The sequence below is a fragment of the Mycobacteriales bacterium genome (genome assembly GCA_035504215.1).
Taxonomy (GTDB): Bacteria; Actinomycetota; Actinomycetes; order JAFAQI01; family JAFAQI01; genus DATAUK01.
The window spans coordinates 1-51,512 of record DATJSI010000149.1; the positions used below are offsets into that span (position 1 = coordinate 1).

Below are 51,512 nucleotides of genomic sequence, written 5' to 3' on the forward strand. Positions count from 1 at the left end.
CGACGCGGGCAAGAAGCTGCTCGCCGGCGACTCGCTCCCGATTCCGCCGAGCGGTACGCCGGTGTCGGAGACCCAGAAGGACGAGGACTTCTTCATCGCCGCCGGCTACGACTACAGCGACGCGCAGCAGCTCGCGACCATGTGGCACGAGACCGACATCACGCAGGTGAAGGCGGAAGCGGGCAAGAAGCTGCTCGACGGCGAGACGCTGCCGATCTCCCCGTGACCCGGCGGCGTCTGCGGGCGGGCCGCACCGCGTAGGGTCGCGGCTCGTGGGCGCCACGCTGCGGCAGCGGATCGGGTTCGAGGTCGAGCTGCTGGCCCCGCGCGGCGCGTCCCGCCGTACGCTCGCCGACGCGCTGGCAGGTCAGGTCGACGGCACGGTCCGCGCGGTCTGGCACGAGGACAGCGAACCCTCGCTGGTCCGCAGCCTCGACGGCCGGTTCCTGCACCTCACCCAGGGGTTCGAGGTGATCCGGCCATCGGGGCTGCCGCTGTGCACGCTCGTCGACGACGTGACGATCGCCGCCGACCTCGACTCCGCAGCCGCCGCACCGCCCGGCTGGCACCGCATCCTGACCGACGACCCACGGTTGCTCCGGCTGCTGGCTCGCTGCAGCGACCCCGCCGGTCCGCTCGACACCGCGCTCGACGAAGTGGCGGCGTTGTGGGGCGTGCTGCCGGAGCAGATCGGCAGCATCTGGCGGGTGGAGTCCGTGGGGACGGTCGCGCTCGCGTTGCCCGCCGGCGGCGAGCGCGAGCGACCGTGCGAGGTGATCACGCCACCACTGTCGAGTGGCCACGAGGCTGCTCTCGCGGAGCTGCTGACCCCGGCCGCCGCGCTCGGCTTCACGGTTCCCGACGAGGCAGCAGTGCACCTGCACGTCGACGCCGCCCCGTTCCGGGCACCGGCTGCGCTTGCGAACGTGATCCGGCTGTTCGCGTGGTGGCGCGAGCCGCTGCACGTCCTGCTCGGCACGAACCCGCGCTGCCGGCGCCTGGCTGCCCTCCCCCACCCCCTCGTCGACGCCGTCGCCGGCAAGCCCACCATCGACGAGCTTCGTACGGCGGCCAAGACCGGCGGCCTGCGCAAGTTCTGCGACGTCAACCTCACTCAACTGCTCCTCGACCACCCCTTCCGCGACACCGTTGAGGTGCGCGTCCTGCCGGGCTCGATCGATGCCACTGACATCGTGGCGCGCGCCGCCATGGTCGAGCGGCTGCTCGACCGCTGCCTCGACCCCACGCCGTACCCCGCACCGCCCGACGACCCCGACGCCGCCCTCGCGCTCCTTCGGGCCGCGGCCGGCGCGTAGCGTCGGGCGGCTCGGCGGGCTACCAGACCGGTTCGACCCAGCGGCGGTGCCCCGCGTCCGGAACCCGGCGCGAAAGATGGCCGTCCCACCACCACGTCTCGCCGGCCGCGTCACGGACCAGCAGGTCGCCGTTGCCGGCAGCGGATACCGCGTCCACTCTGCGAGGCAAGCCGCGCGCGATCACCTTGCCCGCGTCGGCGCCGCGAAGGCTCACCAGGTCGCCGTTGCGCGCGGCGACCAGCTGGCGCTTCCACCAGAACACGAACCCGCGCCGGGTGATCCGCGGCGCCGAGGCGTACGACGAGCCGTAGCCGGCGGTGTCGACCAACCGGGTGCCGTCGATCCGAGCGTGCCGCTTGGAAGCCACGAGGTCGACCGCGAGATGGCGGCTGTCCGGCGCCCACTCGAGGTCGCCCACGCCGAGCCATTTCGACCCGTTGCCGGTGAACACCCGCTCCGAGCGCGTGACGAGATCGATGACGATCAGGCGCTCCGGCCCTTCGCAGCGCCGGCCGGCGGCCGAGTCGCGGGCCAGCGGAGGCCCGTCGACGAGGACGGCCAGCCGCAGGCCGTTCGGGCTGAGTACGGGGGCCGCGGCAACGTCATCGATCCAATGACCGGGAACCGTCGCGATCCTCGCGACCTTGCGCAGGAAGCCGGTCCGGTTCGGCCGCAGGGTGAGTGCGCCGATCCCGGTCGAGCAGGCCCGAGCATCCCGCTCGACATACGCAACCTGCTCGCCGGCATTCGTGGCCAGTCCGTAGGGTCCGTTGTGGCCGAGTCCGGCGCGGCCGGTCACGTGGCCCGTGGTGGCATCGACGAGGCCGAGCCGTGACGGCATCAGCTCGGTGAGGAACGGCTGCGGCGGTCGCGAGGTGTCGATCCGGACGTGCGCCGGGGGCGGATGGCCGGCCGAGGAACTTCCGTGCCAGGTACACCCGGCACAAAGCGCAGCCAAGACCAGCAATCCGGACACCCGCCGCACACCACTCAGACGTCCCGCCCGGCCGCATGGTTGGGCCGAGGTTCGGTCCGCTCAGGTGAGGTTCTTCGCCAGCCAGTCGTTCAACGGCACGGACGCGCGAAGGAAGCCGACGACGCGGTCCTTCGCCTTCGCCGTACCCAACCAGGCGGCGGCCGGCCAGGACTGCCAGCTGACCAGGCCCTTGGCCCGCAACAGCTCCGCGCGCGGATGATCCTTCGGGTAGCCGCGCGGCACCGTCTTCAGCTCGCCGTGCGAAGAGACGTCGATCTTGGCCGCCCGCAACTGGTCGACGATCGCCTGCAGCGGCGCGCCGCTCGCGTCGTCGGCGACCGCGTCCCGGTAGCGGGCCAGCTCCTCGGGCTCGAGGTGCCAGCGGCCGCAGCCCGAGCCGAGACCCTCCGCGGACAGCTGCACGTACCCCCCGCCCGCGAGCACCGCACCGATCGCAGTCTTGTACGGCGTCTTGTCCGCACTGAACCGCACGTCTCGATACGGCCGGAAGATCTTGCCCTCGCCGAACTCCGGTTCGAGCTCGGCGATCAGCTCCTGCATCGGGCGCAGCACGCACTCGTCATACGTCGCCTTGTGCGCTACCCAGTAGGTCTTCGTGTTGTCGGCCTGCAGACCCTCGTAGAACTCGATCGCCTCGACCGGCCAGCCCTTGAACGCCATGAGCGCAGGCTACGACTCGGCGCGGTGACGGACCGCCTCGACGTTGCCATCGGGGGTCACGCTCGAACCCGCCGTAGTACCCGGCTCGTGACCGTGCTCGGGACGAAGGTCCCTGGCCATCCGCGCAGCCGGCCCGGACCCTGGGAGGCGAAGGAGCGTGAGATGACGATCCGCAGGAGCCCCGAGCGGCTTCCGCCCGCCGTGCCGCTCGCGCGGCACGGCTGGGTCCAGGCGGACGCGGTTGTGACGTGCAGCGCCTACCACGCCCGCACCCGGCTCTGGCGGCTACTGAGCGACGCCGCGTCAGGAGACCCGGCCGACGGCCTCGACGTCGAGCTCGTGGTGGGTCCCCGCCGCAGCCGCTCGCTGCACAAGCGGGTTTTGGCGCGGTTGAGCAACCCGCGACCGCGCGGGCCGAGCTACCTCTACGACCTGAAGTGGCACCCGATCGGCTCGCTGGCGAGCGGCTATCCGGCACTGGACGCGCGGCTGGCCATCACCGCCGTCGACGGCACCACGTGCCTGCTGTCGCTCGCCGGTGCCTACCAACCGCCGCTCGGGGTGGTCGGCCACGCGGTCGACGAGTTGGCTCTGCACCGACTGGCGAGCTCGACCGCGAAGGCGATGATCACCCGTCTCGCCGCGCTCGCGACCGCACAGGCCGCGCTCGGCCAGACCCTCGGCTGATCCGGCCGGCCGGTCACGCGGTCCCCGGCCGGCCGGATCCGCGGCGAACTAGGGCCGCACCTCGTAGACCAGGTTGAACGGCGTCTCGGTCGCGCGCCGGAACCTGGTGAACCCGGCATCGGTCATCACGCGACGGATCGCCGCCTCGCCCGCTTGCGCACCGAGCGCGTACCCGCCGTTCTGCGAGAGCGCATTCGGCACGCAGAGCTGGGTCGAGAAGTTGTAGTAGACCCGACCCACCGGGTTGAGGTTGCCGCTGATCGTGTCGGTCGCGAACGGCTCGACCACCAGCCAGGTGCCGTCCGGGGCAATCGCCTCGCGCACGTGCTTAGCGGCCGCGAGCGGGTCGCCCATGTCGTGCAGGCAGTCGAAGGTTGCCACCAGGTCGTAGCCGGATCCACCGAAGGTCGACGCCGTCGCGACCTCGAACTGAACGCGGTCGGCGACGCCCGCGTCCGCGGCGCGCTTGCGAGCCAGCTCGATCGAGCGCTCGTGGTAGTCCGAGCCGGTGAGGCTCGACGCCGGATAGGCCTCCGCGAGCAGGACCGTGGATGCCCCGAGCCCGCAGCCGAGATCCGCCACCCGCGCGCCAGCGGACAGCTTCTCGTGAACGCCGTCGAGCGCGGGAATCCACGACGGCACGAGGTTGGCGATGTAGCCGGGTCGGAAGAACTGCTCGCAGCCGACGAACACGTCCTCGTCGTGCTCGTGCCAGCCGACGCCGTCACCGGTCTTGAAGGCGGCCGCGATCCGCTCGTTCGCCTTCAATGTCCCGAGCGCGAGAACGAACGCGCCGGGTGCATAGACCGCGCCGTCGGGGTTCGCGAGCGCGAACGCCTGCTCCTCGGTCATCGAGTACACGTCCCCCTCGGCGTCGTACTCCACGTAGCCGCCGGCGGCCTGGCCGCGCAGCCACTCACCGATGTAGCGCGGGTTGCAGCCGGTACGCCGAGCCAGCTCGTCCGCGGTTGCCGGCCCGGCGGCCAGCTCCTGGTAGAGCCCGAGCCGATGCCCGATGACGACGTTGCCGGCCGCCGCCGTGGCGCCCAGATCGGTCACGAACCGCCCGAGGAACTCGTGCAGCTTTGCCTCGTCGATCGCCATGTCCTGCCTCCTTGAATCGATGGCCTCGTTGGCGGCACCGATCGTCGAGGGCGGCATTGCACTTCGGTTGCAATGCCGCTGCAATGAGGTCGGCAAGGGTGATCCGAGACGCCGGCAGCGGCGCCGGGGAGGTGAGCGCGATGCGAGCGAGATACCCGGACATCGAGGACTTCATCGAGCGGGACGGGATCAAGGTCGGCTACGAGGTCTTCGGCGCCGGGCTCCCGGCAATCGTGTTCACGCCGATCGACGGCATCGTCGAGTCACGGGCATGGAAAGCGCAGGTGCCGTACCTGGCCCGCAACCATCTCGTCGTCACCATCGATCCACGGGGCAACGGCAGATCCGACCGGCCCACCGAGGCGTCCAGCTTCAACAACCACGAGTTCGTGGCGGACACGATCGCCGTCATGGACGCGATAGGGATCGAGAAGGCAGTGCTGGTGGGGCTGTGTAGCTCGGGCTGGCGGTCGATCCTCACCGCAGTTCAGCATCCCGACCGGGTGGCCGGAATCGTGAGCATCGCCACCTGGGCCCCGTTCCTCACCCAGCCTTTCGACTACCGGGCTGAGACCGACTTCGACGCCGAGCTCGAGGTGTACGAAGGATGGCAGAAGTCCAACCGCCACTACTGGCTGCGCGACTGGCCCGGTTACGCCGAGTTCTTCTTCGGCGAGCTGCTGAGCGAACCGCACTCGACGAAGCAGCTGGAGGACTGCATCGAGTGGGCGATGGGCATCGGCCCCGAAACGATGATCCTGCACGACAGCGCGTGGCCCGGATCGGACTCGGCCGAGCAGACCGAAGCGATCATCCGGCAGGTCGACTGCCCGGTGCTGGCGATCCACGGGCTCGCCGACAGGTGCCAGCCGCTGGCGCGCAGCGAGCGTCTCGCCGAGCTCACCGGAGGCCGGCTGGTGACGCTCGAGGGAGTCGGGCACCTCCCTCAGGTTCGAGAACCGGTCATCGTCAACCACTTGATTCGCGACTTCGTGCGGAGCATCGCGCCACCACCGACCAGCCCACGACTGTGGACCAGGCCGATGACCCGCGAACGACGGGTGCTCATGCTGTCCTCGCCGATCGGCCTCGGCCACTCCCGCCGCGACGTCGCCATCGCCGACGAGCTGCGCCGGCTGCACCCTGACGTCGAGGTGCACTGGCTCGCCCAGCATCCGCTGACCGAGCTGCTCGAACGCCGAGGTGAGCACGTTCACCCGGCGTCGGCGTACCTTGCCAGCGAGTCCGGCCACTTCGAGTCGGAGTCCGCGGAGCATGACCTGCATGCGTTCCAAGCCCTGCGGCGCATGGACGAGATCATGGTCAACAACTTCATGGTCTTCTCGGACCTCGTCGAAGACGAGCAGTACGACGCGTGGATCGGCGACGAGGCGTGGGAGCTCGACTACTTCCTGCACGAGAACCCTGACCTGAAGCGTGCGCCCTATGTCTGGCTCACCGACTTCGTCGGTTGGCTCCCGATGCCGGACGGCGGCGAACGCGAGGCGTTTCTCACCGCCGACTACAACGCCGAGATGGTCGAGCAGATCCAACGCTTCCCACGGTTGCGGGACCGGGCGCTGTTCGTCGGCAACGCGGACGACATCGTGCCCGACGCGTTGGGACCGGCGCTGCCCGGCATCCGCGAATGGACCGAGCAGCACTTCGACTTCGTGGGTTACGTCACCGGGTACGACCCTGCCGACGTGGCCGACACAGCGGCGGTGCGCGCTTCACTCGGATACCGACCTGACGAGCTCGTTTGCATCGTGACGGTCGGCGGCTCGGGCGTCGGCAGCCACCTGCTCCGCCGAGCGATCGCCGCCTTCCCCGACGCCAAGCGCGCCGTACCTGCGTTGCGCATGGTGGTCGTGGCAGGACCCAGGATCGATCCGTCGTCGCTACCGAGCAGTCCTGGCCTGGAGGTGCACTCCTACGTCCACGACCTGTACCGACACCTCGCGGTGTGCGACCTCGCAATCGTGCAAGGCGGGCTCACCACGGCGATGGAGCTGACCACCCACCGGCGGCCGTTCGTGTACGTGCCGCTGCGCAACCACTTCGAGCAGAACTTCCACGTCCGGCAACGCCTGGACCGCTACGGAGCCGGCACCTGCATCGAGTACGACGACGCGACACCGGACCGGCTCGCGGCCGCGATCGCTGACGAGATCGGCAGCGCGCCGTCGTACCGTCCGGTCGAGACGGACGGCGCGGCTCGAGCCGCCGCGAAGATCGCCGAGCTGTTGTAGGAGCGTCCGGTCTCAGCCGGCGACGGCTCCGAGCTCGGTGGTGGCCCGATCCACCACGCGCGGCAAGCCGTGCCGCTCACCCAGGTCGCGGGCCCGCTGCAACAACTGGCCGGCCTCCTTCACCCGCCCGAGTCGCGCAGCCGCACGACCCGCAACGAGCGACGCCTCCGCAACCGTCGCAACCCACGGCACGCGCTCGGCCGCGGCGAGCAGCGGGGTGAGCACGTCGCGGGCACGCTGCGGCTCTTCGTGATCGAGCCAGGCGCGAGCCACCGCGAGGTAGCAGGCGTCCCCGGCGAGGAACGCACTGCCGGGCGGGGCGGTCACCCGGCGGATCAGGGTGTCGGCTTGCTCGAGCACGAGTCGTGAGCCCGTCGCCTCGGCGAGCGGAGCCGATGCGCGCAACAGGTACGCCGCCGCGCCGTCCTGCTGGGCCGCCGCCTGCGCGACCTCGAGGACCTCGATGGCCGACTCGACGGCACCCGCCTCCAGCAAGGTCGCGCCGAGCAGCGCTCCCGAGGACGCCAGCACCCACACGTGCGGGGCATCGCGCGCACGCTCCATCGCGGTACGCCCGAGCTCGAGCGCCGACTGCTCGTCACCGATGAGCCGGCTCAGCCAGCCGAGGTGGGCGAGGTGCCAGGCGGCGTACGCCGGCAGGCCACCACGCTCGGTGATCTCCAGTGCCGCCTCGATCCGCGCCCGCGCGGTGTCCCAGTCCGCGGCCGCGACCGCCGGAAAGGCGGACTCGAACACGGTCCAGCTCAGCCGCAACACGTCGCCACGCCGGCGCAGGATCGGCTCGAGCTCGGCCAGCACATCGCTCAGCTCCTCGACCTCGCCGATGTAGGCCAGCGATGTCTTGCGGCCGTCGAGCGCGGCGGCGAGCGCCTCGTCATCGCCCGACGCGCGGCCCGCGGCTACGGCGAGCATCCCGTGCTCGACCGAGTCCGCGAACCGGAGATCGTTCGCGGCGAGCACCGCCATCCAGGCGCGGAGGTCCGCCTCCATGACGCGGTCGGAGAGCCCGGCCGCGAGCCGCAGCCCGCGCTCCAGGTGGCCGAGGCATTCCGGCACCGGCCGGCCCAGTGCGGTCGGCACCTCGCCGCCCAGTGCGCGCAGCGCTACCGCCTCTAGCCGTTGGTCTCCGACCTCTCGCGCGATCCGCACCGCTTCCTCGATATCCGTGATCGCCGCGGCGAAGTCGGCCTCGGCCGCCAGCGCCTTGGCGCGGCTCAGCCTGGCCCGCGCGGTCACATCGAGCTCGCCCGCCGCTCCGGCGGCGTCCAGGCACCGGTCGAGGAGGGCAATCGCGTCGGCTGCGGCACCCCGTCGAAGTGCCTCCTCGGCGGTCACGAGCCACGCCCGCGCCGCCCGCGACCAGTCCGCAACCGCACTCGCGTGTGACGCGACTGCCTCGGGGCGTGCGGTGAGCAGATCCGCGGCCCGCCGGTGATACGCATCACGAACCGGTTCGGGGGTCGTTGCGTAGAGCACGTCGCGGATCAGGTCGTTGGCGAACTCCCAGTCGCGGCCGGCGACGGTGAGCAGCCTGGCGTCGAGGGCGGCCTCGCAGTCACTGAGCACTGCGCTGAGCGGCCGGTCGAGCAGGCCTGCCACGGTGGGCGTGTCGAAGGACACGCCCAGTACGGCAGCGGCGCGTAACAACTCCTCGATATCGCGACCGCCGCGGCGCACTCTGTCCACCACTGCCGCTTCGAGGGAGTCGGGAATGCCACTGTCACCCGCGGCCAGCGCCCGCAGGATCTCCACGACGTAGAACGCATGCCCGTTGGTACGCCGGTGGATCTCCGCGGCCTGACCGGCGAGGCCGGCTTCACTCGCGAGGCTCGCCACCGCATCAGGTGTGAGCGGTTCGACGTCGATGCGTTCCGCGACCGCGCCGAGCGGCGGCAGAACCGCGTCTGCCTCTTCCACCCGCACCGTGGCGACGACGAGGACGCGGCTGCGCGGCGTGTGGCGTGCAAGGTAGTGGAGCAGCTCGATCGTGGAGCGCCCCGCGTTCTGCAGATCGTCCAAGCTGACCAGCAGCGGTCCGCGGTCGGCCAGCCCGCGCACCATCGCGGCCACGGCTTCGAATGCGCGGCGGCGTTCAACATCGGCGTTGTCCTGATGCGCCGGCGGCGGCCCCAGCACGACCGCCGCATCGGGGATCAGCCGTGACAGCGCCGGCGCGTGGTTGGCGCTGAGCTCGAGCAACCGCGCGGGCGGCATGGCGCGGATGGCCGCGCCGAGCGCCTCGACGAACGGCTGGAGGAACAACGAGCTCTCGGTTGCGTAGCAGCGAGCAGCAAGGACGGTGCCGCCGGTACTTGCCGCGATTCGCGCGAGCTCGTCGACCAGGCTGGTCTTGCCGATACCGGCCTCGCCGACGACCAGGACCAGCTTCGGAGTTCCGGCGGCGGCGACGTTCCAGTCCGCACGGAGCCGGCGCAGCGGCGCCGCCCGGCCGACCAGACCCAGGGTCTCACTCGGCGACCACTCGGGCAGCCGCGATGCACTCGGCGGCGCTGCAGCACTCGAGACCGCCTGCCCCTCGTCGGCGGCCTGCAGTGCGGCCAAGTGCAGCTCACGCGTCTCGCCGGACGGATCGGAGCCGAGCTCGGTGGCGAGCAGCTCGCGCAGCTCGGCGTACGTCGCCAGCGCCCGGCCGCCCTCTCCGGTCGACAGGTAGCCCCGCATCAGGGATCGCCGTGCGCGCTCGTCGTAAGGGTCGGCTTCGACCGCCTCGCGGGCGACCATGATCGCCAGGTCATGCTCGCCGGTCGCGAGCGCGGCGTCGGCCAGCGTCTGCCGGGCGCGGCCGGCGAGTGCGTGCAGCTGGACGCGCGCGGGCTCCGCCCACTCCGCATCGGCTTCGTCCGCAAGCGCCTGTCCCGCCTGCAAGAGGTCCCGCGCGCGGGTCGCTGCAGCCGCCGCAAGCCCCGGCTCGTCGCTCGCCAGCCGCCGGGCCGACTCCTCCACCCAGTGCGCCGCATCATCCAGATCCACGCGCACCGCGGGCGCACCGCCGAGCCGGTAGCCGTCCCGCCCGCCCTCGATCACGTCGGCGCCCAGGGTCCGGCGCAACCGGCTCACCAGCGTGGCGACACTGGCCTGCGGCTGGGCCGGCGGCCGGCCGGCCCACACAACCTCCACGATCCGGTCGACGGTCACCACGCGGTCTCGGTCGACGGCTAGCAGCTTGAGCAGCGCTCGGGCCTTGCGGCTGCCGAGGTCGATCTGGCCGAGCGGCTCGCCGTCGCGCGTGATCGCGAAGCTGCCAACCAGCCGTACGCCGAGCATGAGCACAAGTGTCCGTCGTGCGGGGGCGACGGGAAAGCCCGCAGAGCTGCTGCGGGTCGGGCCGGCGTGCGGTCTAGTACGGGATCTGCAGGTCGGCGACGATCGGGTTGTGGTCCGAGGGGATCACACCTTTGAACTCGCCGTGGGTGAGGTCGATGACCAGTTTCCAGGACTGCACCGCGATGCCGGGGCTGGCGAACACGTAGTCGATGTGGTAGCCGAACGCCGGCGGCTTGCGGAAGTAGCCGTTCGAGCTGTTGTACTTCGCGTTCGTCCGGCTCTGCGCGACGTCGAACGCGTCGTCGATGTGGTCCGCGCGCATGACCTCACTCGGGCCGTCGAACGTGTGGTACTTGTCGGTGTCGCTGTTGAAGTCGCCGGCGTACACGATCGGCAGGCCGAGGTCGGCGTCGTAGGCCTCCGCCTGCGCGACCATGCTCTCGGTCTCGGCCTTGCGGTTCTCGTCGTAGGAGCGGCCGGTGCCCACCTCGAGGTGCGGGGCAACCATCAGGAACTGCGCGCCGGTGCTCGTGTTCTGCAGCACCTGGTAGGCCGCCCAGCGGTCGTTGCCGATGGCCCAGTGGTTGCCGTCGCCGACTGCCTGCATGGTCGAGTTCTTGTAGAGGATGTAGACGCCGGTTCTGAAGTAGCCCTTCTGGGTCGGCGGGACCTCGGTGTACGCGAGGGAGTACTCGCCGCCGAGGTGCTGGACGAGCGAGTCGACCTGACGCGGACCCTTGACGCCGTCCACCCAGGCCGCCGCCTCCTGGATGCTGATCACGTCAGGGTTGACCTGCTTGATCAGCTTCACGACGCCGTTGACGCGCTCGGACCACGGGGCGACGTGACCGCTGCCTTCCTTGCGTCCGTCGTAGTACGCCTCGATCAGGTTGTACGTCATGACGCTGACCGGCGCCTGCGATCCCGTGACCGTCATCGGGATCGGGCTGGTGGGCGTCGACGGGGTCGTGCCGTTGAGCGCACGGACGGTGAAGTAGTAGGCACCCGGCGTCAAGCCGTACGGCGTGAACAGCGTGTCCGTGCCGACCGTCGTGAAGACGGTCGGGTCGGTCATCGACGTGGTCGTGGCGGCCTGGATCTCGTAGCCGGTCGCCGGCCCGCTCTGCCAGGTCAGCGAGTTCGCCGCACCGTTCGTCGAGACCGCGATCTCGTTCGGGGTTGCGGGGCGCAGGCCGACCGAACCGATCAGTGGCGACCAACGATGGTGGGAACCGTTGATTGCCTCGAGCCGGTAGTAATACGGCTGCGCCGCGTAGGGCAGGCCGTGCACCGTGACCACCGGGTTGGACGCCAGCGCCGACCGGTGCGCCGACTTGACCCGCAGGACGTTCAGGTCGCTCTTCGTGGTCGAGGCGTAGACCCGGTAGTGACTCGCACCCGTGGTCGGCTTCAGCGCGACGGTGAACGAGGACGAGGAGATGTTCACCACGTGGATGCCGCGCGGCGTGGTCATCTTGTTGGGACCGGCAGCGGACGCGAAACCGGGCGCCGAAAGGCAGCATGCGGCGACGATGCCCGCAACGCTTACCGTCGCCAGCCGCGTTTTCCTCGCCGTCACACCCATTTGGTCGGATTCGCCCGGGCATCGATCGATCGACCATCCGGCCCATCGTGACGGGTAATCCGGCTTATCCGGGCAGGGCCGTCCGTCGGGATCCGCTCGCCAGGCCGCTCAGTAGGGGACCGAGAGCGTGGCCAGCACGGGGTTGTGGTCGGACGGGATTACTCCGACCAGGTGACCGTGGGCGAGCCTCATCACGAGCCGCCACGACTTGACCGTGACCCGCCGGGACGCGAACACGTAGTCGATGTCGTCGCCGGCGCGGGGCGGACGACGCTCGTACTGGTTTGCAGAGTTGTAGCTGGCCCGCGTGCGGGACTTCGCCACCTTCAACGCGTTCGTGAAGTCGGCCTGGCGCATGGCGATCGCCGGGCCGTTGAACGCATGGTGGCCGTCCGAGTCGCTGTTGAAGTCACCGGCGTAGATCACCGGGACGTGATGGGCGCGCGCGAACCGGCCGGCCTTGTGCAGCAGCGTCTTGGTCTCCTGCTCGCGTCGCCGGTCGTTCGGCGCGCCGTTGCCGACGAGGAGATGGGTCGAGACGAACAGGAACCGCGCATGGGTACGGCGGTTCTCGAGCAGCTGGTAGGCGGCCCAGCGCCGGTTGCCGAGCGCCCAGTGCCACGAGTGGCCGTAGGCGCGGTACTCGGCCTTCTTGTAGAGGATGTAGACGCCGGTGCGGAAGTAGTGCGGCAGGTTCGGGGAGCGCTCGGTGTGAGCGAGGGCATAGACCCCGCCGAGGGCTGCCCGCAGCGAGTCGACCTGGCGCTTGCCCCGCGGCCGCCCGACCCAGTCGCAGCCTTCCTGGATCGCGATGACATCCGGGTCGGCGCGCCGGATCAGGGCGGCGGCGGCAGGCTTGCGCTCCGACCACGGCGCGACCACACCCGAGCCTTCGTGGTGGCCATCGGCGCTGAGCTCGAGGATGTTGTAGGTCATCACCCGAACCAGCTGGTGACCGGTGCGTGCGGCGGCGACCGCAGGACGTGAGAGCGCCGCCCCGGGCTGAACCGGAACCAGCGCCGATGCGAGCACGGTGAACGCGGCGAGCGCGGCCAAGGCGCAGCCGGCCGCCGACGTGCGAACCGGTCGCGTGAAACTCGGTCGCGCGCACCTCATCGAGGGCCACCGGTACCCGCCACCCACGGATCTAACCCTCGAAAACCGGAAAAATCTTGATTCCGGCGTTCGGTCCGCTGGTGCCAAAAGGGGCGATACGCGACCATTGGGCCACAAGGGACGTCCCTGGTCGTTCGGGCCGCAGCCGTCATCGCGTCAACCGGTCACCGCGCCGGGGTGAACCAGCGCGCGATCCGGGTCGACGCGAACTCCTGCTTGTCCCGAACCAACCCTGCCGACGGGCCTTCGAGTGCTCCTACCGGCGTCTCTCCTCGGCGGAAGGTGACATCGACCTTCGCCACCGCGTCGTGGCCGAACTCGAGGTAGCAGATCCCGCGGCCGTCGTACGTGGCGGGCGACGCCTCACCCCGCAGCCGGGCCGCAATCGCCGCGGCCACCACTCGGGCCTGCCCTTCGGCGAAGACACCGGCTTTCGGGGTGCCGATGCTCGTCACGTCGCCGACCGCGTACACATCGGGATACCGCGTTTGCAGGGTCAGGGGGTCGACCGGAATCCAGCCGTCCTCGGCGAGACCCGAGGACAGTACGACGGCCGGCGCACGATGCACGGGCACGCCGAGGAACAGGTCGTAGTCCATCTCGTCGCCGCCGTCGAAGTACGCCACTTTTCGATCCGGCTCCAGACCGCGCACCAGCTTGCTCGGATGCCAGTCGATCCCACGTTCGGCAAAGGTCGTGAGCAATGCCTCCGACGCCGCGGGTGAAGGCGGGATCGGGACCCCGAGCGGCATCACCAGCGACACGCGCGAGGACGACCGGATGCCCCGAAGATTCAGCAGGTCGTTCACGAGAAGCGCCGTCTCACTCGGCGCCGGCGGGCACTTGAACGGCGTCGAGGTGACGCCGATCATGACGTGACCGCCCTCGAACTCCTCGAGCACCTCCCGCAGTGCGAACGCACCGGCCACGGTGTAGAACTCGTGCCCGCCCTCGAGCAACCCGGGCGTCGCGGCCGGGTGCAGGTCGGCACCCAAGGCGATCACCACGATGTCGGCATCGAAATCGCCCTCGTCGGTCGTCACCTGTTTCGCGACCGGGTCGATGGCCCTGATCGTCGACCGTACGAAGCGCACTCCTGGCTTCACGAGGTCGGCGTACCGATGCAGAACCTGCTCGGCCGACGCGCGGCCGAACATGACATCCAGCTTGGAGAAGCCGAACACAAAGCCGTCGGACTTGTCGATCAGCACGAGATCGAGCGCGTCGCCGAACTCCTCGGACAACAAGGTCGTCAACTCGAGGCCGCCGAAACCGGCACCGAGCACGACCACTCGCATGGACGAACCCTAGTGGTGCGGGCTCGGCGTCAGACAGAGGCTGGCGGCCCGAGCCAGTGCAGATTCTCGACATTGATGACGATCGCCTCCTGAGTGGTACGAGCGATCACCACCACGGCCTCGGAATCGGGGTCCGGATTCTCCTCGCGGTGCGGCACCCACGGCGGCACGTAGACGTAGTCGCCGGGTCCGGCCTGCAGCCGTCGCTCGACGCCACCGTCGAGAAAGACGAAGACCGGCCGGCCACTGACCACGTAGATGCCGGTCTCCGACTCGCCGTGATGATGGTTGGCCGACCGGGTGTCCGGAGCGACATGCGTCTGTCCCATCCAGAGTGCGCTCGAGCCGACGGTAGATCCGGACAATGCCTCGACCCGGGTCATACCGGACGTCTGGGCCGTGTCCGCCGACAGCTCGTGGTGGCCAACATGATGAAGGCGACGATGAAAGCCGTCCGGACCGCTCACAACGCGACGATAAGCCTGACGCAGCGGCATATCCTGCTCGCACGCGAGTTCCTGGGCTCGCCGCGTGTGGGGAGGCTGCGATGAGTGCGGCTGCTCGCACCACGCGCCTGGCAGCGGCCGTCCTCGTCCCAGCTCTCGCCCTGAGCGGCTGCGCCGCCGTGAAGGCGGTCAAGACGATCCACGGTGACATCGAGCACAACAAGGCGACGGTCTCGTCGTTCACCCAGCAGCTGCAGTCGAGCCCGGCCAAGCCGTTCCGTGCGACGTACGTGACGACCGGATCGTCGCCAGCGACGATCACGTACGCCGTTCAGCCGCCGAACGGGTTGGTGTTCACCGACACGCCGTCCGGAGCGAGGTCGATGACCGAATACCTGGTCGACGCGCGCGGTGTCTTCGAATGCACGGTCGCGGTGAAGCGATCCCGCGCCCGGCCCACCTGCCAGAAGCTCGGCAGCATCAAGGAAAAGGCGGAGCAGCAGCTCTTCGACATCTACACCCCGGCGCATTGGGTGGGCTTCCTTCGTGACTTCTCGCTTGCGGCCGGGTTCGCCGGCGATCACGTCACGTCCTCCACCAAGACCGTGAACGGCTTCTCGATGAACTGCGTCGACTTCGTCGCCGGTGGCGTGCCGGGCAGAAGCACGATCTGCTCCACCTCGCAGGGATTGCTGGGCTACGTGAAGGTGGCCTCGGACAACGCAAAGTTCGAGATCACGGGCTACAGCGCCACGCCGCCTCGAGCACTGTTCGCCGTACCGCCGCACGCGAAGATCACCAAGTAGGCAACAAGCGTGCGGCGCGAACGCCGCGCGCTTGTCGGCGCCGAACGTCAGCCGCGGATCGCCTCGGAGAGCAGCCAACCGGCGAGGCAGAGCCCGGCGGTCGAGATCGTGAGCCGCAAGACCCGCGCCGGCACGCGTCGCGCGACCGACGGACCCACCATGCCGCCGAGCAGAAAGCCGATTCCGAGCGGGATCGCGGCCGCCCAGTGCACAGGGCCGAAGATGATGAACGCGATCGATGCGACGACGTCGGCCACCCCGAGCAGCACGTTCTTCAAGGCATTGGCGCGCGCGAGCTGGGTCTCGACGGTGATCATCAGCAAGGCCAGCGTCATCACGCCGGACGCGGCGCCGAAGTAGCCCTCATAGAACGCGAAGGCGAACAACCCGATCGGCACGATCCGCAGGTGGTCGCCGTACTCGCGCCGCTGCCGCCAGGCGTAGATGTGCGGCTGGAAGAACAACGCCAGCGCGCCGGCCGCTACCAGGAACGGCACGATCCAGCGGAACGACCCTCGTGGGGTGAGCAGCAGCAAGGTCGCACCGGCCGCGCCACCCGCGGCAGTCACCGCACCCCACTCGAGCAGGCGCGGCCCGCTGCCGCGCAGCTCGGGCCGGGACCTGGCGGCCGCTCCGAACGCAGTGCCGGTCACGGCGACGGCGTTCGTCACGTTGGCGGGCAGCGGCGCGATCCCGACCGCCAGGAGGGCCGGATAGGACACCAGCGAGCCGATCGCGCCCGAGGAGCTGCAGATGCCCGCGAGGATGCCGGCCGCCCCGAGGAACGCCGTCGCCGGCCCGGCCGCCCACATGGCAGTGGACGCTAGCGAGGTCGGTCACACCTCGTTGACACGTGACCATATGGTCACTTATGGTTACGGCGTGGACGACGAGGTCTTCAAGGCGCTTGCGGACCCGACCCGCCGCAGCCTGCTCGACGAGCTGTTCCGGCGTGACGGGCAGACCCTCGGCGAGCTCGAGGCGCGCTTTGCGATGACCCGTTTCGGGGTGATGAAGCACCTTCGCCAGCTCGAGGCGGCCGGGCTCGTCGTCACCAGGCGCCGGGGCCGGGAAAAGCTGCACTTCCTCAACCCGGTGCCGATCCGGCTCGTCCACGACCGCTGGGTCAGCAAGTACTCCGAGCCGTGGGTCAGCACGTTGAGCGACCTCAAAACCGAACTGGAGAAGACCGTGGAGAAGGTTTACGAGATCTACATCCGTACGACGCCCGAGCGGCTCTGGGAGGCGATCACCGACCCTGAGATCAGGGCCAAGTACACCTTCGGAGCCGCTGTGGTGTCCGACTGGACGGTCGGTTCCCGCGTCGAGATGGGAGCGGCTCGAGCCGCCGGCCCGCTCGGCGAAGGCGAGGTGCTCGAGGTCGACCCACCACGCCGTCTGGTGCACACCATGACCGCGCTGTGGAGCGACGAGGTGAAGGCAGAAGGCGCCAGCCGGGTCACGTGGGAGATCGAGCCGGTCGCCGACTCGTGCAAGCTCGTGGTGACGCACGACCAGCTGCGGGAAGGCGCCAACGACCAGCTCTACGGCGGTTGGCCGATGATCCTCTCCGGCCTGAAGACCTGGCTGGAGTCCGGCGAGCTGCTCACGACGCCCGGCTCGCTGATGTACGCCAGCGGCGGCTAGGACAGCCGTCCGCCGCGAGTGATCCGGAAGCCGGCTCGCGCCGAGAGCTCGGCTCGAGCCGCAGAGTCGCCGACGTACACCCCGAACCGTCCGGTCGCGATCCGCCAGCCGTCTCCCGAGTAGTACGCGAGGGAGACCCCGTGCAGGTGAAAGGTAAGCGTCGCGCTGTGGCCGGGAGCGAGGCTCACGCGGTGAAACGCCGCGAGCTGGCGGTCCGGCTCGTGCGCCGCGGCCGGGAAAGCGAGGTAGAGCTGGGCGACATCCGCACCGGCCACCGAACCGATGTTGCGCACCCGCTCGCGCACCGTCACGACGGGATGGCCGGTCGCTTCGTGGACGCTGACCTTCGGCGTGCCGTAGTGGAAACGGGTGTACGACAGCCCGTAGCCGAACGGGAAGAGTGGTGTGTGGTGAGTGTCGAGCCACCAGCGGTAGCCGATGTTGCGACCCTCCGTGTAGTGCACCTTTCCGTGGACACCGGGGTAGCGCGCCGGCGAAGCAACCGGCGTCGTCGACAGGGAGATGGGGAAGGTCACGGGCAGATGGCCGGACGGGTCGACCGCCCCGAACAGCACTGCGGCAAGCGAAGCCCCATCGGTCTGTCCGGCGTCCCACTGGTCGAGCACCGCGCGAACCTTCGCCAGCCACGGCATCGCGACGGCCGCGCCGGCTTCGACCACGACCACCGTCCGCGGGTTCGCGGCCGCAACCGCTCGTACCAGTTGGTTCTGCGCGGACGGGAGATCGAGTGACGCGCGTTCGGCTGCTTCCGACTCCTGGCCGTCGCCGACGACCACCACCGCAGTCGATGCCGAGGCGGCGGCCGATACAGCAGCGCTGATGTCCGGGCTCACCACATCGGGTGTCGCCCAGGTCAGTGCCCCGGCTGGACCCGAGATCGTGAGGTGATGCGTGCCGCCGGCCGTGAAGTGCACAGCGGTTGTATAGGTCGACACCGGCGGCGTACCCGGGTTGTCGACCAGCCGCTTTCCGTCGACGGTCAGCGTCACGCCCTTGTACACGGTGGCCGCGGTGTAACCGAGGATGTAGGTGCCGGTCGTGGGAGCGGTGAGGGTTGCGCTGAACTTCCCCGTGGTGCCGCCCGACGGGAACGCGGGCGAGAGGTCGGCAGCCGGAATCGCGGTCAGGTCGCCGTCCGCCGGCAGCCCGGCTGTGTAGCTGACGGTCGTCCCGCTCGGCGCCTTCGCCCGGATCCCGGCGAGCGGCGTCACCGTTCCCGGTGAGGCGACGGTCGCACTTCCGTCCCCTACCGAGACGGTGTCGGTGCCGGCGGCCGGCCCGATGACGGCGATGCTGCCGGTGCCGGCCAACGGCAGGGTGCCGCCCGCGTTCTTGAGCAGGACGGCGCTCTCCTCCGCAACCCGTCGCGCCACCTTCGCGTGCGCTGCATCGGTGACGACGCGACCGGCGTCGGGCTTCGGGTCGTCGGTGAACATCCGGAAGCGGTACATCTGCGTGAGGATGCGGGTCGCCGCGTCGTCGACCAGCCGGCGAGCGACGGTGCCGTCGCGCACGTCATGCACCAGTCGCGACGCGAAATACGTCGTCTCCGGTTGTTCCTGCTCGAGTCCCGCCTTGACCGACCGAACCGTCGAGTGCGTCGCTCCGTAGTCGGATCCGATGAAACCCTGGTAGCCGATCTGGTGACGGAGGAATCCGGTCAGCAGCGACTTGTTCTGGCACGCGGCAGTCCCGTTGATCGTCGAGTACGAACACATCACCGAGGACGGGTCTGCCTTGAGGAGCAGCCGCCACATCTTGAGGTAGACCTCCTGCAACGTGCGTTGCGCCACGATCGCGTCATCAGCCGGCGTGTTGCGCTTCGCTTCCTGGTTGTAGACCGCGAAGTGCTTGGCCTGCGCCATGACACCGCTGCGCTGGATGCCGTCGATCACGGACCGCCCGATCAGCCCCGAGAGCACCGGGTCCTCACCGAAGCTCTCGAAGGCGCGGCCCCACTGCGGGACCCGCACGAGGTTCACCGTCGGCCCGTAGACCAGGTTGATGCCCTTGCCGCGCGCCTCCGTCCCGATCACCTGGCCGTAGCACCGCGCGGCGGCGGGATCGAACGTCGCCGCCAGCGCGATCGGCGCGGGCAGCTGGGTGACACCCTGGTCGCCGTCGCCGATCCCCCCGGGCCCGTCCTCCTGGTTCAGAGCGGGGATCTTCAACCCGGGAATGGGTGCGGTGGCACCGACTGTGCCGGCCGGCGAGCCGTAGCCGACGCCGTGCATGAGGTCCACCTCTTGCTTCAGCGTCATCCGCCCGACCAGATGCCGCGCTTTGCGCGCGGCCACCGAGATCGGCAGCAAGCGGAAGTGCTTCGGCGTACACGCACTCCCTGCGTCGGCCGAACCACCGCCGGCGCGCGACTCCACAGCAACCGGCTGTGTGCCGGTGGGGTTGGTCACCGTGGTCGTCTTGTGCGCAGCGACCTGCGGCGCGGCCGCGCAACCGGTCACGGCGATCGCCATCGTGACGGCGGCGGCGGCAATGCCACGCGGACCCGGCCCAGGCGCACCGCCGGGCACACGACCGCGCAGACGGTCGCGCAGACCACCGCCCATGTCGACCTCCCGAGTTCCGCTTCGACCTACCGCGTTCGGTGACGGGAAAACCACCGGACCGGCACAAACCTCGCACCATCCCATCGGCTCGGAGGGACCCGGGGTCGACGGCTCGTTCGGGCCGGCGTTACCCTCAGGGGTTAGGTAAGCCAAACCTCACCATCTCGCTTCCCCACCCTCAAGGATGCTCGTGATACCGCGATTCGGGCGCGGCCGGCCCGCCCACCGGCTGCTCATCGGCACCGCGCTCGCGCTGGCCACGGCCGGGCTCGGCGCCTGTGGCTCGGGCTCATCGGCAGGCACCGCTGGTGGCTCGGCGACGACGGTGCCCACTCCCCCGACCTGCACGCTGGTAGCCGGGATCCTCGGCAACGGGCCCGACCCCGACGCCGACCCGGTCGGCTACGCCGAAGCGCAGATCCGTCCGCTGGCCGCGGTTCACCCCACCAGCCCGCAGCTCGCGCGCGCCGTCAGCGCCCTCGACAGCGCCTTCCGGCAGGAGTTCGCCCGGCACGCCTCGGCAACCAGCAAGGCAGCGGTCCGCGCCGCCGGCAAGCGACTCGACGCGCTGTGCCCCGGAGCCACCTCATGACGCGGCCCTCCATCCGATCGCTGCTGGTCGCGGCACTCACCGTGGCGAGCCTGGGTCTCGCCGCCGGCTGCGGCTCGTCGAGCAGCGGTTCCTCCGGCCGGCACGGATCCATCACGCTGTACAACGGCCAGCACGAGCAGACCACGGACGCCCTCGTTGCGGGGTTCGAGAAGGCGACCGGCATCCAGGTCAACGTGCGAAGCGACGACGAGGACGTTCTCGACAACGAGATTGTGACCGAGGGCTCGCACTCACCTGCTGACGTGATCTACACCGAGAACACGCCCGCGCTGCAGTTTCTCCAGGAGCACAACCTGCTCGCGAAGGTCGATGCGTCGACGCTCGCGCACACCCCCGGCCAGTACAACTCCGCGAACGGCGACTGGGTCGGCGTCTCCGCCAGGGTCAGCGTGCTCGACTACAACCCCTCGCTGATCTCGGCGTCCCAGCTGCCGAAGACGGCGCTGGCGATGGCGGATCCGCAGTACAAGGGCAAGCTTGCGATCGCCCCCGGAGAGACCGACTTCCAGCCGATCGTGACCTCGATGATGCGCCGCTACGGCACTGCGCGGACCAAGACCTGGCTCGAAGGCCTGAAGGCGAACGCCGGCTCGAACCACGAGTATCCCGACAACGAGACCATCGCCGACGAGGTCAACCGGGGCCAGGTCGCTTTCGGTCTGATCAACCAGTACTACTGGTACCGCCTCAACGCCGAGGTCGGTGCGTCGCGCAACCACTCGAAGATCGCCTACCTCGCGCCCCGCGACCCCGGCTACGTGCTCGATGTCTCCGGCGCGGCGGTCCTGGCGTCGAGCCGGCATCAGTCAGCGGCCCAGCGCTTCGTCGCGTACCTCACCAGCAAGGCCGGCCAAGAGATCATCGCGCACAGCATCAGCTTCGAGTACCCGATCGCGTCCGGCGTCACGACCGCGCAGCCGGAGACGCCGTTCAACCAGCTGCAGCCCAATCCGATCAACCTCGAGCAGCTCGGCGACGGGCGGGCCGCGGTGGCACTGCTCAAGCAGGTCCAGCTGCTGTGAGCGCAGCGACCGCACCGGACCTCGCGGCAGTGTCGATCCGGTTGCGCCACCTCCGCCGGTCCTCGTCGCCAACGCTCCTCGCGCTCAGCCTGCTGGTCGCGGCAGTCCTCGCCCTGCCGTTGGTCTTCCTGCTGATCCTCACCGACCACTCGGGCGCTGCCGCAGTGCGGCACCTGTTGCTGCGCGATCTCACGGCGCAGCTGCTCTGGAACACCGTCCGGCTGACCGTGGTGGTCACTGCGCTGTGCGCAGTCCTCGGTACGGCGACCGCGTGGTGCATCGAACGCACGAACCTGCCACTCCGCCGGCTGTGGGCGGTGCTCGTCGTCGTACCACTCGCGATTCCGGACTTCGTCGTCAGCTTCGGCTGGAACTCCCTGTCCGCAAAGGTTTCGGGCTTCCACGGCGCCGTGCTGGTGATGACGCTCGCCGTATATCCCCTGGTTCATCTCCCGGTGGCCGCAAGCCTGCGCAACGCCGACCCGTCGCAGGAGGAGATGTCGCGGAGTCTCGGGGTGGGCCGGTTGCGGACCTTCTGGCGGGTCACGATCGGCCAGGCGCGAGGCGCGATCCTCGGCGGCTGCCTGCTCGTGTCGCTCGTGCTGCTCGCCGAGTACGGCGCATTCGAGATCCTCGGCTACCGCACCTTCACCACCGAGATCTTCACCGAGTTCCACGTGTTCGACCTGCCGGGAGCCTGCGCGCTGTCACTCGTCCTGGTCGTCCTGAGCATCGCCGTAGTCGCGGGAGAACGCCGGGTCCACCGCGGCGGTCAGGTGGCGAGGGTCGGCGCGCAGGCACCGCGACGACTGGCACCGCACCGGCTCGGCCGGGCGACCGTGCCCGTCGTCGCCGGGTTCGTCGCCCTGGTCGGGTTGGCGATCGGAGTGCCGGTCGGCGCAGCCGTCTACTGGATGGTCGAAGGCGGAGTGCCGATGATCGCCGGCGTGTCGCTCGCGAGCGCTACGGCGCACACCGCGATGTACGCCGCGGCAGCCGGACTGGTCGCAACCCTTGCGGCGCTCCCGGTCGCCCTGCTGTCCGTTCGGCACTCGAGCCGGCTCGCGACGCTGCTCGAGCGCAGCACCTTCATCGTGCTCGCGATGCCGGGCGTCGTCACCGCGCTCGCGGTGTCGTACTTCGTCGAGCGATACGCCGGCGGCCATCTCTACCAGACGCCCGAGCTGCTCGTGCTCGCCTACGCGATCCTGTTCTTCCCGCTCGCGCTGGTCGCTGTTCGCGCATCGGTGCTGCGAGCGCCGGCCGCACTCGATGACGTTGCTCGATCGCTCGGCCGCGGCCGGGTGGCGGTCTTCCTGCGCGTCACCGTGCCCCTGCTCGCGCCCGGGCTGGCGGCGGCCTTCTGCCTGGTGTTCCTGTCCGTCGTGACGGAGCTGACCGCGACGCTCATCCTGATCCCTACCGGCGTACAGACCCTGGCCACGCAGTTCTGGGCGTACCAGGCGAACCTCTCCTACAGCCAGGCCGCACCGTTCGCGTTGCTGATGATGGGTATTGCCGCGGTGCCGAGCGTCGTTCTCGGCCGTTGGTTCGACCGTAGTCTGTGACGGAAGCAGACGACGTGAACGGTGGGACGCAGTGAGCAGCCTGGCGGTGTCCGGCCTGGTCAAGGGGTTCGGCCAGAAACCGGTGCTGACCGGCGTCGATCTTGCGGTCGAGGCCGGCACCATCACGTCGATCCTCGGGCCGTCGGGCAGCGGCAAGACCACGCTGCTGCGGGTCATCTGCGGATTCGAGCGGGCGCAGGCCGGGTCCGTCTCGATCGACGACGAGATCGTGGACGACGCCACGCACTTCGTCGCCCCCGAGCGGCGCCGGATCGGCTACGTCCCGCAGGAAGGCAACCTGTTCCCACATCTCACCGTCGCCGGCAACGTGCGGTTCGGCCTGGACCGAACGCCCGAGTCCAAGCAACGGGTCCGCGAGCTGCTCGAGATGATCGGGCTTGCCGACCGCGCCCGCAGCTTCCCGCACCAGCTCTCGGGAGGGCAGCAGCAGCGAGTTGCCCTCGCCCGAGCGCTAGCGGTCCGGCCGCGGCTGGTGCTGCTCGACGAGCCGTTCGCCTCCCTCGACCTCTCGCTGCGGGCCAGCGTGCGGACCGACGTGCTGGCGATCCTTCGCACGGCCGGCGCGACCGCATTGCTCGTCACTCACGACCAGGACGAGGCGCTGTCGATGTCTGATCGCGTCGCGGTCATCCGCGACGGGGTGATCGCCCAGCTCGACAGCCCTCGCGCGGTCTACAACCGGCCCGCGGATGCCGATCTCGCGCATTTCATCGGCGAGGTCAACCTGCTGGCCGGACGGTACGACGGCGAGCGCCACGTCATCACCGCACTCGGCCGGCTCGAGCTGACCACCGGCTCCCAGCCCGCCGACGCGGGCAGCGCAGCGACGGTCATGGTGCGTCCGGAACAGATCCTGCTCTCGGCCGCCGCCGATCGGCCAGATGCGTGCGAGGTCGTCGACCACGAGTTCTACGGGCACGACGCGATCGTCCGGCTCAAGCCGCGCGCGGCCGCGACGCCGATCCTCGTCGTCCGCGTGCGCGGCGGCTCCGACTGGTCGCGTGGCGCACTCGCCTCCGTGGCCGTGGACGGCCCGGTGGTCGCGTGGGCGGATCAGGCCTCCGGCTCGTCCGTCCAGCCGTAGCGCGCGGCGCGGTCCGCGAGCGGGCCCGGATCGACCTCCCACCAGGGTCGGTTGGGCGGCGTCTCCCCCGGCGCGGTTTCGGCTTGCTGGCGAAGGTCCTCGACGTCGAGAGCAAGGTCGAGGTCCTCGGCCTGGCGTGCGTCCTCACGGATCCACGCTCGGAACAGGATCGCGATGAACGGCACCGCAACCACCTCCGCGACGGTCAGCATCAACCCGCCCGCGATGGTCTGGTCCCAGCTGCGACTGGGACCCCAGCTGCGTGCAACCGTCCCGTAGTAACCGCCCGCGACCAGCGTGCTGCTGGTCATCACCGCGATGCCGGGGATCGCGTCGAGCAGCCCATCGATGCCGGCGAACATCATTCGTAGCGGCTGAGTGCACCATGCCGGCAGCACTTCGACACCGAGCAACGGCAGCACGAACAGGCATCCGGTGACGACCAGCTGAAGCTCGAGCAGGTGCAGCACCCAGCCGTGCCGTTGGGCTGCACCGAGGTAGCCGGTGAAGAACACGACGAACTGGGTCGCCACCGCGAGCAGCGGCGCGATCGCCGGAAAGGTGAGCAGCCGGAAGACCGGGTTGGCGAGTCCGCGCCGGAAACGTGCGGCGGCCGCCGGCGCCAGCGCGGCATTCACCAACCCGAACGGATCGGCCAGTCCCAGGCCGACCGGCACGATGGTCAGCAGCAGGCTCACCTGCACAGCGGCCGGCCACATCAACACCCGCGAGTAGATCGAGAGCGACGACATCGTCGCGATCACGATCACCACCAACCCGAGCCCGACGAACCACACCGTGCGCAGCGGCGACCAGGGCACTCCGCGGCGCCGTGCCGCGCGTACCCCGGCGAGATATCCGGCGAGCAGAACGAGCACCGCCGCCGCCACCCAGCCGTCGAACCGCCAGGTCGTGAAGAACCGGCCGACCGTCAGGGGTGCGAGGGCCGTCATCGCGGGTACACCGCCCGGATCCGCCCGATCACAGGATCGCGGCGTACCGTCCGACGTTGCACAGGTTCGAGGGTAGGAGCGCGATGATCCGGCGTACCAGTGCGGTCGGCTTGGTCGCCGCCGCCGGCATCTCGGCCGTGATGATCTGCACCGCCGGGCCCGGGGTGGCCGCCGGCTTCGCCCCCGCGGCTCGGCCGGCACAAGCAACACATCGGGTGCCGCATCGCCTGCTGGTCACGAGACTCAAGGGCGTGCACAACGCCCGGCAGGTTATCTCGGTGACGACCGCACATTACGGATCCGTGCATGCGACGGTGCGGGCGTTCGAGAAGACCGCGCACGGCTGGGAGCAGGTCGCCGGTCCTTGGCCGGCATGGATCGGGCGCAACGGCTTCGCCCATCCGGGAGACAAGCGCGAGGGCGACGGCAAGGCGCCCACCGGGTCGTACCACTTCTCCTTCTTCTTCGGCGTCGACGCGGACCCCGGCGTGCACTATCCCTGGCGCCACGCGTCGCGCGCGGACTACTGGGACGACGATCCCTCAAGCCCGCGCTACAACCTGTGGGTCGACACCGCCAAGCACTCGGCGGGGCGGGACCCCGAGCCGTTGCACGTGCAGCCGTCGTACGACGACGCCGCGGTGATCGCCTACAACACCGCGCGGGTCCCCGGCAGGGGCAGCGCAATCTTCTTGCACGTCACTCATCACAGTCCGACGGCCGGCTGCGTCGCGCTGCCGAGGCCGAGGCTGTTGAGGCTGCTGCGCTGGCTCGACCCTCGCGACCACGCGCGGATCATCATGGGACGGACCGCTACCGTGACCCGGTGAGTCCGGGGAAACGCGGGCCGCTCGCCGGCATCAAGGTGGTGGAGCTGGCCGGGATCGGACCGGCGCCGTTCGCCGCGATGGTCCTGTCGGACCTCGGCGCCGAAGTGCTGCGGGTGGAGCGACCGGGTGGCGGAACGACTGCGATGCTCGGCCGCTTCGACGTCCTCGCCCGCGGCCGGCGATCGGTGGCCGTGGACCTGACGGCGCCGGGTGCGACCGACCTCGTGCTCGGACTGGTCCGGCAGGCGGACGTGCTCGTCGAAGCGTTCCGACCCGGTGTCGCCGAACGGCTCGGGCTCGGCCCGGTCGACTGTCTCGATGCCAACCCACGGCTGGTCTACGCCCGCATGACCGGTTGGGGGCAGGACGGACCGCTCGCACGGCTGGCCGGCCACGACATCGGCTACGCGTCCGTCGCCGGCGCGATCGCGATGATCGGCGAGCCGGGCCGAAAGCCAGTGCCGCCGATCAACCTGGTCGCCGACTTCGGTGGCGGCGGCATGTTCTGCGTCACCGGCATCCTGGCCGCGCTCGTCGAGCGGGCGACAAGCGGTCGCGGCCAAGTCGTCGACGTCGCGATGGTCGACGGTGTCTCCAGCCTGCTCGCGATGGCCTACAGCCAGCTGGGCGCGGGCCAGCTGCGCGAGGAGCGCGGCCGCAACCTGCTCGACGGCGGCGCTCCGTTCTACGACACGTACCGCTGCGCGGACGATGAGTACGTCGCGGTCGGCGCGCTCGAGCCACAGTTCTTCGCCGAGCTCGTGCGGATGCTCGGCCTCGACGACGTACCGCCGCAGTACGACCTGCCGCAGTGGCCGAGGATGCGCGAGCAGCTCGCAGCGGTGTTCGCGACTCGCTCCCGAGACGAGTGGGCTGAGGTCTTCGACGGGGTGGACGCATGCGTCGCGCCCGTGCTTCGGCTCGGCGAGGTTGCCGGCCACCCGCACATCGAAGCGCGGCAGACCGTCGTCACGGTTGACGGCGTGCCGCAACCAGGAGTCGCGCCTCGGTTCTCCCGAACCCCTGGCGAAGTCGGTCAACCGGCCCGTCCGCCGGGTGCCGACACGTCCGACACGCTGCGCGACTGGGGCGTCGACCCGGCCACGATCGAGACGTTGCTGGCCGCCGGGACCATCGTCCAGGCCTGACTCCTACCGCGCTAGGTGCGCCAGAGCAGCACGATGGCGCGGTCGTCGCTGGCGTTGGGAGCCGCTTCCTGCATGAGCCGCTGCGCGCCTCCGTCGAAGCCGCGCGGGATCAGCCGCTCGGCCGCGCCGAGCAGCTTGTCGATGCCGACGGCAAGGTCACGGCCCGGCACCTCCACCAAGCCGTCGGTGTAGAGCAGGAGCGCGTCGTACGGTCGGAGCTCGCCTTCGACGAAGCCGAACTCGGCGTCCGGCAGCAGCCCGAGCACGGTGCCCTGCGGCTCGACGACCTGCCACTTGCCGGTTCCACCGACGTAGTGAACCGCGGGCGGGTGTCCGGCAGTGCTCAGCCGGTAGCGGCCGGTCGTGAGCTCGACGGTCAGGTGCAGAGCGGTGGCGAAGCCTTCGCCCCATCCCTGTCGCAGCAGGTACTCGTTCGCCGACGGCAGGAAACGCGGTGGTGGCACGGCGCCGAGCAAGCCGCCCAAGGCACCCGAGAGCATCAGCGCTCGAGTGCCGGCGTCGACTCCTTTGCCGGAGACGTCGACGAGGACAAGCTCCATCGACCGCCCGCCGTCGGCGAGGGTGGCAACCAGGAAGTCACCGCCGAAGCTCGCCCCGCCCGCCGAGTGCTGCTCCACCTCGGCGTGCCAAGTGGCCGGCATCGGCGGGAGCTCGCCCTGGGAGCGGAGCCGGTCGCGAAGCTCGAAGAGCATCTGCTCGCCGCGACCGAGCGAAAGCCCGAGCCGCTGGCGATCCAACGACTGCTGGAACGCGATCCCGGCCACGATGACCACCACGACGTACGCACCGAGATGCACCTGGCTGTGGCCCACACCCAGGTTCTCCGCGATCAGTACGCCGAGCACCGCCGCGAACTCCACGACCAGCGGGCGCGGCTCGAGGAGCAGGCCGCCGAAGACGATCGGCACCACCAGCGTGAGCGCGGGGAAGGTCGCAGCCGACAGTGTGATGTCGAGGACCAAACACAACCCGGTGAGCAGCAGCAGCGCGAGCAGGGCCACCCGCTTCCCGAGCGCCGACTCCGGCGCGGCGATCATGCGCAGCCACCGCCGGGCCCGCGCGATCGGTCCCGGCGTGCCGACGTCCGGCTGCCCCATAACCTCGCGACACTAGTGGGCGCTGCCCGGGTTGCGGCAGGTCCTAACGTGGGGTTCTCACCCCAGTCGCCTACCGGCCGCCTTTCGCCTCGTCCTCGGCCCGTGGCGGGAGCTCACCGGTGGCCTCGTAGCCGGCCAGTTCCCCGAGCCGGCGAACGTGCCGCTCCGCCCCGCTGAACGGCGTGGACACGAAGATCTCGGCGTAGCGCAGCGCGGTCTGCTCGTCGTACATCCGGGCCCCGAGGCTGAGCAGGTTGGCGTCGTTGTGCTCGCGACCGAGCCGCGCGGTGTCGTCGCTGAAGGCCACCGCACAGCGCGCCCCGCTCACCTTGTTCGCGGCGATGGCCTCGCCGTTGCCCGATCCGCCGATCACGATGCCGAGGCTGCCCGGATCGGCGACCGTGCGGGTGGCGGCGAGCAGGCAGTACGGCGGGTAGTCGTCCTCGTCGTCGTAGACCTCAGGTCCGCAGTCGACCGGCTCGTGACCGAGCTCGGACAGGCGCGCGACCAGCCGGGTCTTGAGGGCGAAACCGGCGTGGTCGGAGCCGAAATAGATCCGCATGGTCGGTGAGTATGCCGCGTGCGGGCCTCAGAGCTGCAGCGACTTCGGCTGCAGGAACTCCTCGACGCCGTAGCGACCGAGCTCCCTGCCCACCCCGGAGCGCTTGTAGCCGCCGAACGGCGCGGCCGGGTTGAACGAGCCGCCGTTGATGTCGACCTGGCCGGTCCGCATCCGGCGCGCGAACGCGGTCGCCCGCTCCTGATCGGCCGACCACACCGCTCCGGCGAGACCGTAGACGGTGTCGTTGGCGATCGCGAGCGCTTCGTCCTCGTCGGAGTAGCGAAGGATCGACAGCACCGGTCCGAAGATCTCCTCCTGGGCGATCGTCATGTCCGTCGTCACGTCGGCGAAGACGGTCGGCGCGACGAAATGACCGGTCGCGTGCGGGCGCTCGCTGCCCCCCGTCACCAGTCGGGCTCCGTCGGCGACGCCCTTGTCGATGTAGCCGGTCACGCGCTCCCGCTGGGTCGCCGACACCAACGGGCCGAGCCGGGTCGAGGGGTCGGTCGGGTCGCCCGTGGTGTAACCCGACGCGATCTCCTCGGCGAGGCTCACGGCGTCGTCGTACTGAGCGTCACTGACCAGCATCCGCGTCCAGGCGGTGCAGGTCTGGCCCGAGTTCAGGAAGCAGTTGGCGATGCCGACCTTCACCGCCTTCGCAAGGTCGGCGTCCGGGAGGATCACGTTCGCACTCTTGCCGCCGAGCTCGAGCGCCACCTTCTTGACCGTCGCCGCACCTAGCTCGGCCACGCGGGTGCCGGCGCGAGTCGAACCGGTGAACGACACCATGTCGACGTCGGGATGCGCGGCAATCGCCTCGCCGACTGTCGGGCCGTAACCGGGGACGAGGTTCGCAACTCCGGCTGGAAGGCCGACCTCGTGGATCGCGTCGAAGAACAGATAGGAGCACAGCGGCGCGATCTCGCTGGGCTTGAGTACGACGGTGCAGCCGGCTGCCAGGGCGTAGGCAACCTTGGCCGTCACCTGATGAAGCGGGTAGTTCCACGGCGTGATCGCACCGACCACCCCGATCGGCTCGTGAACGACCGTGGAGTTTCCGATCTGCTCGGTCCAGGTGACCGTGCTCGCGAGGCTCGCCGCCGTTGCAACGTCGGCGAGCGGGAGCCCCGCTTGTACCGCGGTCGCGAGCTTCAGGGGCGCACCCATCTCGGCAAGGATGGTGTGCGCGATCTCCTCCTGGCGCGCGGCGAGCGCGTCGTGCAACCGCGACAGGTACTTGCCGCGCTCCTCGGGACTGGTCTGTGCCCAGCCGTCGAAGGCAGCCCGCGCGGAACGGACGGCGCGATCGACATCGTCCGTCGTGCCGGACGGCACATGCCCGATGACCTGCTCCGTAGCGGGGTTCTCGACGTCGATCAGCTCCGAGCCCGATGAAGATGCCCACTGCCCGCCGATATAGATCGAGTCACGGTCGTGACTTACGGCATCACCCATGCGCCGAGACTATGCCCGCGCCGAAGACCGAGCGGCCCGACGTCGTCAGGACTGCGGACCCGTTGCACGCCCCGCGTCCTCGTCGACGAGGTGCACGATGTCCTCGAGGTCCATCGAGCCGCTGCGCGTCTCGGCCCGGTTGCGCATCCGCCGGCCGAGGATCGCCGTACCGGTCGGAAGAACCACCAGCCCGACGCCGAGCCCGATCGCGATCTTCGATCGCCATGACTGCGGCCGGCTGAACACGTGCCCCTTCGGTCCGGCGCAGACCTCACCGGGCGGCCACCACTGCCAGCTGGCGATGCCGTAGTGCTTGGGGTGGTTCGGGATCGGGCATGCCGTGGCGGAGTTCAGGTTCGCCGAGTCATGGGCGGCCGCGACGCCGAGGATCGCGGCTCCCCCGACCCACACCAGCCAGCCCACGGCAAGCGCCGCGATTGCCGCCTTCACCCGCGAAGTACATCACCGCGTTCGAATCGCTGTACACGGAACGACGATCAAGGTGCGGCGCTTGCGTCGGTCGCGGATCAGTCGAAGCTGGGTCGCGCGTCCCGACTGCGCTTGAGCTCGTAGAAGCCCGGCACGCTCATCACCTGCTCGACGCCGTCCCAGAGCCGGCCGGCCTGCTCACCGCGCGGGATCGGCGTCACGACCGGGCCGAAGATCGCGTTGCCGTCGATGTGGATGACCGGTGTGCCGACGTCGTCGCCGACCGGGTCCATCCCCTCGTGATGGGACTTGGCCAGCGCCTCGTCGTACGACGGGTCGTCCATGGCGTCCACCAGATCGGCCGGTAGCCCGGCATCCGCGATCGCGGCCTCGATGGTCGCGCGTTCGTTCGGGAGCTTCTCGTGATGGAACCGCACGCCGAGCGCGGTATAGAGCGGGAGCAGGGAGTCCGCGCCGTGCGCCTGCTCCGCTGCCATGCAGACCCGGACCGGACCCCAGGCCTGCTGCATGCGCTTGCGGTAGTCCTCGGAAATGTCCTTGTCCTCGTTGAGGATCGCGAGGCTCATCACATGCCAACGAGTGTTGACGTCGCGTACCTGCTCGACCTCGAGCATCCATCGCGAGGTGATCCACGCCCACGGACACAGCGGGTCGAACCAGAAGTCCACGTTAGTTGTCATCGCAACAAGTCTAGGCCGGTGCGCTCGCCATGACAGACTCGGGGTCGTGTCTGTCGAGAACCTGACCCGCGACGAAGCCCGCGAGCGCGCCCGGATCCTGCGCGTCGACTCCTATGACGTCCACCTCGACCTGGCGATGGCGGTCGACGAGCCGAGCATTTTCCGCTCGGTGTCGACGATCCGCTTCGGCTGTGCCGAGCCGGGCGCGGAGACCCACCTGGACATCACCGCCGATCGGATCATCTCGGCGACCCTGAACGGCGAAGAGCTCGACTTCGATGCGGCGTTCACGGGGCAGCGGCTCGCGCTGCCCCCGCTCGCCACGGACAACGAGCTCAAGGTCGTGGCGAACTGCGTCTTCTCCCGCACCGGCGAGGGCCTGCACCGGTTCGTGGACCCGGTCGACAAGGAGGTCTACCTCTACTCGCAGTTCGAGACCTTCGACGCGCACCGGATGTTCGCCTGCTTCGACCAGCCGGACCTGAAGGCCACCTTCGCGTTCACCGTCGACGCGCCCGAGGCCTGGCTGGTGCTGTCGAACATGCCGAGCCGGCAGGACGGCGAACGCCGGGTGTTCGAGCGCACGCCACGCCAGTCGACGTACATCACCGCGATCGTGGCCGGGGCTTACGCCGGCGTCGAGGACAGCCACGACGGGATCCCCCTCGGGGTCTACTGCCGCAAGTCGCTGGTCCAGCATCTCGACGCCGACGACATCATCGAGGTGACCAAGCAGGGCTTCGACGCCTTTCACGCGTCGTTCCGCTACCGCTACCCGTGGCCCAAGTACGACCAGATCTTCGTTCCCGAGTTCAACATGGGCGCGATGGAGAACGCCGGTTGCGTCACGCTCACCGAGGACTACGTGTTCCGGTCCCGTACGACGGACGCCGCCTACGAGCGGCGGGCGATCACGATCCTGCACGAGATGGCGCACATGTGGTTCGGCGACCTCGTGACCATGCGCTGGTGGGACGACCTATGGCTGAACGAGTCGTTCGCGGAGTTCGTGTCGACCCAAGCCACCTCGGAGTCGACCAGATGGCCCGATGCGTGGACCACGTTCTGCACGATCGAGAAGATGTGGGCCTACCGTCAGGATCAGCTGCCGACGACGCACCCGATCGCGGCCGACATCGTCGACATCGAAGCAGTGACGACCAACTTCGACGGGATCACCTACGCCAAAGGTGCTTCGGTGCTGAAGCAGCTCGCGCACTGGGTCGGCCACGAGGCGTTCTACTCGGCCACCCGCGCCTACTTCGGCAAGCACGAGTACTCGAACACCACGCTGCAGGACCTGCTCGACGACCTGACCGACGCGAGCGGCCGGGACCTGTCGACCTGGTCGAAGGACTGGTTGCAGACCGCGGGCGTCAACACGCTGCGACCGCAGTTCGACGTCGACGACGACGGGCGGTTCAGCGCGTTCGCCGTACTGCAGGAGGCGCCGGAGGACTACCCGACGCTGCGCTCGCACCGGATGCGGATCGGCCTGTACAACCGCGACGGCGACGGCTTGGAGCGCACCGAGCAGGTCGAGGTCGACCTGACCGGTGCGAGCACTGACGTCCCCGACCTGGTCGGAGTACGCCGGCCCGACATGGTGCTGCTCAACGACGACGACTTGACCTACGCCAAGATCCGTCTCGACGAGGCGTCCTGGCAGACCCTGGTCAGCTCCATCGGGGAGTTCCGCAACCCGCTGGCGCGGACGCTGTGCTGGAGCGCGGCCTGGGACATGACCCGCGACGCCGAGGTGACGGCGAGCGACTATCTCGAGCTGATCCTCGCCGGCATCGAGCTCGAGACGGAAATCGGCACGGTGCAGTCGCTGCTGCGCCTCGCCGCCCAGGCGATCGACCCGTTCGGCGACCCGAGTCTTCGCGAGCAGCGCCGGGTTCGACTTGCCGACCGCGCCTTCGGGTTGCTCGATGCCAGCGAACCGGGCAGCGACCTCCAGCTCGCGTTCACCCGCGCGGCGGCCGCGAACGCGGCCACTGCCGCCCACCTGGACCGCATCCAGGCCCTCTTGGACGGTCGCGAGACGGTCCCGGGTCTCGCCATCGACACCGAGCTGCGCTGGGTGTTGCTGCACCCGCTCGTCGCCAGCGGCCGTGCGGGCGACGAGGAGATCGACGCCGAGCGCGATCGGGACGACACGGCCGCCGGGCACCGGCACTGGCTCACCCTGCGCGCGCTACGACCCACTCCCGAAGCGAAGGCCGAGGCCTGGCGGCTGGCCGTCGAGCAGGACGAGCTGCCGAACGCCGACCAGAACGCGATCGTGGCCGGCTTCCAGCACTACCGCCAGCGGGAGCTGCTCGCGCCGTACATCGAGAAGTACTTCGACGCGATCGGCGAGCTCTACCGCACCCGCTCGGCTGAGATGGCGCAGGACCTGATCACCGGGCTGTACCCCTACGTCGCCACCGGGCAGGCAACCGTGGACCGGACCGACGCCTACCTGAGGCAGGAGCAGCCCGGCCCGGCCCTGCGACGAATGCTGCTCGAAGCCCGGGACGGCATGGCGCGCGCGCTTCGCGCGCAACAGCGCGACATCACCGCCACCTCCGACCGTCACTGACGTCACCCGCGATCGTCGAGGCGACCTGCTCGACCAGCCGGGCTGCGGTCAGGACGATGCCGAGCTCGCGATCGTGCAGCAACGAGGCATCGGAGAGGTTCTCGGAGCCGACGAACGCGCGCGCATCCTTCGTTCCGGCATCGATCGCGAGCAGTTTCGCATGCAGGTAGAGCGGCGTCTCGCCGTAGTGCAGCGACACGAGGACTCCGGCCGATGCCAGCGCGTCAAGGCCCGCAGACCACTGGGGCGCGTAGGTCATGGCGACCGTCACCGCGACGCCGCGACGCGCTGCAGCCACCAGCGCGCGGATCATCGGCTCGCTGCTGAGCTCTTCGGACTCGACACCGACACTGCGCCGCGCACCCGCGACGAGTGCCACCAGGTCGGCCTCGGACTGACCCGGGCTCCAGACCAGGTCATCCGCGGCCGGCGTACCGATCGCAGCGCCACGAAAGTCGGCCGCGAAGACCGACTCGATCGCTGCGACGTCAGCAGGGTCGCGGTCGACGACGGCCACGTCACGTGAGTTGGCGTAGTAGCTGCTGGTGAAGTTCAGCGACATGATGACGGCGAGCTGCTGATCCACGACGAACGCCTTCTCGTGGGTGGCGAAGTACCGGCCGCCGGCCCAGCGGGCGTCGACCCCGCGGCTACGCAAGAACTCGTACGCCGGCGTGTTGCGAGCACCCTCCAGCCGGCGGTCGAGGATCACGCGCACCCGGACGCCGCGTGCGGCATCGCCGGCCAGGATGCTCTCGATCGTCGGGTCGGCCAGCTCGTACATCGTGAGGTCCAGCGAACGCCGGGCGGAGCCCAACAACGCATCGATCGGCGCCAGGCCGGCATCCGGCTCGACGATGACGGCATCCTCCGCTGCGCCCGGCGGCGGGCGCGCAGGCAGCGCCGCACGCGGGACTGATCCCGATTGGTGGCTCACGTGCCAGCCGGCGACTGCGAGGGCCGCAATAGAGATGAGCGCCCACGAGCGCCCGCGTTTGCCTGCCATGGGACGAGCATCGGCGGTCGGTACGACGGCATCCGGCCGGCGACGGACGGGTTGTGGAAGGTCCCGGCGAGCGCCGGTGCGGTGGATGACCGGGCCGGGCGGCTAGGCCGGCGGCGGATCGGCCTCCGGCACGAGATCGACCTGCTTGCCGTCGTCCTCGGCGGCCGGTTGGTGGCCGGCGATCTGGTCCTCGCCGGTGGCGAGGTAGCGCAGGACGGCGTACACCACGGCGACGAACGGTACGGCGAGCACCGCGCCGGGGATGCCTTCGAGGAGGCCGCCGCCGGCGATCGAGACCGCCACCACCAACGGATGTAGCCGGACGTAGCGACCGACCAGCATCGGCTGCAGGTAGTGCGCCTCGATCTGGTTGTCGATGATCAGGATTCCGGCCAGGACGGCGCCGAGCACGGTCCCTCGAGTCACCAGGGTGATGGCGACCGCCAGCGAGCCGAAGATGATCGAACCGACGATCGGCAGGAAGCTGCCGAGGAAGACGAGCAGGGTCAGCGGTGCCACCAGCGGGACCCGCATCGCGCTGAGCGCGACCGCCGCAACCACCCCGTGGATGACCGCAATGATGAACGTCCCGCGCACGAAGCCGGCCAACCGGTCCCACGCCTGGTCGCCGGCGCCGCGCACCCGCGCTCGGGCGTTGGCCGGGAAGAGGTGGACGATCCAGCCCCAGATTTGGTCGCCGTCGTACAGCAGGAAGAAGGTCATGAACAACCACAGCACGAACGCGCCGAGCGCTTCGGCCACCGTTGCGATGCCACTGACCGCACCGGATGCGACGGCGGACTCGTGCTTGCTGAGGTACTTCGTGATGGTGTTGCCGACGCTCGACGTGGAGGACGACTTCACGTGCAGGTCGACGGTGAGGAAGTGCCGGAAGCGGGTGACGGCGTTCGAGGTCTGGCTGACCAGCTGCGGGTACTCGTCGATCGCCCGGTCGACGACGAAGATCGAGATCCCGCCGAGGACCAGCGCTGCCAGGATGACCGTGGTCCAGGTCGCCGCGAGCCGGCGGATGCCTCGGTGGCGGAGTAACCGCACCAGCGGATAGGCGAGCGAGGTTGCGAACATCGCGCCGAAGAACGGCAGCACGATGAAGTACAGCCGGTCGAACAACCGCACGACGAGGTAGCCGGCGAGCGCCAGCACGAGCAGTCGCCAGGCCCAGCCGGCGAGGTCGGCGAGCAGGGCCGGCACCGGCATCGGCGAGCGTTCGGTCAGCGGGCCGGCGGCCGATCCGCGATCCGCCGAGGCTTTCTCGCTCACAGCGCCACTCTTTCACCAAGGTGACGCAACTAACCGGCTGCGCGTACGTGGCGCGCCGGGGACGCTATCGACTCAGCGAGGGATGCCGATCGGGTGGCCGGCCGCTTCGGCGAGCATGCGGATGCCGGTCACGATGCCTCCGGCCAGGTCACCGCCGGCGAACGACGTCGTCATCGACAGCGCGGCGAGTGCGCAGGCGCGGTCCGAGATCCGGCGCCCGGAAGCCTCACCGGTCACCACCTCGAGTAGCCGGTCGCCGGGCGAAACGAGGACGAGCACGGTGTCGGTCGCACGAGGCCCGAACTCGGCGTGCAGCCGTTCGGCCGCGTCGCGAATGTCGCCTTCGACGTCGCCGATGTAGACCGAGAAGGTCAGGCCGGTTTCCGAGTGGGCGGTCTCGACCACCTTCTCGATGCTGCGCGCCTGCTCGCTGGTGAACGCCTCACCACTCGGCACTTGCGCCACCTCGAGCCGTCGAGTCGGAGCTCACCGTGCCGGGCGCCGCACCGGTCCCAGCCTCGGCCGGCGCCGCGACGGCCACCTCTGCCGGCCGTCCGATCCAGCGCGGCGCGTGGTCCCACGGGCGGCCCGGGCGATACCGCGGCCGCGACAGCGCGGACGGCAGCAGCGCCAACCCGGCGATGATGAGGAATGCCCCGAGCGGGACGACGACGAACAGCAGGATCGTGTTGCCGACCCCCAGCGAGGGTCCGGAGACCTCTCCGTCGTCAGGCTTCAGCTTGGCCAGCGCCGGGCCGGCCGAGACGAGCACCGGCACGATGGTCGCGATCGCGACGATCGCCACCCGCCGGGCGATGCGGTTTCTCACAAGCGCTGAACCTATCCAACCCATGGCGGCGGGCTACCAGCAGGCCGGGTGTCGATCGACCCACGGCGCGGCCGCCTCGAGCTGGGCTGCCAGCCGCAGCAGGGTGACCTCGTCGCAGGGCCGCCCGACCAGCTGGATCCCGATCGGCAGGCCGGCGTCGGTCCAGTACAGCGGCACCGAGACCGCCGGCTGCCCGCTCATGTTGTACGGCGCGGTGAACGGCGTGAACCGCTTCTGGTTCTCGAAGTCGGCCGCCGGGTCGTCGTCGTTGCGCAGCTGGCCGACCAGTGGCGGCGGCTGCGCCAACGTCGGCGTGAGCACCGCGTCGTACTGCTGGGTCGCCTCGATCTCCGCGCGCGCCGCCAGCCGTAGGGCGGACAGCGCGCCGTGGAAGTCGCTGCCGGAAAGGCCGCGGCCCCGGTCGCGGATCCAGCGCGTGAGCGGCCGCAGCTTGGGTTCGTCCGCCGGGTCGATCGGCAGGGCCACGAACTCCATCGCCCAGACCGCTTCGAAAGCCGGGACGAGCGCCGCCGTGAACGTGGTCGTGTGCTCGACCACGTCGTGGCCGAGGTCCGAGAGCAGCGAGGCGGCCGCGTCGTAGGCCGCCAGGCACTCCGGAGCCGGTTCGGCGTCGCCCACGACCGGCGTCGCGTACCGCCCGATCCGTAGCCGGCGCGGTTCGTCGTCGCAGGCAGCGAGGAACGAACCGTGCGGTGGCGGAGCCCAGATCCAGTCGCTCGGGGCCGGCCCCGCCATCGCGTCGAGCAGCGCGGCGGCGTCACGCACGGTGCGCGCCAGCGGCCCGTTGGTCGCCAGGCCGCTGATCTCCGGGCTGATCGGCGCGTTCGAGACCCGCCCGCGCGTGGGCTTGACCCCGAACAGGCCGCACAGGCTGGACGGGATCCGGATCGAGCCGCCGCCGTCGCTGCCCTGGGCGGCCGGCACCAGGCCGGCCGCGGTCGCCGCGCCGGCGCCACCGCTCGATCCCCCTGCCGAGCGCTCCAGGTCCCACGGCGTGCGTGCCGGCGGCGCCACGTCGGGCTCGGTGTAGCAGGGCAGGCCGAACTCCGGGGTGTTCGTCTTGCCGAGCGAGATGAGGCCGGCCGCCACCATCCGGGTGACGACGGCGTCGTCGATGCCGAAGTCGACCGGCTCCCACGCCGCCGTACCGAAGCGGGTGGGCACCCCGGCGGTCAGGTTGAGGTCCTTGATGGCGGTGGGCACGCCGTGCAGCGGGGGCAGGTCGGCACCCTCGGCTACCGCGCGCTCGGCCGCACGGGCCGCTGCGATCGACCGCTCGGGAGTCACCCTCACGAAGGCGCCGACCGACTCGTTGAGGGCGTCGATCCGGCCGAGGTAGTGCTCGACCAGCTCGACCGGCGACACCTTCTTGGCGCGGACGGCCTCGGCCTGCTCGAGCAGCGTCAGGTCGTGGAGGTCGCTCATCGGCCCTCCCGCTCAGCCGCCGTTGCCGGCCCGCACCGGGCCGATGCCGGTGCGCCCGGCCGAGGTCGAGCAGACCTGGCCCGAGTCGTGCAGGAACAGTGCCGCCGTCTGGTTCGGTGGGTAGACGCGGATCCGCTTGGCCTTCTTCGGCTGGCAGGCCGAAGCGGCGAAATTGCCCACGTCGGGCAGCCGGGACAGCGCATTCGCCTGCCCGCCCGACGCCGCCAGCGTGATCGTGTGCTCGGCGCCGTGATCGCGCGACGACGGCTTGCCGATGATCGCACCGTTCGCGTCGAGGAACGACACGCCCGGATAGCCGAACAGCGTGCACGGGCTCGACCCGGTGTTGGTGAAGACCAGCACCTGGTACGTCGTACCGGCGGTCCCCTGGCTGATGCCGTAGCTCAGCTTGAGCTGGCTGGTGGCGCACGGCGCCGTCGACGGTGAGGGGGTTGCGGTGACCGTCACGGTCGTGGTCGGCGACGCCGACGGGTGGTGGCTGTGGTGGTGGGTCGGGGTCACGGTCGGAGTGCTGGTCGGCACGCTCGCGCTCGTCGACGGCCCGGCGACCGCGCCACCGGAGGAGCTCGAGCTGCAGGCCGCGGCGAGGACGGCAAGGCCGGCAAGGGCGGCAAACCGAAGCGCTGAGGTCTTCACGGTTTCGACCCTATGGCCTGCCGGCGTCGCAACCGTTCAACCGGACGGGGGACGGCGAGCGCGGCGGGCTGGCGGCGCTGGCCGGCTAGGCCGTGGCCTGCTCGATGTCGTCCAGCGCCGGGTCGTCGAGATAGGGCCGCCACTGCGGGTTCATCCGGCCGCTGCCGAGGACCCGCCAGGCGATCCCGGTCGGAGCCGCGGGCTGTCGCGGCATCCGCCAGCCGAGCTCGGCGATGACGCGATCCGCCTTTGCGTGGTTGCAGCGGCGGCAGCATGACACGACGTTCTCCCAGACATGCATGCCGCCCCGGCTTCGGGGCAGCACGTGGTCGATGCTGGTGGCCGGCGCGCGGCAGTAGACGCAGCGCCCGCCATCCCTCGCGAACACGGCCCGCCGCGTCAGTGGCACGGTCGCCCGATAGGGCACCCGGACGTAACGGGTGAGCCGCACCACCAAGGGGACACGGAGGGTCACCCGCTCGCTGTGCAGCTCCGAGTCCCCGGACTCCACAGCGACGGCCTTGCCGGTGAGGACGAGGACGACGGCGCGCCGGGACGCCACGACGCAGAGTGGTTCGTACGTCGCGTTCAACACCAACGCGTTGCCCACACGATCCTCCTGTGCTCATCCTCCATGATCGAAGCCGCAGCGTCGAGCGACATCCGTGCATCCGGCGCTCGTATCCACGACGCCCTGATGCACGATGGAGTGGTGCAACCGCCCGGACCGCAGCCGATCTCGCTCGAGGGCACCGATGCTGCGCCGACCTTCTACGACTCGGTCGGCGGCCACGAGACGTTCGAAGCCCTGGTCAGCGGGTTCTACGCCCGGGTGTCTCAAGACCCGATCCTGACCGCGATCTACCCGCCGGACGACTGGGCCGGAGCGGCGCAGCGCCTGATGCTCTTCCTCGAGCAGTACTGGGGCGGTCCCCACACCTACTCCGAGCTGCGCGGCCACCCGCGGCTGCGAATGCGGCACGCCCCGTTCGCGATCGACGCGCGGGCACGCGATGCCTGGCTGGCGCACATGCGCGCCGCGCTCGACGACATCGCCCTGCCTGCCGGAGCCGACCAGGTGATCTGGAGCTATTTCACCTCGGCGGCCGAGTCGCTGATCAACACGCCGGCGGACTGAGAGCTACCCGGGCCGGTGCCCGACCGCGAACGTCCGGCGGAACGCGAAGACCGTCCCGAACTCCTCCGGCGGGTAGACGGCGCGCAACCGGGCGCCGCACTCGGACAGGAACTCGTCGATGGCCGCCTGGTCGCCGGCAAGCGCATCGAGCACCGGCCGCAGCGCGGTGCCCTTGATCCACTCGAGCACCGGGTCCTCGCCGCCGAGGACGTGCAGGTACTCCGCCTGCCAGACGTCCGGCTCGAGTCCCGCGGCGACCAGTGCCCGCAGATACGCGTCGGGTCGCTCGACCGCGATCCGGCGATCGGCGTCCCCACCCAGCCGTTCGCGCCAGCGGTCGGAGTTGCGGAGCTCCCGGACGACGGTATGGGAGGGCTGGTCGAAGTTGTCGGGGACCTGGAACGCGAGCGCCCCGCCCGGCGCAAGCCATTCGGCCATCCCGGCCAGCAGCTCGAGATGCCCCGGGACCCACTGCAGGACCGCGTTCGCCACCACCAGGTCGACCGGCGCAGCGGGCCGCCATTCGCGAAGGTCGGCGCGCACGAACTCCAGCCGGCCGGGGATCGCCAGCGGCTCGGCCGCGGCGATCATGTCAACGGAGCTGTCGACCCCGACGACGGTCGCGTCCGGCCATCGCTCGGCCAAGGATCTGGTGAGGGAGCCGGGCCCGCAGCCGACGTCAGCGATCCGGCCGGGCCGCTCGACCCGGACCCGGGCGACCAGCTCGCGGAACGGACGGCCGCGCTCGTCGGCGTACCGGTCGTACTGCGCGGGATCCCACCGGTAGCCCGGCGGCATCAGTCGCGGCCGAGCCGGCGGTAGGTCGTGCGATGCGGCCGGGCGGCCTCCTCGCCGAGCCGGTCGACCTTGTTCCGCTCGTAGTCGCTGAACCCGCCTTCGAACCAGAACCACCGGCCCGGCTCGTCCTCGGTGCCCTCCCACGCCAAGATGTGGGTCGCCACCTTGTCCAGGAACCACCGGTCGTGGCTGATCACGACGGCACACCCGGGGAAGTCCTCGAGCGCGTCCTCGAGCGAGCGCAGCGTCTCGACGTCGAGGTCGTTGGTCGGCTCGTCGAGCAGCAGCACGTTCCCGCCCGCCTTGAGCGTGAGCGCCAGGTTCAAGCGGTTGCGCTCACCGCCGGACAGCACGCCGGCCGGCTTCTGCTGGTCCGGACCCTTGAACCCGAACGACGCGACGTAGGCCCGGCTGTTGATCTCGGTCTTGCCGACCCGGATGTAGTCGGTGCCGCCGGACACGGTCTCCCACAGCGTCTGCTTCGGGTCCAGGCCGGTTCGGCCCTGATCCACGTAGGAGATCTCGACGGTGTCGCCGATCCGCAGCTGCCCGTCGTCCGGCTTCTCATCGCCGATGATCATCTTGAACAGCGTGGTCTTGCCGACGCCGTTCGGGCCCATCACGCCGACGATGCCGCCCGGCGGCAACGAGAACGACAGGTTCTCGATCAAAACCCGGTCGCCGAAGCCCTTGGTCAGGTCCTCGGCCTCGATGACCAATGTTCCGAGGCGCGGGCCCGGCGGGATCTGGATCGCGTCGGTCTCGGCCGGTCGCGCGCGGTCGGCCTCGGCCACCAGCTCCTCGAAGCGGGCGAGCCGGGCCTTGCTCTTCGCCTGCCGGGCGCGCGGGCTGGACCGCACCCACTCCAGCTCGCGCTCGATCTCCTTCTTGCGCTTGGCGTCCTTGGCGCCCTCGACCTTGATCCGGGCCGCCTTGGTCTCGAGGTACGTCGTGTAGTTGCCTTCGTACGGGTAGGCGCGGCCGCGGTCGAGCTCGAGGATCCACTCGGCCACGTTGTCGAGGAAGTACCGGTCGTGGGTGACGGCGAGCACGGTGCCCGGGTAGGACGCCAGATGCTGCTCCAGCCACGCGACGCTCTCTGCATCGAGGTGGTTGGTGGGCTCGTCGAGCAACAGCAGGTCGGGCTGCTCGAGCAACAGCCGGCACAGCGCGACCCGCCGACGCTCGCCGCCCGAGAGCACGGTGACGTCTGCGTCGCCCGGCGGCAGCCGCAACGCATCCATGGCCATCTCGATCCGGCTGTCGAGGTCCCATCCGCCCGAGTGGTCGATCTTGTCCTGCAGGACGCCCATCTCGGTGCCCAGCTCGTCGGTGTACTCCACCGCCATCTGCTCGGCGATCTCGTTGTAGCGGTCGAGCAGCGCCTTGATGCCGGCAACCGCCTCGTCGACGTTGCCCCGGACATCCTTGGTCTCGTCCAGCGGAGGTTCCTGGAGCAGGATCCCGACCGTGTAGTCCGGGGACAGGATCGCGTCGCCGTTGGACGGCGTGTCCATCCCGGCCATGATCTTGAGGACGCTCGACTTCCCCGCGCCGTTCGGACCGACCACGCCGATCTTCGCTCCGGGCAGGAAGGCGAGCGTGACGTTGTCGAGGATCACCTTGTCGCCGTGCGCTTTTCGCACGTTGCGCATCGAGTAGATGTATTGAGCCACGCCCCCAGGCTACGGATCGCACCAAACCCCACGATCCGCCCGACTCAGGCGGCCACCTGCTCGAGCGGCTGCACCGCTACCGTGGCCGCCGGGGGCGGGGCCGACCCGCGGCCGGAGTCGCCCGCCTCCGCGCGCGACGGGCGCCGCAGGTCGGCGGGGCAGCGGGAGAGGTCGGGCCCGACCGCGATCGCGTCGATCTCGTGCACGCTGCGCCGGTTGCCCTGCTTGTCGTCGTACGTCCGGTGCAGCAGGCGGCCGTGCACCAACACGCTGTCTCCCTTGCGCAGGCTGGCGAGCACGTTGCCGCCGAGGGAACGCCAGCACGACACCGATATATAGAGGGTGTCGCCGTCCTTGAACTCCCCGCTCGCCCGGTCGAAGCGCCGGCTGCTCGATGCAACCCGGAAGTGCACGACGGTCGCCCCGGCGGCCGTTGCCCTGGCGTTCGGGTCGGCAACGAGGTTGCCCTGCACGGTCACGAGAGTGTCCATCGCATCGCTCCTGCCTGCTCGCGGGATCCGGCAGCCGCCGGCCCGACCACGATGCCGCGAGTGCGCAGCCGCCGGCGCGGCCGAAGACCTGCTGTGGACGGGGCTGCCCGGCTCTCGATCGGTGGACGGCGATGTGGCACCGTGTCGGCGCATGAGCACAGCAATGACGGACTTCGAAGGCAAGGTCGCGCTCGTCACCGGGGCGACCCGCGGGATCGGCCTGGGGATCGCCGCCGAACTCGTCGCGCGAGGCGCTTCGGTGTGCATCACCGCGCGCAAGCCGGACGAGCTCGACGCGGCCGTGGCGCAGCTGGACCCGGACGGTTCGGGCCGGGCCATCGCCGCTCGCGGCAGTGCCGACGACGCCGAGCACCAGCAGGCCGCGGTCGCCGCAGCGATCGAGACCTTCGGGCGGCTGGACTACCTGGTCAACAACGCGGCGGTGAACCCGCAGTACGGCCCGCTGATGGACGCCGATCTCGGTGCCGTGCGCAAGATTCTCGAGGTGAACGTCGTCGCCGCGCTGGCCTGGACGCAGCTCGCCTGGCGGGCTTGGCTCGGCGAGCACGGCGGCGCCGTCCTGAACGTCGCATCCGTTGGCGGCATCGCCGCCGGATCAGCGATCGGCGCGTACAACGCCAGCAAGGCAGCGCTGATTCATCTCACCCGGCAGCTGGCCGGCGAGCTCGCACCAGGAGTGCGCGTCAACGCGATCGCGCCGGCGGTGGTCAAGACGTTCTTCGCCCGGGCGCTCTACGAGGCCGACGAGGAAGCGGTCGCGAGCATGTACCCGATGAAGCGGCTCGGCGTTCCGACGGACACCGCCAAGCTGGCCGCGTTCCTGCTCTCCGACGACGCCGGGTGGATCACCGGCCAGACCGTGGTGATCGATGGCGGCATCACGTCGGTCGGCAGGGTCTGAGCGCTAGACCAGGTCGCCGGACAGTGCGCGGTGGCCGATCGCGACCAGCGGAGCGATCCGGGAGCCCATCTCGACGAAGCCGTCGCCGATCATCGCCCCTGCCCGGCCACGGGCCGCAACGCCGGCCAGTACGACGGCCAGCTTGAAGCAGGCGAAGCCGACGTACCACGGCAGCGCGGAGAGGTCCCGACCGGTCGAAGCGGCGTAGCGCTCGATCAGCTCGTGCCGGCTCGGGAAGCCCGGGAGCCGGGTCACGGACGGCAGCAGATGCGCCGCGCGGTAGGCCTCATCGTCGGCGCTCTCCTGCCAGTACACGAAGAACAGGCCGACGTCCGCGAGCGGATCACCGAGGGTGGACAGCTCCCAGTCGAGCACGGCGGCGACCTTGCCCGGAGTCGCCGGGTCGAGCAGGACGTTGTCCATCCGGTAGTCGCCGTGGACGACCGGCCCCGACGGCGAGCCCGGGACCTCTGCGGTGAGCCGCTCGGCCAGCCGGTCCAGCTCGGCGCCGCCCGACGGGTCGGACTCGCGGGTCGCCTCCCACTGCGTGGTCCAGCGCCGGATCTGCCGCGAGAGGTAGCCCTCGGGCCGGCCGTAGTCCGCCAGCCCGATCGCTGCGGGCTCGACGGCATGCAGCTCCGCCAACACGTCGATGAGCCCGGTCGCGATTGCGCGCCGCTCGGCGTCTTCGGTGGCGTAGCCCTCCGGAAGCACGTCGCGTACGACGTAACCCTCGACCCGGTCCATGACGTAGAACGGCGCACCGATCACCTCGTCGTCGGCACACAGGGCGAGGGTTTTCGGCACGGGCACCGGCGTCCGGCCGAGCGCGGTGATCACGCGGTGCTCGCGGGCCATGTCGTGCGCGGTCGGCAGCCGGTTGGACAGCGGCGGCCGGCGCAGCACGGCGCGGCCGGCCGCCGAGGAGACGTAGAAGGTGAGGTTGGAACGCCCGCCGGCCACCAGCTCGAGCGTGCAGTCCCGCCAGCCGTCGTCGCCGAGCTCGGCCGCGAGGTAGGCGCCGACCGCATGATGCGGCGCGGCGCGCTCCGCGAGCGCGGTGACGTCCTCGGATGGCGTGCTCATCGGTGCGGTCATCCTCGCGCGTCGTCGGGCGGCGCGCCGTCGCCGCCCGAGCCCGGGTCGTACCGGCCGGCCCGGCCACCCGAGGGGAGCACGACCTGGGTGCATCGGCTGGTGGCGAGCAGCTCGTCCGTTGCCTCGCCGCGATACAGCTCGGCGGCGCAGAAGACGACCCGGCGGGTCCGGCGCACCACCCAACCATGCGCGGTCAGCGCGCCGACCTGGGCCGAGCGTAGGAACTCGACGCGGAGGTCGGCGGTGAGGAACGCCTCGCTGCGGTCGAGGACGGTCCAGCACGCGCCGCCCATCGCCGCGTCGAGCAACGCGGTCACCAGCCCGCCCTGCACGATCGGCCCGTTCGAGGTCGGGAAGCAGTAGTCCGGTGTTGCGTCCCATGCGACCGATGTCGCACCCGGCTCCCACGACAACCGGCGGTAGCCGAGCGTCGTCCAGAGGTGCGGCCCGCTCACCCGGCCCGCGTCCCACTCGTCGATGTCGGTGAACCGCTCCCCCGGCCGCACCGGCCGACGTTCAGTCATGGTCGGACAGTCTGCCGCAGGCGGGTCGAGCAGCGCGGCGGCCGGTCCAGCGCGGCCGGCCGCCGCGACATCCTGTGCCGCTCAGTCGCTCGGGATCCCGTTCGAGGGAGCGGTTGCCTGCGGCGTCGTGTACGGCGTGATCGGACCGCTCCCGTCATCCGTCGTGAGCGGCTGGCCGAACAGATGGATGGCAAGTCCCTTGATGATCCCCATCTGTGCGCCGGTGTAGCCGGAGTGGTCGGTCGGCGAGTAGGCGAACGGCACCAGACCGGGCCCGGAGAACTTCGTGTTCTCGACTGCGGACACGATGCTCGCACGGGTCGGGTTCTGACCCGCCGCCTTCAGGGCCTCGGCGAAGGTGTACGCCGCCGCCATGCCGTACTCCACGTTGCCGTCGAACGGCAGCTTCGGGATGTACTTGTTGTGGATCTTCTCGAACAGCTTGATCCAGCTGTTGGACGGATCGGCCGGCGACGACAGGTAGCCGTCGGTGATGATCCCCTGGACGAGCTGCTTGCCCGGCGCTGCGCCCTTGGAGAACGTCGTCAGCAGCCCGGAGAGCGTCTTCGGGTCGGAGCCGACGTTGCTGACGACCAGCTGCGGAGCGAACTTCAGCTGCAGTGAGGTCAGCTGAAGAAGTGCCGTGAACGCCGGGACACTGAACGACACGACGACCTGAGCACCCGAGGACTGCAGCTTCTGCACGAGCGGCGTGACCGTCGTGTTGGTCGGGTCGTAGTACTGCGTCGTGACGATCTGGCTCTTCGGGATCTCCATGTCGAGACCCTTGACGCCGTTCCTCCCGAAGTCGTCGCCCTGGGCGAAGATCCCGATCTTCTTGCCCTTGAAGTGCTGCGCGACGTACTGGCCGAGGATCTTGCCCTCGCGGGTGTAGTCCGGCTGCCAGCCGAAGGTCTCCGGGTCCTGGCTCACGTTGTTCCAGCACAGGCAGCCGGATGCGACGAACAGGTCGGGCACCTTCTGCTGGTTGAGGAACGGCACGACCGCCTCGTGGGTCGGTGTGCCGAGTCCGTTGAAGATGGCGAACACGTGGTCCTGCTCGACCAGCTTGTGGACGTCGGCGACCGTCTTCGTCGGGTCGTAGGCGTCGTCGAGGTACTTGTAGATGATCGTGCGCCCGTTGATCCCGCCGTGCGCGTTGACCCACTTGAAGTAGGCATTCGACGCCGGCGCGATCTCGTCGTACCCGGGAGCCGCGATGCCGGTCAGCGGCTGATGGCTACCGATGGTGACGGTCGTCGCCGTGATTCCGGGCGCCGACGCGGTGTTCGCCGTACTTGCCGAACCCGATGGACCTGGTGAGGACCCCCCGCTCCCACCACTGCTGCCACTGCTGCACGCCGTTACGGCGAGCGCCACCACGGCCCCGATGGCGAGCAACCGCAGAGGTGTCTTGGCCATAGCTCCTCCCAACGCTGGAGAAATCGCTGGGCCGGAACATATTCCGAATCTCGTTCTGTGCCTAGTTACTGGCGAGTTTTGTTTTGCCGCCGTTATCTCGCCAAAGCGTTGCGCGCCCCGAGCCGGGCCCGCGCTCCGAACCACCAACGGCGAAACAATCCCTGTAGTCCCAACGGAAAAACCAGCATGGCGACGACGAGAACGAGGCCGTACAGGAAGATCTGCAGGTTGTTGCTGACCTTGGCGGGTAGCGACACCGCGTTGGCCACATCCATCGCCCAGTTCGGCAGGAAGGTGATCAAGACTGCGCCGTATGCCGCTCCGGCCAGGCTCCCCAGCCCGCCGAACACCGCTGCAGCGAGCAGGAACAGCGAGATCTGCAACCCGAAGGAGTCAGGGCCGACCTGACCGAAGATGAGCGCCAGCAGGCCCCCGGCGAGGCCCGCGGACGCGGCGCTGACGACGAACGCGAGCACCTGGATCCGCGCCACCGACATGCCGGACAGCGATGCGGCGACTTCGTCGTCCCGGACCGCCCGGAACGCCCGGCCGACCCGGCTGCTGATCAGGTTCTGCAGCAGCAGCCACGTGAGGACCGCGGCCAGGCAGCAGATCCACGCCTGCCAGCGCGAGAAGTTGATGTCGTGCGGCGCGAGCGGTGCGTTGACCACGAGTCCGGTGTGGCCGCCGAGCGGCCCTTCCAGGTGCTGGTACTTGGGCAGCTCGGGCAGGCCGAGTGCAAGCGCGAGTGTGACGCCGGCGAGGTAGGGCCCGCGCAGGCGGGCCGCCGCGACCCCGACCAGCCCACCGATGACGGCGGCAACGCCGATCGCCGCGAGCATGACAAGAACCAGCTCGCTGTTGTCGGTGTGCGGATGGTGCTCGAGTAGCAGCGCGACCGTGTAGGCGCCGACGAACATGAACGCGCCGTTGCCGAGCGAGATCTGACCTGACAGCCCGGTCAGCACGGTGAGCCCGGCGATCGCGCAGAACTCGTACGCCACGGTCGCCACCTGCGAGTTGCGGTACTCGCCGAGGTGCTCGGTCAGGAGCAGAAGGAGGCCCGCGGCAACCAGCGCGATCAACAGGTGGCGCAGCAGCGATGAGCGCCCCAGCGGGCTGCCGATCCTGCGCAGGGCGGCGTTCATATCCGCCTCGTCGAGGTTCGCGCGAACAGGCCGTTGGGTCGGGTCATGAGCACCGCGATGAGCAGGAGCAGGACGAAGAAGCTGTCGACGTCGTTGCTCACGTAGTTGTCCAGCAACGACAGGGTGACGCCGACCACGATGCCGCCGACGATGGCGCCGACCGCCGAGTCGAGGCCGCCGATGACCGCCGCGGTGAAGCCGAGGATCAGCAAGCCGTCGAACCCGTTGGGGTTGATGTAGTTCGGTTGGGTGCCCGCGATCAGCACACCGGCGAGCGCGCCGACCCCCGCCGCGAGCGCCCAGCCGAAGGTCAGCAGCCGTCCGACTCGAACGCCCAGCATCCGCGCCACCTCGGGGCTGAACGCCGAGGCGCGCATGCGCAGGCCGACCGGGGTCGCGCGCAGCAGGATCGCGAGACCGATGGCGACCATTCCCACCGCGATGACCACGAACAGCAGCTCGGCCGAGAACAGGATCACCTGGTGGCCGGCGTGGTAGTAGTCCACCGAGAACTCGGCCGGATACGAGCTCAACCCGTTGCCCCAGATCATGCCCGCGCCGGCCTCGAGCATGAGCAGGATGCCCAGCGTCACGATGACCGGGTTCAGCGGTGGCCCGTTCTCCACCGGGCGGACCAAGATCCGCTCGACCACTGCACCGAGAGCCAGGCCGGCGACGATCGCCACCACCAGACCCAGCCAGTAGTTCTGGTGGTGGCGCGCGACGAGCTCCCAGGCGATGAACGTCGTGAACATCAACATTCCGCCCTGCGCAAAGTTCACGATCCGGGTCGAGCGCCAGATCAGCACGAGCGCGAGCGCGACCGCGGAGTAGATCAGCCCGTTCGCGATCCCGTAGATGATCAGGTTGATGACCGTCATCAGAACCCCAGATAGGCGTGTCGGAGCTTCTCGTCGCCCGCGAGCTCGGCGGCCGCGCCCTGGACCACGATCCGGCCGAGGTTCAGCACGACAGCGGTGTCCGCGACCGACAGCGCGCTGCGCGCGTTCTGCTCGACGAGTACGACGGTGAGCTTGAGCTCGTCCCGCAACCGGCGCAAGGTCGCCATGATCTGCGCGGTGATTCGCGGAGCCAGTCCGAGCGACGGCTCATCGAGCAGCAGCAGGCTGGGTCGGCTCATGAGCGCACGGCCGATCGCCAGCATCTGACGCTCACCGCCGGACAAGGTCTCCGCCGGCTTGCGGCTGCGGTCGGCCAGCGGCGGGAACAGCTCGAAGACCTCAGCCAGGCTCGTCCGGCACTCGGCCCGGTCGCCCCGCCACGCCGCGCCGAGCCGCAGGTTCTCTTCCACGGTGAGCTCGGTGATGACGCCCCGACCGTCCGGGACATGGGCGACCCCGTGCCGGACCACGTCCTCGATCTTCGTGGTCGTGAGGTCGTGATCGGCGTACCGGATCGTGCCGGATGCCGGGCGAACCAGGCCGTTGATCGAGCGCAGCATGGTCGTCTTGCCGGCGCCGTTCGCGCCGAGCACCGCCGTGATCTGACCGTCGGGGACCTCGAGGGTGACGTCGTCGAGCGCGCGGACGGATCCGTACGTCGTCACCACGTGGTCAAGCTCGAGCATCGCCCACCTCGCGGGTGGAGGCGTCGACCTGCTCGCCGAGGTATGCCTCGAGCACCTTCGGGTCGTCACGGACCTCGGCGGGGGTTCCGGTTGCGATGCACCGCCCGAAGTCGAGCACAGCGATCCGGTCGCACACCCCCATGACGAGGTCCATGTGGTGCTCCACGAGCAGCACCGCCGTCTCGTCCTTGAGACCGCGGACCAACTCGCTCAGCTCGGTCATCTCCTGAGCCGACAGTCCGGACGCCGGCTCGTCGAGCAACAGCAGCTTGGGCTCCGCGACCAGGGCGCGGGCGAGCGCGACCCGCTTCTGCACGCCGTACGGAAGCTGGCTGGGCAGCTGCGGCGCGGTCGACTCGATCCCCAGCCGGCGCAACGCCTCCAGCGCGCGACCGCGCAGCCGGCGCTCGTCGTTGTCGCTGTAGGGCAGACCGAACAGGCCGGAGGCGAACCACGCCTTCGCGTGCCGGTCGGCACCCACGAGGACGTTGTCGAGAACGCTCAGCTGAGGGAACAGCCCCAACGACTGAATCGTGCGGGCGATACCCAGCGACGCAAGCTGGTGCGGGCGATGGCGTTTCAACGGCATGCCCTGCCACTGCAACGATCCGCCGGTCGGGCGGACGAAGCCGCAGACGACGTTGAACAACGTGGTCTTGCCGGCGCCGTTCGGCCCGATGACTCCCACGACCTCGCCCGTGGAGACCCACGCCGAGACATCCGAGAGAGCGGTCAGCCCGCCGAACCGCACCGAGACATGCTCGACCTCGAGGAGCACCGCCACGCCGCGACCCTCCTACCGCCCGGCCCCCACCTCGTTTCCGGCGAACCCTAGCGGCGTGGTCGTCGCCCGGCTAGCGGTGGTCCTTGCGCTGCGCATCGAGGCGCGCGCGACGTGCCGCTTTTCACGAGCGGTCGGCGGGGTCGATCGACTGATCGGCGGGTCTACTTCGCGCGGGTTACCTGACGCGGATCGACCGGTTCACCGCAGTGCGCGCAGGTGAGCCGGGCAACCAGCCGATGACCGCAGGAGTGCTCGAGCGGCATCGGCGGCCCGCTCCTCAGCGGGCGATGCCGATCGCCCCACTGCATGAGAGTGAGGATCACCGGGTACAGGTCGCGCCCGGCAGCAGTCAGAACGTACTCGTCGCGCGGCGGGTGCTCGCTGTAACGCCGGCGTTCGAGAATGCCGTGGTCGACCAGGGTGCGCAGGCGGGCGGCGAGAGTGTCGCGCGGCGCGCCGGTGTTGTGCAGCATCTCCTCGAACCGACGGCTGCCGAGAAAGACCTCGCGGACCGCGAGCAGCGCCCATTTCTCGCCGACGATCTCCAGTGTGCGGGCGACCGAGCAGGTGCGGGGAGCAGCGGCGGTGACGGCCATGCCGCCAAGCCTAGCGCAGTCAGTCGGTTTTTCGGACTAACTCGTGGTAGCGTCAGTCCGGATTTCGGACTCACCACCCGTGGAGGCCGCTGTGACCCTCGCCGACGCCGCCGTTTCGCATCGCCGGCTCTCCCCCGCCGCGATCGCCGTCGCCGTGCTGTCGCTCGGCGTCTTCATGTCGAGCCTCGACCTGTTCATCGTCAATCTCG

49 protein-coding genes are annotated in these 51,512 nt (G+C 69.9%); 15 read left to right on the top strand and 34 right to left on the bottom strand.

Annotation, left to right across the window (positions count from 1 at the left end; translation table 11 throughout):
- Both VME70_16900 and VME70_16905 read left to right on the top strand, forming a co-directional pair.
- A partial coding sequence (locus VME70_16900) for a hypothetical protein (protein HTW21874.1) occupies positions 1 to 226 on the top strand: 226 nt, incomplete at its 5' end.
- Between the two features lie 46 nt (positions 227 to 272).
- A complete protein-coding gene (locus VME70_16905) occupies positions 273 to 1,316 on the top strand; it encodes an amidoligase family protein (protein ID HTW21875.1) in 1,044 nt (347 codons plus the stop codon).
- A gap of 19 nt (positions 1,317 to 1,335) precedes the next feature.
- Here VME70_16905 and VME70_16910 read toward each other — a convergent pair whose 3' ends face one another.
- Both VME70_16910 and VME70_16915 read right to left on the bottom strand, forming a co-directional pair.
- On the bottom strand, positions 1,336 to 2,292 hold the full coding sequence (locus VME70_16910; GenBank protein ID HTW21876.1) for a hypothetical protein: 957 nt from the start codon (positions 2,290 to 2,292) through the stop codon (positions 1,336 to 1,338).
- 60 nt (positions 2,293 to 2,352) lie between these two features.
- Positions 2,353 to 2,973 (bottom strand): DUF2461 domain-containing protein, encoded by a 621-nt coding sequence (locus tag VME70_16915; GenBank protein ID HTW21877.1) that lies wholly within the window; start codon positions 2,971 to 2,973, stop codon positions 2,353 to 2,355.
- 162 nt (positions 2,974 to 3,135) lie between these two features.
- On the opposite strand from VME70_16915, the gene VME70_16920 reads away from it, so the two are divergent.
- Complete coding sequence (locus tag VME70_16920; protein ID HTW21878.1) at positions 3,136 to 3,660, top strand: hypothetical protein; 525 nt, start codon at positions 3,136 to 3,138, stop codon at positions 3,658 to 3,660.
- 48 nt (positions 3,661 to 3,708) lie between these two features.
- On the opposite strand, the gene VME70_16925 is transcribed toward VME70_16920, so the two are convergent.
- Positions 3,709 to 4,764 carry a class I SAM-dependent methyltransferase gene (locus tag VME70_16925; protein ID HTW21879.1) on the bottom strand — a complete coding sequence of 352 codons (1,056 nt, stop codon included), beginning with the start codon at positions 4,762 to 4,764 and terminating at the stop codon, positions 3,709 to 3,711.
- A 140-nt stretch (positions 4,765 to 4,904) separates the two neighbouring features.
- Between VME70_16925 and VME70_16930 the strand changes: the two genes are divergently transcribed.
- Positions 4,905 to 7,016: an alpha/beta fold hydrolase gene (locus tag VME70_16930; protein HTW21880.1), complete on the top strand. Its 2,112-nt coding sequence runs from the start codon at positions 4,905 to 4,907 to the stop codon at positions 7,014 to 7,016.
- A 12-nt stretch (positions 7,017 to 7,028) separates the two neighbouring features.
- On the opposite strand, the gene VME70_16935 is transcribed toward VME70_16930, so the two are convergent.
- The 5 genes from VME70_16935 to VME70_16955 all read right to left on the bottom strand — a co-directional run bounded on the left by VME70_16935 (position 7,029) and on the right by VME70_16955 (position 14,788).
- On the bottom strand, positions 7,029 to 10,322 hold the full coding sequence (locus VME70_16935) for an AAA family ATPase (protein HTW21881.1): 3,294 nt from the start codon (positions 10,320 to 10,322) through the stop codon (positions 7,029 to 7,031).
- Between the two features lie 73 nt (positions 10,323 to 10,395).
- Positions 10,396 to 11,796 (bottom strand): endonuclease/exonuclease/phosphatase family protein, encoded by a 1,401-nt coding sequence (locus VME70_16940; protein HTW21882.1) that lies wholly within the window; start codon positions 11,794 to 11,796, stop codon positions 10,396 to 10,398.
- 219 nt (positions 11,797 to 12,015) lie between these two features.
- A complete protein-coding gene (locus VME70_16945; GenBank protein HTW21883.1) occupies positions 12,016 to 12,963 on the bottom strand; it encodes an endonuclease/exonuclease/phosphatase family protein in 948 nt (315 codons plus the stop codon).
- A 224-nt stretch (positions 12,964 to 13,187) separates the two neighbouring features.
- Entirely contained in the window at positions 13,188 to 14,321 is a 1,134-nt protein-coding gene (locus VME70_16950; GenBank protein ID HTW21884.1) for an FAD/NAD(P)-binding oxidoreductase, read from the bottom strand.
- 29 nt (positions 14,322 to 14,350) lie between these two features.
- Positions 14,351 to 14,788 (bottom strand): cupin domain-containing protein, encoded by a 438-nt coding sequence (locus VME70_16955; protein ID HTW21885.1) that lies wholly within the window; start codon positions 14,786 to 14,788, stop codon positions 14,351 to 14,353.
- An 80-nt stretch (positions 14,789 to 14,868) separates the two neighbouring features.
- Between VME70_16955 and VME70_16960 the strand changes: the two genes are divergently transcribed.
- Positions 14,869 to 15,573 (top strand): hypothetical protein, encoded by a 705-nt coding sequence (locus tag VME70_16960; protein ID HTW21886.1) that lies wholly within the window; start codon positions 14,869 to 14,871, stop codon positions 15,571 to 15,573.
- A 47-nt stretch (positions 15,574 to 15,620) separates the two neighbouring features.
- Here VME70_16960 and VME70_16965 read toward each other — a convergent pair whose 3' ends face one another.
- Complete coding sequence (locus VME70_16965) at positions 15,621 to 16,385, bottom strand: sulfite exporter TauE/SafE family protein (GenBank protein HTW21887.1); 765 nt, start codon at positions 16,383 to 16,385, stop codon at positions 15,621 to 15,623.
- Positions 16,386 to 16,455: 70 nt separating this feature from the next.
- Here VME70_16965 and VME70_16970 point away from each other — a divergent pair, with 70 nt between their 5' ends.
- Positions 16,456 to 17,220 carry a metalloregulator ArsR/SmtB family transcription factor gene (locus tag VME70_16970; GenBank protein HTW21888.1) on the top strand — a complete coding sequence of 255 codons (765 nt, stop codon included), beginning with the start codon at positions 16,456 to 16,458 and terminating at the stop codon, positions 17,218 to 17,220.
- Here VME70_16970 and VME70_16975 read toward each other — a convergent pair.
- Complete coding sequence (locus VME70_16975; GenBank protein ID HTW21889.1) at positions 17,217 to 19,808, bottom strand: glycoside hydrolase family 3 C-terminal domain-containing protein; 2,592 nt, start codon at positions 19,806 to 19,808, stop codon at positions 17,217 to 17,219. The two genes, VME70_16970 and VME70_16975, sit on opposite strands and share 4 nt — an antisense overlap.
- A gap of 190 nt (positions 19,809 to 19,998) precedes the next feature.
- Here VME70_16975 and VME70_16980 point away from each other — a divergent pair, with 190 nt between their 5' ends.
- From VME70_16980 to VME70_16995, 4 genes are read left to right on the top strand one after another with little or no spacing between them, the layout of a single operon-like run.
- Positions 19,999 to 20,400, top strand: a complete 402-nt coding sequence (locus VME70_16980; protein HTW21890.1) for a hypothetical protein — start codon at positions 19,999 to 20,001, stop codon at positions 20,398 to 20,400.
- Positions 20,397 to 21,443 carry an extracellular solute-binding protein gene (locus VME70_16985; GenBank protein ID HTW21891.1) on the top strand — a complete coding sequence of 349 codons (1,047 nt, stop codon included), beginning with the start codon at positions 20,397 to 20,399 and terminating at the stop codon, positions 21,441 to 21,443. The genes VME70_16980 and VME70_16985 overlap by 4 nt, the downstream gene beginning before the upstream one ends.
- Complete coding sequence (locus VME70_16990; protein HTW21892.1) at positions 21,440 to 23,011, top strand: iron ABC transporter permease; 1,572 nt, start codon at positions 21,440 to 21,442, stop codon at positions 23,009 to 23,011. The genes VME70_16985 and VME70_16990 overlap by 4 nt, the downstream gene beginning before the upstream one ends.
- A gap of 31 nt (positions 23,012 to 23,042) precedes the next feature.
- Positions 23,043 to 24,116, top strand: coding sequence for an ABC transporter ATP-binding protein (locus VME70_16995; GenBank protein HTW21893.1), 1,074 nt, complete (start codon positions 23,043 to 23,045; stop codon positions 24,114 to 24,116).
- On the opposite strand, the gene VME70_17000 is transcribed toward VME70_16995, so the two are convergent.
- Complete coding sequence (locus VME70_17000) at positions 24,086 to 25,069, bottom strand: cytochrome c oxidase assembly protein (protein HTW21894.1); 984 nt, start codon at positions 25,067 to 25,069, stop codon at positions 24,086 to 24,088. The two genes, VME70_16995 and VME70_17000, sit on opposite strands and share 31 nt — an antisense overlap.
- A gap of 83 nt (positions 25,070 to 25,152) precedes the next feature.
- Here VME70_17000 and VME70_17005 point away from each other — a divergent pair, with 83 nt between their 5' ends.
- On the top strand, positions 25,153 to 25,899 hold the full coding sequence (locus VME70_17005; protein ID HTW21895.1) for a L,D-transpeptidase family protein: 747 nt from the start codon (positions 25,153 to 25,155) through the stop codon (positions 25,897 to 25,899).
- Positions 25,896 to 27,047 carry a CaiB/BaiF CoA-transferase family protein gene (locus VME70_17010; protein HTW21896.1) on the top strand — a complete coding sequence of 384 codons (1,152 nt, stop codon included), beginning with the start codon at positions 25,896 to 25,898 and terminating at the stop codon, positions 27,045 to 27,047. The genes VME70_17005 and VME70_17010 overlap by 4 nt, the downstream gene beginning before the upstream one ends.
- 11 nt (positions 27,048 to 27,058) lie before the next feature.
- Here VME70_17010 and VME70_17015 read toward each other — a convergent pair whose 3' ends face one another.
- The 5 genes from VME70_17015 to VME70_17035 form a co-directional block, all read right to left on the bottom strand.
- Positions 27,059 to 28,165, bottom strand: coding sequence for a PP2C family protein-serine/threonine phosphatase (locus VME70_17015; protein ID HTW21897.1), 1,107 nt, complete (start codon positions 28,163 to 28,165; stop codon positions 27,059 to 27,061).
- A gap of 70 nt (positions 28,166 to 28,235) precedes the next feature.
- Positions 28,236 to 28,727 carry a ribose-5-phosphate isomerase gene (locus tag VME70_17020; GenBank protein ID HTW21898.1) on the bottom strand — a complete coding sequence of 164 codons (492 nt, stop codon included), beginning with the start codon at positions 28,725 to 28,727 and terminating at the stop codon, positions 28,236 to 28,238.
- A gap of 27 nt (positions 28,728 to 28,754) precedes the next feature.
- Positions 28,755 to 30,182, bottom strand: coding sequence for an aldehyde dehydrogenase family protein (locus VME70_17025; GenBank protein HTW21899.1), 1,428 nt, complete (start codon positions 30,180 to 30,182; stop codon positions 28,755 to 28,757).
- Between the two features lie 45 nt (positions 30,183 to 30,227).
- On the bottom strand, positions 30,228 to 30,632 hold the full coding sequence (locus VME70_17030; GenBank protein HTW21900.1) for a hypothetical protein: 405 nt from the start codon (positions 30,630 to 30,632) through the stop codon (positions 30,228 to 30,230).
- A gap of 77 nt (positions 30,633 to 30,709) precedes the next feature.
- Positions 30,710 to 31,312, bottom strand: a complete 603-nt coding sequence (locus VME70_17035; GenBank protein ID HTW21901.1) for a DsbA family protein — start codon at positions 31,310 to 31,312, stop codon at positions 30,710 to 30,712.
- A 46-nt stretch (positions 31,313 to 31,358) separates the two neighbouring features.
- On the opposite strand from VME70_17035, the gene pepN reads away from it, so the two are divergent.
- Entirely contained in the window at positions 31,359 to 33,899 is a 2,541-nt protein-coding gene (gene pepN / locus VME70_17040; protein ID HTW21902.1) for an aminopeptidase N, read from the top strand.
- Here the strand turns inward: pepN and VME70_17045 are convergent.
- The 7 genes from VME70_17045 to VME70_17075 form a co-directional block, all read right to left on the bottom strand.
- Positions 33,874 to 34,905 carry a phospholipase D-like domain-containing protein gene (locus VME70_17045; GenBank protein ID HTW21903.1) on the bottom strand — a complete coding sequence of 344 codons (1,032 nt, stop codon included), beginning with the start codon at positions 34,903 to 34,905 and terminating at the stop codon, positions 33,874 to 33,876. The two genes, pepN and VME70_17045, sit on opposite strands and share 26 nt — an antisense overlap.
- Positions 34,906 to 35,007: 102 nt before the next feature.
- On the bottom strand, positions 35,008 to 36,186 hold the full coding sequence (locus VME70_17050; GenBank protein HTW21904.1) for an AI-2E family transporter: 1,179 nt from the start codon (positions 36,184 to 36,186) through the stop codon (positions 35,008 to 35,010).
- Between the two features lie 72 nt (positions 36,187 to 36,258).
- On the bottom strand, positions 36,259 to 36,642 hold the full coding sequence (locus tag VME70_17055; protein HTW21905.1) for a DUF5130 family protein: 384 nt from the start codon (positions 36,640 to 36,642) through the stop codon (positions 36,259 to 36,261).
- Positions 36,629 to 37,015, bottom strand: coding sequence for a hypothetical protein (locus VME70_17060; protein HTW21906.1), 387 nt, complete (start codon positions 37,013 to 37,015; stop codon positions 36,629 to 36,631). The genes VME70_17055 and VME70_17060 overlap by 14 nt, the downstream gene beginning before the upstream one ends.
- A gap of 33 nt (positions 37,016 to 37,048) precedes the next feature.
- The gene (locus VME70_17065) at positions 37,049 to 38,461 is read right to left on the bottom strand and encodes an amidase (GenBank protein ID HTW21907.1); all 1,413 of its coding nucleotides are present in this window, start codon (positions 38,459 to 38,461) and stop codon (positions 37,049 to 37,051) included.
- 12 nt (positions 38,462 to 38,473) lie between these two features.
- A complete protein-coding gene (locus VME70_17070; GenBank protein ID HTW21908.1) occupies positions 38,474 to 39,118 on the bottom strand; it encodes a DUF4232 domain-containing protein in 645 nt (214 codons plus the stop codon).
- Between the two features lie 85 nt (positions 39,119 to 39,203).
- A complete protein-coding gene (locus VME70_17075) occupies positions 39,204 to 39,728 on the bottom strand; it encodes an HNH endonuclease (protein HTW21909.1) in 525 nt (174 codons plus the stop codon).
- A gap of 102 nt (positions 39,729 to 39,830) precedes the next feature.
- Between VME70_17075 and VME70_17080 the strand changes: the two genes are divergently transcribed.
- A complete protein-coding gene (locus VME70_17080) occupies positions 39,831 to 40,256 on the top strand; it encodes a globin (protein HTW21910.1) in 426 nt (141 codons plus the stop codon).
- Between the two features lie 3 nt (positions 40,257 to 40,259).
- Here VME70_17080 and VME70_17085 read toward each other — a convergent pair whose 3' ends face one another.
- Genes VME70_17085 through ssb form a run of 3 tightly spaced genes read right to left on the bottom strand, consistent with a single transcriptional unit; the run spans position 40,260 to position 43,221 of the window.
- The gene (locus VME70_17085) at positions 40,260 to 41,054 is read right to left on the bottom strand and encodes a methyltransferase domain-containing protein (GenBank protein ID HTW21911.1); all 795 of its coding nucleotides are present in this window, start codon (positions 41,052 to 41,054) and stop codon (positions 40,260 to 40,262) included.
- The gene (ettA, locus tag VME70_17090; GenBank protein ID HTW21912.1) at positions 41,054 to 42,730 is read right to left on the bottom strand and encodes an energy-dependent translational throttle protein EttA; all 1,677 of its coding nucleotides are present in this window, start codon (positions 42,728 to 42,730) and stop codon (positions 41,054 to 41,056) included. Before ettA ends, VME70_17085 begins: the two co-directional genes overlap by 1 nt.
- 44 nt (positions 42,731 to 42,774) lie before the next feature.
- Entirely contained in the window at positions 42,775 to 43,221 is a 447-nt protein-coding gene (ssb, locus tag VME70_17095; GenBank protein ID HTW21913.1) for a single-stranded DNA-binding protein, read from the bottom strand.
- Between the two features lie 151 nt (positions 43,222 to 43,372).
- Here ssb and VME70_17100 point away from each other — a divergent pair, with 151 nt between their 5' ends.
- Positions 43,373 to 44,143 carry an SDR family oxidoreductase gene (locus tag VME70_17100; GenBank protein ID HTW21914.1) on the top strand — a complete coding sequence of 257 codons (771 nt, stop codon included), beginning with the start codon at positions 43,373 to 43,375 and terminating at the stop codon, positions 44,141 to 44,143.
- Positions 44,144 to 44,146: 3 nt separating this feature from the next.
- On the opposite strand, the gene VME70_17105 is transcribed toward VME70_17100, so the two are convergent.
- The 8 genes from VME70_17105 to VME70_17140 form a co-directional block, all read right to left on the bottom strand.
- A complete protein-coding gene (locus VME70_17105) occupies positions 44,147 to 45,229 on the bottom strand; it encodes a phosphotransferase family protein (GenBank protein HTW21915.1) in 1,083 nt (360 codons plus the stop codon).
- An 8-nt stretch (positions 45,230 to 45,237) separates the two neighbouring features.
- Positions 45,238 to 45,765, bottom strand: coding sequence for a PaaI family thioesterase (locus VME70_17110; GenBank protein ID HTW21916.1), 528 nt, complete (start codon positions 45,763 to 45,765; stop codon positions 45,238 to 45,240).
- A gap of 81 nt (positions 45,766 to 45,846) precedes the next feature.
- A complete protein-coding gene (locus tag VME70_17115) occupies positions 45,847 to 47,187 on the bottom strand; it encodes an ABC transporter substrate-binding protein (GenBank protein HTW21917.1) in 1,341 nt (446 codons plus the stop codon).
- Positions 47,188 to 47,279: 92 nt separating this feature from the next.
- On the bottom strand, positions 47,280 to 48,335 hold the full coding sequence (locus VME70_17120) for a branched-chain amino acid ABC transporter permease (GenBank protein ID HTW21918.1): 1,056 nt from the start codon (positions 48,333 to 48,335) through the stop codon (positions 47,280 to 47,282).
- Positions 48,332 to 49,216, bottom strand: a complete 885-nt coding sequence (locus tag VME70_17125; GenBank protein ID HTW21919.1) for a branched-chain amino acid ABC transporter permease — start codon at positions 49,214 to 49,216, stop codon at positions 48,332 to 48,334. Before VME70_17125 ends, VME70_17120 begins: the two co-directional genes overlap by 4 nt.
- The gene (locus VME70_17130) at positions 49,216 to 49,923 is read right to left on the bottom strand and encodes an ABC transporter ATP-binding protein (GenBank protein HTW21920.1); all 708 of its coding nucleotides are present in this window, start codon (positions 49,921 to 49,923) and stop codon (positions 49,216 to 49,218) included. The genes VME70_17125 and VME70_17130 overlap by 1 nt, the downstream gene beginning before the upstream one ends.
- A complete protein-coding gene (locus tag VME70_17135; GenBank protein ID HTW21921.1) occupies positions 49,910 to 50,707 on the bottom strand; it encodes an ABC transporter ATP-binding protein in 798 nt (265 codons plus the stop codon). The genes VME70_17130 and VME70_17135 overlap by 14 nt, the downstream gene beginning before the upstream one ends.
- A 161-nt stretch (positions 50,708 to 50,868) precedes the next feature.
- Positions 50,869 to 51,303: a helix-turn-helix domain-containing protein gene (locus tag VME70_17140; protein ID HTW21922.1), complete on the bottom strand. Its 435-nt coding sequence runs from the start codon at positions 51,301 to 51,303 to the stop codon at positions 50,869 to 50,871.
- Positions 51,304 to 51,512 lie beyond the last annotated feature (209 nt).

What these genes read in the sequence shown, in the direction of transcription:
- VME70_16925 (HTW21879.1), bottom strand. Translation starts at nt 4,764, where the DNA reads ATGGCGATCGACGAGGCAAAGCTGCACGAGTTCCTCGGGCGGTTCGTG.
- VME70_16930 (HTW21880.1), top strand. Translation starts at nt 4,905, where the DNA reads ATGCGAGCGAGATACCCGGACATCGAGGACTTCATCGAGCGGGACGGG.
- VME70_16975 (HTW21889.1), bottom strand. Translation starts at nt 19,808, where the DNA reads ATGGGCGGTGGTCTGCGCGACCGTCTGCGCGGTCGTGTGCCCGGCGGT.
- VME70_16985 (HTW21891.1), top strand. Translation starts at nt 20,397, where the DNA reads ATGACGCGGCCCTCCATCCGATCGCTGCTGGTCGCGGCACTCACCGTG.
- VME70_16950 (HTW21884.1), bottom strand. Translation starts at nt 14,321, where the DNA reads ATGCGAGTGGTCGTGCTCGGTGCCGGTTTCGGCGGCCTCGAGTTGACG.
- VME70_17015 (HTW21897.1), bottom strand. Translation starts at nt 28,165, where the DNA reads ATGGGGCAGCCGGACGTCGGCACGCCGGGACCGATCGCGCGGGCCCGG.
- VME70_16960 (HTW21886.1), top strand. Translation starts at nt 14,869, where the DNA reads ATGAGTGCGGCTGCTCGCACCACGCGCCTGGCAGCGGCCGTCCTCGTC.
- VME70_16915 (HTW21877.1), bottom strand. Translation starts at nt 2,973, where the DNA reads ATGGCGTTCAAGGGCTGGCCGGTCGAGGCGATCGAGTTCTACGAGGGT.
- ssb (HTW21913.1), bottom strand. Translation starts at nt 43,221, where the DNA reads ATGGACACTCTCGTGACCGTGCAGGGCAACCTCGTTGCCGACCCGAAC.
- VME70_17025 (HTW21899.1), bottom strand. Translation starts at nt 30,182, where the DNA reads ATGGGTGATGCCGTAAGTCACGACCGTGACTCGATCTATATCGGCGGG.
- VME70_17005 (HTW21895.1), top strand. Translation starts at nt 25,153, where the DNA reads ATGATCCGGCGTACCAGTGCGGTCGGCTTGGTCGCCGCCGCCGGCATC.
- VME70_17065 (HTW21907.1), bottom strand. Translation starts at nt 38,461, where the DNA reads ATGAGCGACCTCCACGACCTGACGCTGCTCGAGCAGGCCGAGGCCGTC.
- VME70_16935 (HTW21881.1), bottom strand. Translation starts at nt 10,322, where the DNA reads ATGCTCGGCGTACGGCTGGTTGGCAGCTTCGCGATCACGCGCGACGGC.
- VME70_17085 (HTW21911.1), bottom strand. Translation starts at nt 41,054, where the DNA reads ATGCCGCCGGGCTACCGGTGGGATCCCGCGCAGTACGACCGGTACGCC.
- VME70_17130 (HTW21920.1), bottom strand. Translation starts at nt 49,923, where the DNA reads ATGCTCGAGCTTGACCACGTGGTGACGACGTACGGATCCGTCCGCGCG.
- VME70_16965 (HTW21887.1), bottom strand. Translation starts at nt 16,385, where the DNA reads ATGTGGGCGGCCGGGCCGGCGACGGCGTTCCTCGGGGCGGCCGGCATC.
- VME70_17120 (HTW21918.1), bottom strand. Translation starts at nt 48,335, where the DNA reads ATGAACGCCGCCCTGCGCAGGATCGGCAGCCCGCTGGGGCGCTCATCG.
- VME70_17105 (HTW21915.1), bottom strand. Translation starts at nt 45,229, where the DNA reads ATGAGCACGCCATCCGAGGACGTCACCGCGCTCGCGGAGCGCGCCGCG.
- VME70_17035 (HTW21901.1), bottom strand. Translation starts at nt 31,312, where the DNA reads ATGACAACTAACGTGGACTTCTGGTTCGACCCGCTGTGTCCGTGGGCG.
- VME70_17000 (HTW21894.1), bottom strand. Translation starts at nt 25,069, where the DNA reads ATGACGGCCCTCGCACCCCTGACGGTCGGCCGGTTCTTCACGACCTGG.
- VME70_17115 (HTW21917.1), bottom strand. Translation starts at nt 47,187, where the DNA reads ATGGCCAAGACACCTCTGCGGTTGCTCGCCATCGGGGCCGTGGTGGCG.
- VME70_17045 (HTW21903.1), bottom strand. Translation starts at nt 34,905, where the DNA reads ATGGCAGGCAAACGCGGGCGCTCGTGGGCGCTCATCTCTATTGCGGCC.
- VME70_17100 (HTW21914.1), top strand. Translation starts at nt 43,373, where the DNA reads ATGAGCACAGCAATGACGGACTTCGAAGGCAAGGTCGCGCTCGTCACC.
- VME70_16940 (HTW21882.1), bottom strand. Translation starts at nt 11,796, where the DNA reads ATGACCACGCCGCGCGGCATCCACGTGGTGAACATCTCCTCGTCCTCG.
- VME70_17140 (HTW21922.1), bottom strand. Translation starts at nt 51,303, where the DNA reads ATGGCCGTCACCGCCGCTGCTCCCCGCACCTGCTCGGTCGCCCGCACA.
- VME70_17020 (HTW21898.1), bottom strand. Translation starts at nt 28,727, where the DNA reads ATGCGGATCTATTTCGGCTCCGACCACGCCGGTTTCGCCCTCAAGACC.
- VME70_16920 (HTW21878.1), top strand. Translation starts at nt 3,136, where the DNA reads ATGACGATCCGCAGGAGCCCCGAGCGGCTTCCGCCCGCCGTGCCGCTC.
- VME70_17110 (HTW21916.1), bottom strand. Translation starts at nt 45,765, where the DNA reads ATGACTGAACGTCGGCCGGTGCGGCCGGGGGAGCGGTTCACCGACATC.
- VME70_17125 (HTW21919.1), bottom strand. Translation starts at nt 49,216, where the DNA reads ATGACGGTCATCAACCTGATCATCTACGGGATCGCGAACGGGCTGATC.